The sequence below is a fragment of the Streptomyces graminofaciens genome (assembly GCF_030294945.1).
GTDB lineage: Bacteria > Actinomycetota > Actinomycetes > Streptomycetales > Streptomycetaceae > Streptomyces > Streptomyces graminofaciens.
The window spans coordinates 2,404,202-2,461,872 of record NZ_AP018448.1 but is presented as its reverse complement, the minus strand read 5'-3'; the positions used below and the strand labels follow the sequence as shown (position 1 = coordinate 2,461,872).

At 68.8% G+C, this 57,671-nt stretch carries 42 protein-coding genes and 6 pseudogenes (2 of these 48 running past the window's edge); 33 read left to right on the top strand and 15 right to left on the bottom strand.

Annotated features, from left to right (window positions below):
* Both SGFS_RS10760 and SGFS_RS10755 read right to left on the bottom strand, forming a co-directional pair.
* A protein-coding gene (locus SGFS_RS10760; protein ID WP_286249579.1) for an acetate--CoA ligase family protein crosses the window boundary here: on the bottom strand, positions 1 to 1,752 show its 5' portion. 417 nt of this gene lie to the left of the window's left edge; 1,752 of the gene's 2,169 nt are visible here — the first part of the coding sequence; it begins with the start codon at positions 1,750 to 1,752; the stop codon falls past the left edge of the window.
* A gap of 19 nt (positions 1,753 to 1,771) precedes the next feature.
* Positions 1,772 to 2,578 carry a crotonase/enoyl-CoA hydratase family protein gene (locus SGFS_RS10755; protein ID WP_286249578.1) on the bottom strand — a complete coding sequence of 269 codons (807 nt, stop codon included), beginning with the start codon at positions 2,576 to 2,578 and terminating at the stop codon, positions 1,772 to 1,774.
* Between the two features lie 168 nt (positions 2,579 to 2,746).
* On the opposite strand from SGFS_RS10755, the gene SGFS_RS10750 reads away from it, so the two are divergent.
* Complete coding sequence (locus SGFS_RS10750; protein WP_286249577.1) at positions 2,747 to 3,745, top strand: AraC family transcriptional regulator; 999 nt, start codon at positions 2,747 to 2,749, stop codon at positions 3,743 to 3,745.
* Positions 3,746 to 3,835: 90 nt separating this feature from the next.
* On the opposite strand, the gene SGFS_RS10745 is transcribed toward SGFS_RS10750, so the two are convergent.
* From SGFS_RS10745 to SGFS_RS10735, 3 genes are all read right to left on the bottom strand, one after another.
* Complete coding sequence (locus SGFS_RS10745) at positions 3,836 to 4,897, bottom strand: lipocalin-like domain-containing protein (protein WP_286249576.1); 1,062 nt, start codon at positions 4,895 to 4,897, stop codon at positions 3,836 to 3,838.
* Positions 4,898 to 4,962: 65 nt separating this feature from the next.
* Positions 4,963 to 6,471, bottom strand: coding sequence for an MFS transporter (locus tag SGFS_RS10740; protein ID WP_286249575.1), 1,509 nt, complete (start codon positions 6,469 to 6,471; stop codon positions 4,963 to 4,965).
* Positions 6,472 to 6,598: 127 nt separating this feature from the next.
* The gene (locus SGFS_RS10735; RefSeq protein ID WP_286249574.1) at positions 6,599 to 7,813 is read right to left on the bottom strand and encodes an oxygenase MpaB family protein; all 1,215 of its coding nucleotides are present in this window, start codon (positions 7,811 to 7,813) and stop codon (positions 6,599 to 6,601) included.
* A gap of 310 nt (positions 7,814 to 8,123) precedes the next feature.
* Between SGFS_RS10735 and SGFS_RS10730 the strand changes: the two genes are divergently transcribed.
* Complete coding sequence (locus tag SGFS_RS10730; protein ID WP_286249573.1) at positions 8,124 to 8,735, top strand: TetR/AcrR family transcriptional regulator; 612 nt, start codon at positions 8,124 to 8,126, stop codon at positions 8,733 to 8,735.
* Positions 8,736 to 9,125: 390 nt separating this feature from the next.
* Here the strand turns inward: SGFS_RS10730 and SGFS_RS10725 are convergent, their stop codons facing one another.
* Positions 9,126 to 10,919, bottom strand: coding sequence for a CocE/NonD family hydrolase (locus SGFS_RS10725; RefSeq protein ID WP_286249572.1), 1,794 nt, complete (start codon positions 10,917 to 10,919; stop codon positions 9,126 to 9,128).
* A 449-nt stretch (positions 10,920 to 11,368) separates the two neighbouring features.
* On the opposite strand from SGFS_RS10725, the gene SGFS_RS10720 reads away from it, so the two are divergent.
* The 10 genes from SGFS_RS10720 (at position 11,369) to SGFS_RS10675 (ending at position 21,895) form a co-directional block, all read left to right on the top strand.
* Positions 11,369 to 12,448: an LLM class flavin-dependent oxidoreductase gene (locus tag SGFS_RS10720; RefSeq protein ID WP_286249571.1), complete on the top strand. Its 1,080-nt coding sequence runs from the start codon at positions 11,369 to 11,371 to the stop codon at positions 12,446 to 12,448.
* 329 nt (positions 12,449 to 12,777) lie between these two features.
* The gene (locus tag SGFS_RS10715) at positions 12,778 to 13,941 is read left to right on the top strand and encodes an LLM class flavin-dependent oxidoreductase (protein WP_286249570.1); all 1,164 of its coding nucleotides are present in this window, start codon (positions 12,778 to 12,780) and stop codon (positions 13,939 to 13,941) included.
* Between the two features lie 62 nt (positions 13,942 to 14,003).
* Positions 14,004 to 14,942 (top strand): quinone oxidoreductase family protein, encoded by a 939-nt coding sequence (locus SGFS_RS10710; protein ID WP_286249569.1) that lies wholly within the window; start codon positions 14,004 to 14,006, stop codon positions 14,940 to 14,942.
* Positions 14,943 to 15,010: 68 nt separating this feature from the next.
* Positions 15,011 to 16,198: a CaiB/BaiF CoA transferase family protein gene (locus SGFS_RS10705; RefSeq protein ID WP_286249568.1), complete on the top strand. Its 1,188-nt coding sequence runs from the start codon at positions 15,011 to 15,013 to the stop codon at positions 16,196 to 16,198.
* The gene (locus tag SGFS_RS10700; protein WP_286249567.1) at positions 16,195 to 17,112 is read left to right on the top strand and encodes a VOC family protein; all 918 of its coding nucleotides are present in this window, start codon (positions 16,195 to 16,197) and stop codon (positions 17,110 to 17,112) included. Before SGFS_RS10705 ends, SGFS_RS10700 begins: the two co-directional genes overlap by 4 nt.
* Before the next feature lie 63 nt (positions 17,113 to 17,175).
* Complete coding sequence (gene hpaH / locus SGFS_RS10695) at positions 17,176 to 17,979, top strand: 2-oxo-hept-4-ene-1,7-dioate hydratase (protein WP_286249566.1); 804 nt, start codon at positions 17,176 to 17,178, stop codon at positions 17,977 to 17,979.
* A 70-nt stretch (positions 17,980 to 18,049) separates the two neighbouring features.
* Positions 18,050 to 18,823: an HpcH/HpaI aldolase family protein gene (locus SGFS_RS10690; RefSeq protein WP_286249564.1), complete on the top strand. Its 774-nt coding sequence runs from the start codon at positions 18,050 to 18,052 to the stop codon at positions 18,821 to 18,823.
* Positions 18,820 to 19,608, top strand: a complete 789-nt coding sequence (locus SGFS_RS10685; RefSeq protein ID WP_286249563.1) for an enoyl-CoA hydratase/isomerase family protein — start codon at positions 18,820 to 18,822, stop codon at positions 19,606 to 19,608. The genes SGFS_RS10690 and SGFS_RS10685 overlap by 4 nt, the downstream gene beginning before the upstream one ends.
* Before the next feature lie 17 nt (positions 19,609 to 19,625).
* The gene (locus tag SGFS_RS10680) at positions 19,626 to 20,513 is read left to right on the top strand and encodes an alpha/beta fold hydrolase (RefSeq protein WP_286249562.1); all 888 of its coding nucleotides are present in this window, start codon (positions 19,626 to 19,628) and stop codon (positions 20,511 to 20,513) included.
* On the top strand, positions 20,510 to 21,895 hold the full coding sequence (locus SGFS_RS10675; protein ID WP_286249561.1) for an aldehyde dehydrogenase family protein: 1,386 nt from the start codon (positions 20,510 to 20,512) through the stop codon (positions 21,893 to 21,895). The genes SGFS_RS10680 and SGFS_RS10675 overlap by 4 nt, the downstream gene beginning before the upstream one ends.
* Positions 21,896 to 22,523: 628 nt before the next feature.
* Here the strand turns inward: SGFS_RS10675 and SGFS_RS10670 are convergent.
* The 4 genes from SGFS_RS10670 to SGFS_RS10655 all read right to left on the bottom strand — a co-directional run bounded on the left by SGFS_RS10670 (position 22,524) and on the right by SGFS_RS10655 (position 28,277).
* Positions 22,524 to 23,048: a flavin reductase family protein gene (locus SGFS_RS10670; protein ID WP_286249560.1), complete on the bottom strand. Its 525-nt coding sequence runs from the start codon at positions 23,046 to 23,048 to the stop codon at positions 22,524 to 22,526.
* 303 nt (positions 23,049 to 23,351) lie between these two features.
* Complete coding sequence (locus tag SGFS_RS10665) at positions 23,352 to 24,293, bottom strand: AraC family transcriptional regulator (protein ID WP_286249559.1); 942 nt, start codon at positions 24,291 to 24,293, stop codon at positions 23,352 to 23,354.
* A gap of 457 nt (positions 24,294 to 24,750) precedes the next feature.
* On the bottom strand, positions 24,751 to 26,352 hold the full coding sequence (locus SGFS_RS10660) for an acyl-CoA synthetase (RefSeq protein WP_286249558.1): 1,602 nt from the start codon (positions 26,350 to 26,352) through the stop codon (positions 24,751 to 24,753).
* 83 nt (positions 26,353 to 26,435) lie between these two features.
* Entirely contained in the window at positions 26,436 to 28,277 is a 1,842-nt protein-coding gene (locus tag SGFS_RS10655) for an FAD-dependent monooxygenase (RefSeq protein ID WP_286249557.1), read from the bottom strand.
* A gap of 160 nt (positions 28,278 to 28,437) precedes the next feature.
* On the opposite strand from SGFS_RS10655, the gene SGFS_RS10650 reads away from it, so the two are divergent.
* The 11 genes from SGFS_RS10650 to SGFS_RS10600 all read left to right on the top strand — a co-directional run bounded on the left by SGFS_RS10650 (position 28,438) and on the right by SGFS_RS10600 (position 36,211).
* Positions 28,438 to 29,049 (top strand): RraA family protein, encoded by a 612-nt coding sequence (locus SGFS_RS10650; protein WP_286249556.1) that lies wholly within the window; start codon positions 28,438 to 28,440, stop codon positions 29,047 to 29,049.
* 20 nt (positions 29,050 to 29,069) lie between these two features.
* On the top strand, positions 29,070 to 29,486 hold the full coding sequence (locus SGFS_RS10645) for a RidA family protein (protein ID WP_286249555.1): 417 nt from the start codon (positions 29,070 to 29,072) through the stop codon (positions 29,484 to 29,486).
* Positions 29,483 to 30,454: an amidohydrolase family protein gene (locus tag SGFS_RS10640; protein ID WP_286249554.1), complete on the top strand. Its 972-nt coding sequence runs from the start codon at positions 29,483 to 29,485 to the stop codon at positions 30,452 to 30,454. Before SGFS_RS10645 ends, SGFS_RS10640 begins: the two co-directional genes overlap by 4 nt.
* Positions 30,455 to 30,469: 15 nt before the next feature.
* Positions 30,470 to 31,453: a DODA-type extradiol aromatic ring-opening family dioxygenase gene (locus SGFS_RS10635; RefSeq protein ID WP_286249553.1), complete on the top strand. Its 984-nt coding sequence runs from the start codon at positions 30,470 to 30,472 to the stop codon at positions 31,451 to 31,453.
* A 56-nt stretch (positions 31,454 to 31,509) separates the two neighbouring features.
* Positions 31,510 to 32,181 (top strand): RraA family protein, encoded by a 672-nt coding sequence (locus SGFS_RS10630; protein WP_286249552.1) that lies wholly within the window; start codon positions 31,510 to 31,512, stop codon positions 32,179 to 32,181.
* A 7-nt stretch (positions 32,182 to 32,188) separates the two neighbouring features.
* Positions 32,189 to 32,860 carry an RraA family protein gene (locus tag SGFS_RS10625; RefSeq protein WP_286249551.1) on the top strand — a complete coding sequence of 224 codons (672 nt, stop codon included), beginning with the start codon at positions 32,189 to 32,191 and terminating at the stop codon, positions 32,858 to 32,860.
* Between the two features lie 95 nt (positions 32,861 to 32,955).
* Positions 32,956 to 33,630 carry a GntR family transcriptional regulator gene (locus SGFS_RS10620; protein ID WP_286249550.1) on the top strand — a complete coding sequence of 225 codons (675 nt, stop codon included), beginning with the start codon at positions 32,956 to 32,958 and terminating at the stop codon, positions 33,628 to 33,630.
* Between the two features lie 54 nt (positions 33,631 to 33,684).
* The gene (locus SGFS_RS10615) at positions 33,685 to 34,869 is read left to right on the top strand and encodes a thiolase family protein (RefSeq protein WP_286249549.1); all 1,185 of its coding nucleotides are present in this window, start codon (positions 33,685 to 33,687) and stop codon (positions 34,867 to 34,869) included.
* Between the two features lie 35 nt (positions 34,870 to 34,904).
* Entirely contained in the window at positions 34,905 to 35,708 is an 804-nt protein-coding gene (locus SGFS_RS10610; RefSeq protein WP_286249548.1) for an enoyl-CoA hydratase/isomerase family protein, read from the top strand.
* 72 nt (positions 35,709 to 35,780) lie between these two features.
* Positions 35,781 to 35,963, top strand: coding sequence for a hypothetical protein (locus SGFS_RS10605; protein WP_286249547.1), 183 nt, complete (start codon positions 35,781 to 35,783; stop codon positions 35,961 to 35,963).
* Positions 35,964 to 36,025: 62 nt separating this feature from the next.
* Positions 36,026 to 36,211, top strand: coding sequence for a hypothetical protein (locus SGFS_RS10600; RefSeq protein ID WP_286249546.1), 186 nt, complete (start codon positions 36,026 to 36,028; stop codon positions 36,209 to 36,211).
* Between the two features lie 1,520 nt (positions 36,212 to 37,731).
* Here SGFS_RS10600 and SGFS_RS10595 read toward each other — a convergent pair.
* Positions 37,732 to 38,721, bottom strand: a complete 990-nt coding sequence (locus tag SGFS_RS10595) for an NAD(P)-binding domain-containing protein (RefSeq protein WP_286249545.1) — start codon at positions 38,719 to 38,721, stop codon at positions 37,732 to 37,734.
* Between the two features lie 97 nt (positions 38,722 to 38,818).
* Between SGFS_RS10595 and SGFS_RS10590 the strand changes: the two genes are divergently transcribed.
* Positions 38,819 to 39,615, top strand: a protein-coding gene (locus SGFS_RS10590; RefSeq protein WP_434025902.1) for an IS5 family transposase whose coding sequence is annotated in 2 segments (ribosomal slippage) — positions 38,819 to 39,154 and positions 39,157 to 39,615 — 795 coding nt in all. Because the reading frame shifts where the segments join, the coding sequence is not laid out codon by codon here.
* 153 nt (positions 39,616 to 39,768) lie between these two features.
* Positions 39,769 to 40,595, top strand: a protein-coding gene (locus SGFS_RS10585) for an IS5 family transposase (protein ID WP_434026738.1) whose coding sequence is annotated in 2 segments (ribosomal slippage) — positions 39,769 to 40,129 and positions 40,129 to 40,595 — 828 coding nt in all. Because the reading frame shifts where the segments join, the coding sequence is not laid out codon by codon here.
* On the opposite strand, the pseudogene SGFS_RS10580 reads toward SGFS_RS10585, so the two are convergent.
* Both SGFS_RS10580 and SGFS_RS10575 read right to left on the bottom strand, forming a co-directional pair.
* A pseudogene (locus tag SGFS_RS10580) lies at positions 40,582 to 40,713 on the bottom strand (LuxR C-terminal-related transcriptional regulator); the annotation flags it as partial. The gene SGFS_RS10585 and the pseudogene SGFS_RS10580 overlap by 14 nt on opposite strands.
* A gap of 1 nt (position 40,714) precedes the next feature.
* Positions 40,715 to 41,161 (bottom strand): annotated as a pseudogene (locus tag SGFS_RS10575) (ABC transporter ATP-binding protein); the annotation flags it as partial.
* Between the two features lie 240 nt (positions 41,162 to 41,401).
* Between SGFS_RS10575 and SGFS_RS10570 the strand changes: the two are divergent.
* A pseudogene (locus tag SGFS_RS10570) lies at positions 41,402 to 41,904 on the top strand (IS1380 family transposase); the annotation flags it as partial.
* Positions 41,905 to 42,363: 459 nt separating this feature from the next.
* A complete protein-coding gene (locus SGFS_RS10565) occupies positions 42,364 to 44,220 on the top strand; it encodes a ricin-type beta-trefoil lectin domain protein (protein ID WP_286249544.1) in 1,857 nt (618 codons plus the stop codon).
* 530 nt (positions 44,221 to 44,750) lie between these two features.
* Here SGFS_RS10565 and SGFS_RS10560 read toward each other — a convergent pair.
* A complete protein-coding gene (locus tag SGFS_RS10560) occupies positions 44,751 to 48,581 on the bottom strand; it encodes an nSTAND1 domain-containing NTPase (protein ID WP_286249543.1) in 3,831 nt (1,276 codons plus the stop codon).
* Between the two features lie 289 nt (positions 48,582 to 48,870).
* Here SGFS_RS10560 and SGFS_RS10555 point away from each other — a divergent pair, with 289 nt between their 5' ends.
* Positions 48,871 to 49,689, top strand: a complete 819-nt coding sequence (locus SGFS_RS10555) for an NPP1 family protein (protein WP_286249542.1) — start codon at positions 48,871 to 48,873, stop codon at positions 49,687 to 49,689.
* An 883-nt stretch (positions 49,690 to 50,572) separates the two neighbouring features.
* Here the strand turns inward: SGFS_RS10555 and SGFS_RS10550 are convergent.
* A pseudogene (locus SGFS_RS10550) lies at positions 50,573 to 51,258 on the bottom strand (LysR substrate-binding domain-containing protein); the annotation flags it as partial.
* Positions 51,259 to 51,654: 396 nt separating this feature from the next.
* Between SGFS_RS10550 and SGFS_RS10545 the strand changes: the two are divergent.
* The 5 genes and pseudogenes from SGFS_RS10545 to SGFS_RS10525 form a co-directional block, all read left to right on the top strand.
* Complete coding sequence (locus tag SGFS_RS10545) at positions 51,655 to 54,036, top strand: SpoIIE family protein phosphatase (RefSeq protein ID WP_286249541.1); 2,382 nt, start codon at positions 51,655 to 51,657, stop codon at positions 54,034 to 54,036.
* 178 nt (positions 54,037 to 54,214) lie between these two features.
* Positions 54,215 to 54,602 (top strand): annotated as a pseudogene (locus SGFS_RS10540) (VOC family protein); the annotation flags it as partial.
* Positions 54,603 to 54,665: 63 nt separating this feature from the next.
* The gene (locus SGFS_RS10535) at positions 54,666 to 55,946 is read left to right on the top strand and encodes an IS701 family transposase (RefSeq protein ID WP_286249428.1); all 1,281 of its coding nucleotides are present in this window, start codon (positions 54,666 to 54,668) and stop codon (positions 55,944 to 55,946) included.
* Positions 55,947 to 56,160: 214 nt separating this feature from the next.
* A pseudogene (locus SGFS_RS10530) lies at positions 56,161 to 56,723 on the top strand (fumarylacetoacetate hydrolase family protein); the annotation flags it as partial.
* Between the two features lie 378 nt (positions 56,724 to 57,101).
* Positions 57,102 to 57,671, top strand: partial view of an LLM class flavin-dependent oxidoreductase gene (locus SGFS_RS10525; protein WP_286249540.1) — the 5' portion only. It continues 531 nt past the right edge of the window; 570 of the gene's 1,101 nt are visible here — the first part of the coding sequence; it begins with the start codon at positions 57,102 to 57,104; its stop codon lies beyond the right edge, outside the window.

The following is a 57,671-nucleotide window of genomic DNA, read 5'->3' as shown; positions in this document are numbered from 1 at the left end:
GAAGTCCGTCACAGCGGCAGTGGCGACTCGTTCGGTCAACTGGGTCCAGGCGGCGCGCAACCACGCCTCGTCCTTGATGTCCAGGACCAGGCCGCCGGCCTCCGTCTTGTGCTGGAGGCCGGCGGCCTGTGCCTTCGCCGCGACCGGGTAGCCCACCTTGGCCGCGATGGCTACGGCTTGCTCCAGTGTCGTCGCCAGTCCGCCGTCCGGAACGGGTACCCCGGCCGCCGTCACGAACTTCTTCCCCAGCCACTCCGCCTGCGGACCGGGCGTCAACTCCTTCAGTGGATCCGGCAGTTCACACTCCGCGCTGTCGACGACGACCCTGGCGAGGGAACGGCCGTACTCGGTGACGGCCGTCATCGCGCGCATCATCCGCTCGGGCGAGGTCGAGACGACCATGCCGTGCGCGATGGCATAGCTCCGGAAGTCGTCCGGCAGCGGTGCGACATCGCCGAACAGCGCGGCGATGACAGGCTTGGGCTGACCGGACGCCGCTCGGGTGACCTGTTCCAGCATGATCTGGTTCGAGGCCGGGTCGATGAAGGGGGCGGCGAGGAGGACCGAGCCGACCCGGTCGTCGGCGAGCAGGGTGGCGAGCGTGTCGTGGTACAACTCGGGATCGGGGCCCACGGTGGTCCCGAGGTCGAGCGGGTTGGCTGGCTTCATGTAGGCGGGCATCCGCTCGGAGAGAGCCTGAACCGTGTGAGGGGACAGGTTCGGCACGTCGGCCCCGAGGGGGCCGAGGGTGTCCAGGGCGAGCGCGCAGAAGGCTCCCGACGTTGTGGAGACCCCGATGCCCGCCGTCGGCGGCTGTGGGTAGCGTGCAAGGATCTCGGCGATGTCCAGCAGTTCGTCGAGGGATTCGGCGACACAGGCTCCGGCCCTGGTGACGAGGGTCCTCATCACGCCGTAGTCCGCAGCGAGCGCCCCGGTGTGGGAGGCGGCTGCCTGCTGTCCTCGCTCGCTGCGTCCGGCGTGTGTCAGGACGATCGACTTGCCGCGGGAGCGGACTTTCCGGACCGCACGCAGAAAGCCCTGCGGATCGCGGATGTCCTCGGCGTAGACCACGAAGCCGCCGGTCGCCGGATCGTCCGCTAGGTGGTCGAGGTAGTCGGCCAGGGTGAGCCCTGCTTCGTTGCCGGTCGAGATCCGGTAGGAGATCGGGAGACCGCGGGCCTCCAGCCCTCGGGTCATGAGGCCCATCAGCCCGCCGCTCTGCGCGAGCACCGCGAGGGCACCGGTCGTGCCCTCGGGGAGCTGTTTCGTGGGCGGTTGCGGCAAGAAGATCGTGCTCAGCCGATCGACATAGTTGGTGTTGCCAATGCCGTTGGGTCCGGCCAGAGACAGGCCACCCTCGCGGGCCAACCGCGCGATCTCGGCCTGCTCGGCACGGCCGGCATCGCCGAACTCCGCGAAGCCGGAGGCGTAGACGATGCCGGTGCCCACACCGCGGCAAACGCACGCCTCCACCATTTCCCTGACCCCGTCGGCGGGCACGGTGATCAGGGCGAGGTCCACTCCCCGCGGCAGGTCGTCCACACTCGTCAGCACCCCCTGCCCGTCGATTTCGCCGCCGGAACGGCCGACGAGATAGATGTCGCCCGGGAATCCGTCCTGCACGAGACCGCGCAGGAGGTGACGGCCGGTGGATCCCTGCTTGGCTGACATCCCGAGGATCGCGATGGACCGGGGATTCAGCAGCCTTGCGATCGGGCCGACGTTCGTCGGCGCCGAGATTTTTTGCTGCATGGAAGGCATCTCCTGATGCTCAGTTCTGAGACGTCGCAGGCCGGGCGAGTGGCTTCGCTCGTTTCTCGACGAAGTCACGCAGGCGGTCGTCCGAGCCGGGAGAGACCGAGTTGCGGGCGACGAGGGTCTCCACGAACAGGGCGTCGTCGTACGACATGTCGTTGACCCGGCTCAGGCCCTGGGTGATGGCCCAGTTGGACTCGGGGGTGTTGCCGGCGATGGCCATGGCAAGTTCGTACGCCTTGTCGAAAGCCTTACCGGTACCGGCCTCGACGCGGTACTGGACGAGGTTCTGGGCGTAGGCCTCGTCGGCATCGAGAATGCGCCCGGTGAGCATCATGTCCGTCATCCGGGCGTTGCCGATCAGTCGTTGGATGCGCACTGAGCCGCCGGCCCCGACGAATATGCCGCGCTGGGCCTCGGGGAGCCCGAAGAAGGCGGTGTCGTCGGCCACCCGCACATGTGCCGACGCCGCCACCTCCAGGCCGCCCCCGATCACCGCGCCGCTGAGCGCGGCGACGAAAGGGATCCGCCCGCGGGCGATGTGGTCGAAGGCGACGTGCGGGGTGTGGCGGCCCAGGGCGGGCCGACCGGGCTCCCCGCCGCCCTTCAGCTGCTGGACGAGTTCGGCAAGGTCGAGGCCGGCCGAGAAGTGAGGACCGACACCGAAGATGACGGCCGCCTTCGCTTCCTGGCCGGCACGCTCGGCCAGCCGTCCGAGTTCGGTATGCATGGCCTCGGTCAGGGCGTTGCGCTTGTCGGGGCGGTTGATCCCGATCAACGCGATGTGGTTGTCGAGTTCGTAGGTGAAGTGTTCCTCGGACATCGGTGACTCCTCGGCTGACCCGGAGACCCGCGGCCGGACTGCCGCGCCTGTGTGATCGAGTGGTCTCACCACCAGCACACCGGACCAGCCGTGGACTGTCTATGACAGAATGTCGCTCTAACCGACCCAATCGTCCAACGATCTCAGGGTGAGGGAGCAAGGCTTCTCATGGCGACCCGACGCACCTATGGTGGCGCCGACCCGGTCTCTGGCATCGACAACGTGGACGTCCTTGCCTCGCTGCTGGACATCCACCGGCTCAGGACCGTCGTGGCAGGGCGTGTCGACCTCACGCCCCCCTGGCGTGTCGACGCAAAGCCGACGGGCCTGCTCGCGATTCTCGTCCAGGCCGCCGGGCACAGCCATCTGGTCCCACGGGATCACGGCGGTGAGCCGGTCGTCCTGGGCCCCGGCGATCTGGTGGTCTACCTGCGCGACGCCGGCGGCTACTTGCACGACGGGTCCAATCCGACCACTCCCACGTGGCAGTTCAAGCTTCCGCCGGAGGTCGCAGCGGCTCCGGCTCCGCTGCGCCTCGCCCAGGGGGAGCCGGTCACGTCCTTCGTGTGCTGCATGATGCAGTGGGGCGACGCGCCGCGGGCGCCGCTGCTGGACAGCCTCCCGCCGCTGATCCACATCTCGGCCCAGGACGCCGCGATGTCCGGCCAGATCGGCCGCGTCGCGGACATGATGGTCGCTGAGAGCGCCACACCGGGACCTGCTGGTACCCGGTTGCTCAGCCGTCTCGCGGAGGCTCTGCTGATTCTCGTTCTCCGGGAGCAGGCGCACGACTTGTCCGGGCGACCGGGACTGCGAGCCCTCAGCGACCCGCTGGTCGCACCGGCGATCAAGGCCATGCACGCCGATCCGGGGAGCCGCTGGTCGGTCGCTTCCCTCGCCGCGACCTGCGGCCTGTCCCGCTCGGCGTTCGCCGCCCGCTTCACCGACGTGGTCGGCCAGACCCCGCTCTCCTACCTCAGCGACTGGCGGATGGCGACCGCGACCAAGTTGCTCGGCACCACGGACACCACGGTGGACCTGATCGCCGAAGAGGTCGGTTACCGCAGCGAAGCCGCGTTCCGCCGGGCGTTCGGCGCGGCGCTGAACTGCACGCCGCGCGAGTTCCGGTCCCGCCGACGGCAGGAAGACCGGGTGCCTCCCAGATGACGGGGCCCTGGACGCGACCGCACCGACCCGGGGTATCGGGTCGGTGCGGCCACGGGCGGTCATGTCCTCGTTGCGGGGCTGCCATCGGTATCAGGCCGGCCAGTGGCCTACCATCTCGGCGTAGTTCACGCCGCTGACCTTCTTGCCCTGGTAGGCGGCTGTGGCCTCGTAGCGGCTGCCCGGGTCGCCGGTGACTTCCTGGGCGTCGGTGCCGGTGACGCGAACGTTGAGGTGGGTCTTGAGTGCGGGGATGTCGATGCTCCAACGGGTGGGATAGGCGTTGCCGGTGGTGGGGCTGGTCCAGATCCGGTGCGCGCCCTCGGCGACCGGCTCGACCGCCACCACGTCGTAGGAGCCGTCCGGGTGCAGAACAGTGGCCCAGGCGTTCTCCGTCGTGCGGTTGGCGGAGTCCCAGACGACCATTTTGTCGCCGCCCGGGAGGCGGAAGTTCATCCAGGTCCAGCGCATGGAGTCGTCGAAGGCGACCGGGCCCCACTGCTTGTCCAGCCAGCTTTCCCCGGACACCTTGTAGGACTTGTCCTGGATGTTCAGGGTGCCGGTGGTCTGCATGGACGGGAAGGCGTACTCGTAGTTCGTCTTCCCGAGCAGGGGGAAGGAACCCGTGCCGGCCACCTTCAGAGCCGGCCCCTTGGCCCTGAGCTGGACATCCAGGGAGCCCCACGGGGTGGCCGTCCTCACCGACATCTTCAGCGCGGTGCCCGTCCAGGTCATCCCGGGCATTCTGATGTCGAGCCCGCTCTTGCTCCAGTTGTAATCCTCCTTGGCGATCGGAGTCTGGTAGCTCTTGTGCCAGCCGGTGGTGACATCGGTGACGGCGACGGTCATCATCTGCTGGTCCGTGTGAGGGAAGGTCGCTGTCTGGACGACGAGCCCGAAGTCATGGCCATTGCCCTTCACCCAGCTGGTGAAGTAGATCGACTCACTCCACGCAGGGTCGGAGTCGGGGGTGTGGGCGGCGAGGTCATTGGCGGGGTCGACCGTCGAAGGTATGCCTGCGTTGACGATGGTATGAGCCTTGGGGCCGTCCCGGTCTGCCGCCTGGGCGGTGGGTGTGACGGCAGCGCCGAGCAGTGCTGTCGTGGTGGCGGCGGCGATGGCGACGTCGAGCTTCGTACGCCTGGTGGTCTTCATGGGAACTGCTCCCAAGTGGTGGACATCTGCCGACGGACTTTTGCAGTGCCGCCCCTGATGGGGCCTCACATATGCACGACGGGCGCCGCGTCGGGGTCCTGGGCGGGTACGCCGCGCCGGTAGAGCAGCACGCTGACGAGCAGGCCGACGGCGAAGAAGACGGCCGACCACCAGTAGGCGGTGGAGTAGGCCTCCAGGCTGGCCTGGGCCTGGACGCCGGGGTCCCGGGGGTCCTTGCCGACCAGGTAGTCGGTGGCGGCACTGGTGGCGAGCGTGTTGAGCAGGGCGGTGCCGATGGAGCCGCCGACCTGCTGCATGGCGTTGACGGTGGCGGAGGCGACACCGGAGTCCTTGGCGTCAACGCCGGCGGTGGCCAGGCTCATGGCCGGGGCCATCACCAGGCCCAGGCCGAGGCCCGCCACGACCAGCGGAGGCAGAACGTCCGTGGTGTAGCTGCTGTTCAGGTCGAGAGCGGTCAGCCAGGCCATGCCGGCGGCGGCCAGACCCATGCCGAGCGGCACCACCGGCTTGGGGCCGATACGGGGGATGAGAACGGTGGAAGCGAGGGTGGAGGTGAGCATGAGCGCGGCGACCATGGGCAGGAAGGCCAGTCCGGTCTTGACGGGGGTGTAGCCCAGGCTCTGCTGCAGGTAGTAGGTGAGGAAGAGGAAGACACCGAACATTCCGGCGCCGCTGATCAGTACGGAGAAGAAGGAGGCGCCGCGGTTGCGGTCGAGCAGGATGCGCAGGGGAAGCAGGGGGTGGGTGGAGCGGGTCTGCCACCAGGTGAACACGGCGAGCAGCACGGCACCGGCCACCAGCCAGCCCCAGGTTTCCACGGAGCTCCAGTCGTGGGTTTCGGCGTTGGAGAAGCCGTAGACCAGGCTGAACAGGCCGCCGCCGACGAGCAGTGCGCCGGGGATGTCGAGGGTGGCGGTCTTGTCGCGGGTGGTGCGCTGGAGGAGGAGGGCGCCGCCGATGAAGGCGACGGCGGCGAAGACGAGGTTGACGTAGAGGGTCCAGCGCCAGTCGAGGTGCTCGGTCAGCAGACCGCCGAGCAGCAGACCGATGGCGCCGCCCGCGCCGGCGATGGCGCCGTAGACGCCGAAGGCCCTGCCGCGTTCCCTGGGGTCGGTGAACGTCGTGGTGAGCAGAGACAGGGCGGCCGGGGCGAGCAGGGCGCCGAACAGGCCCTGTCCCGTGCGGGCTGCGACGAGCATCTCGAAGCTGGTGGCGGCTCCGCCGACGGCGGAGGCCCCGGCGAAGCCGACCAGGCCGACGAGGAAGGTCATCTTGCGGCCGAAGAGGTCGGCCATGCGTCCGCCGAGGAGGAGCAGGCTGCCGAAGGCGAGCGCGTAGGCGGTGACCACCCACTGCCGGTCTCCGTCGGAGAAACCCAGGTCCTTCTGTGCGGAGGGCAGGGCGATGTTCACGATGGTCGCGTCCAGAACGACCATGAGCTGGGCCACGCCGACGACGGCGAGGATCCACCAGCGGTGGCGGGCCGGTGCGTCAGGGGGAGGAAGCTGGGACACGGTGGCCGTGCCCGATGTGTCCGTGGTGGTCTGGGACATGACGAAGCTCCAGAGAAAGTGGGAAAAATAAGGACGGGACGTTCGGTGGTGCGGGGTGGGACGGCTGCGTCGTTGGAGCTCGTCACATGATTCGGTCGGTGATCCGGGCACCGACTCCAAGGCAGAATCAGGCCGCTGAGACACCCGAGAGATGGGCTCCCGCGTGCCTCCGACAAGAGGCGCCACCGGGAAGGGCGGCTGCCTCAGGTTGCGGCCGGAACCCCTCCAGCGCCCGGCGGCGGCGGGCTTCTCCGGCCGAGGCAGGGGAGTAGGTCTGCCAGTACCGGGCCTCACGGTTGAGCTGGCTGATGAGATGCATCAGACAGGTCTCAGCGGGGACGCTGGGGATGCCCAGGCGGTCCCCCCACTCCTCCCCGAAGACCCGCCGGAGCACGCTGTGAATGAGGTGGCGCAGTTGCGCCTCGGACAGGTCGGCGCCTGGCACGCCGGCCAGCGCGTGAGCCTGTGCGTCGACCAGGGCGGCGGTCAGTGCCGTTGAGTTCTCGTCGAGTGCGGGCGTCGTGGCGTCCAGCAGGTCCTGCAGACGGCGGGCGCCGACATGGTCGGCCACGTCTCGATGGAGGCTTTCGTCGAGTCCCAGGAGATGAGCGACGTACGACCAGTACTGATAGAGGTACCGCTCGTCGTCGGGGCCGATGTCGATGCCGACGGCAGCCAGGGCCTGGAAGGCGATGAAGGTGAAGCCGAGCCAGCTGCGGGCCATGTCGAGCTGGCCGATCGGCAGCCCCGGAGCACCCATGTCCCAGTCCGTGAGGGACGTGACCCGCATGCGGGCATGGTGCAGCCGGACCTCAACGGTGGCCACGTACCCCGGCCGCCCGCGCAGTAGCGCTGCCGGCCGTATGGTCTGCCGCGCCCACACGGCCGCCTCCGAGAGTCGGCGCGCGGCCATGTCCGTCGGCCTGCCGGTTCGGGCAAGCAGCCGAGCGGTTGTCGGGGACCCGTAGGCGTGCGAGAGCGCACCGGTGATCGCGCAGAGCCCGAACCAGATGGGAGGTACGGACAGACTCACGACATCGCCGCGATGGAGCATGAGGGGGTCGACCCAGGAAGGAGTGGTCTCCAGTTGCTTCAGTAGTGCGGCGACGGCTGTGGGCGGCTGCTCGTCCAGGCTCGCCAAGCCATTCCTGAGGCCCGCGTCAAGGGCGCGCCGTGCCTGCGTGCCGTAGAGGTCCAGTTCGGCGATGACAGCATCGGCGAGCGGGTCCCCGGCCGTGAGCAGGGTCAGCATGCGGTCGGCCTGCGCGCCGTGCCGACGCCGCGCCGCCTCCAGGTCGACCACGCGCTCGGGAGCCTTGTGGAACGAGTGGTGTGCGGTCATGTGGCTCTCACTTTCCGAGTGGGTGCGGGCCGGGTCCGGCGTACGCCGTTCTGGTTGGCCGCGGGTGCGGGGGAGAGGTGGCCCTGTGATGATCCGTGCAGGTCAGCCCTGCGAAGAGCAAGGGGGCCTGTTGCTCATGTCATGTCGGCAAAGCAACTCTGACACATGTCAGATTAGCTGTATTCTGACGAGTGTCAAGTAAAGTGTTGGTGAGCCTGGAAGTCAGGGGCTTATCAGTGAGGAGGCAATGGTGGGAGTCGGAACAGAACCCGCGCGACGGCCGGGGCGCCCCGGCGCGGGCAGTCCCGCGGTGCCCGATGAGCAGAGCATCCTGCTGCGAGGGCTGGAGGCCTTCGCCGAGCTCGGGTACGACCGCGCTTCCGCACGGGAGCTTGCCCGCCGCCTGGGGGTGAGCCACAACTTCATCAACGACCGATACGGGTCCAAGGCGGCCTTCTGGCGTGCGGTGATCGACTCTGCCCTGGGGGCGCAGCTGGCGCGCCTGCCGCAAGTGGATCCCTCGTCCGACGATGCCGACCGGTTGCACCTGATCATCGCCGGCTTCTACCGGGCCGCGGTGGACACGCCGTTGATCGGAAAGGTCTTCGTCGACGAGCTCTCCCGGGACACCGAGCGGCTGGACTACCTCTACGAGCACTACATCGCTCCGGTCCTGCAGCTTATGGTGCCCAGTATCGAGCGGCTCGTTGCCGCGGGACGCATGGCGCCCGTCCCGTGGGACGTGTTGTTCTTCGCCGTCATCCCTCCCGTCTCGGGAATGGTGGACGGGCCTTTGGCGCGGCGTTTGGGCAGGCCGGAGACCGCCTCATCGGATCAGCTCACGGCCACGGCGGAGTCGTTGGCGACGCTGGTGGTCAACGGACTGCTCGCGACAGGTTCGGAGAGCGGCCGCCGAGCGTGACCGCGCCGACGCCGTCCGTGTGCGCCGGACGGCGACCACGGACGGCGTCGGCAGGTTGCTCGTCGGCCGGGGCGACGCGCGTCCAGTCGCACCATGGAACAGTTGAGTGACGGCAGTTGCGTCTGAAGACCCTGCGGGCACATGTTCGCATCCACCTGTGACGGCGTCGGCATCGGCGGCCAGCTGGCGACGATCGTCGGCTGGGGCGCCGTGTGCCTGTGGCTCAACGTGGGAAGTGCGCCCCGCCTCGCCGACCGGCTCGGACCAGGGTCCACTCGGAATCGAGGAGAGGGTGGTCGGTCGGTACTGGCCAGCGGACGGTGCCGACCTGCCGGAGGTCGTGCTTCCGGCAGGTCTTCCGCGTGCCTGTGACTCTTCCGTTCTGGCCCGTCAGCCGAGTGCGCCTGCCGGCGGAACGACGGGCAACAGCAGGTGGGAGTCGTAGGTGCCGCCGGTGCGGATGAGATGGGTGCCCTTGTTACGGGTCGGGACGTTCTGGTCGGGGCCGGGCATGGGCGGTACGGAGACGTTGCCCACGGGGTGGCCGGCGATCTCGACGACCAGGTGCTCGCCGGGATGGACGAGCAGGGAGGTGGGCCACAGGGCGAGTTCGACCGGAACGCACTCGCCGGGCGTGAGGAGCTGTTCCTCCGCGTGGGTGAGGTAGGGCTCGGCCGGGGTGGAGCGTTCCGGGTCCAGAGCGCGGTGGGAGGCGCGCAGGCGGCCACTGGGGCCCTCGTAGCCGAAGCCGGCGGGCAGTCGGCCGTCGGTTTCCATGCCCAGGATCGCCGCACGCATCTCCGGGCTACGCACCTCGACGTGATGCAGACGGTTGCCGTCGCTGTCGGTTTTGTACACGGCGGCGAACAGGTCCATGTCCTCCGCAGCCTCGGCCTCCACCCATAGGTGCAGGTTGATGTGGCCGGTGATTTCGGTGTCTTCGTCGAAGGTGTAGGTGAAGGTGGCGGAGGAGGCGGGATCGTCGCCCTGGTAGCGGGCGACCGCCTCGTGAGCCGGTAGTTCCTCCGACAGGGTGCCGTCTGCCGGGTTCAGGTAGAGGGTGCGCCATTCCTGCCGGGCGAGGGGCCATTCGTTCTCCGGTCGGCCGACCTGGTCGGTGCCGCCGGGGTCGAGCACGGACAGGCGCACGCGCGGGGTGTCCTCCCAGCCGTTGTCGATGTCCTTGAGGTAGCGGTCGAAGAAGCGGTTCAGGTCGGCGACGTTGTCGGGGTCGGCGATGTCGACCCACTCCAGTTCGTTGCTGACGCGCAGCCACTTGTCGGTCGAGGAGATCTCCCGGAACGCCTGCAGGGTGCCATGGCAGTGGATGGGGTGGGTCCAGCTGGCGACGATGTAGGCGGGGACCTCGATCTGGTCCAGCCGGGCGCGCTTTTCTGCCCAGTAGGCGTTCATCAGCGGGTACTGCCCGAGCATGGCAGCGGGGTCCTCGAAGCGGTTCTCGCCGTAGAGGAACGCCACGACGTCCTGGGAGTGGAACTTGGTCTCCGGGATGCCCCCGCGTCCCATGTCCTCCCGGTACATGTCGATGCAGCCCTCCCACGGGGCGATGGCCGCGAGGTGCGGGGGGCGTTCGGCGGCGCCGAACCACTGCAGGATGGCGAGTTGGGAGTTGCCGGCCATGCCGACTGTGCCGGAACACCACTCCTGCTCGGCGAGCCACTCGACGGTGTCATAGATGTCGCGCCCGCCGGCCCTGCCCCACCACAGCATGTCACCGCCGGAACGGGCGGCGCCGCGTACATCCACCACGGCGATCGCATAGCCGTGATCACACCAGTAAGCGGGATCGAGGGCCTCGAACGCCTGCAGTCCCGACAGGTCCTCCGGCGGCACGCCGAAGTTGGTGGCATACATGTTCTTGTTCCACCAGCCCTGGAACTTGCCGTACGGGGTCCACACCAGGATCACCGGGACCTGCTCGTCGCCGGTGGGCCGGTAGACGTCCCCGTAGATCACTGTGCCGTCGCGCAGCGATATGGCCACGTCCCGGTCCAGGCGGATGTCGCACGGCAGTGGCATACCGCTCTCCGCGTGTACCGACCCCTTGGGCAGCACCGTGGTGCCGGGCTGGAGCGGCGGTACGAGAGCTCCGGGTGTGTCCAGCGGGTTCGACGGCCGGAAGATCACTTCGACACCAAGGTTGTCCTGCTTGTGCACGTCCATCGCGACGCCCTTCTCGCTGCGTGACGACCATCCGGCGGATAGGTCTCGGGTCACTCACCCAGGAAACATGATGCCGATTTTCGTGTCAACACGAGTATCTGCATCGTGTAGTGTTTGTGAAGCCGCACTCGACATCCGCGCACTCAGTGCGGCCAAGGCCAGAAGTCCCTCAGTCCCCGGAGGTCAGGAACGTGGTGTGAGCGGCCGCACCCGGATGGTCGTCGCAAGGGGCCATGTCAACAGTCGGGCCGCAGGGCCGCGCTCAGGGCACGCAGGGGTGGCGGCCTTCCACCGCATCAACGGTGAGTCCCTTTCCGGGATCGTTTTCCTGTCGTCTGACGGATCGCCGTGTCGCTCAGTGGATAGGCGCGGCCTTTCGCGGGGGCATAGCCTCGCCGAGGTTCGCGGGGCGTGGCCTCGCACTCTCATTCGGATGGAGCCCGGAGGCTATGGAAGCGCTCGATGACGAGCCCGGCAAGCTCAAGTTCGTGCACCACTACGGTGTGGGGTTGCACGGCGTTGAGCCGGTCATCCACGTGCACGACCCGCTGTGGCAGAAAAGGCAGATCGACGACTTCGTCGAGTTCGCGGTGGAGGCGGAAGAACTCGGTTTCGACGGGCTCAGCGTGACCGAGCACCACGCGCCGCTGATGACCTGCCCGTCGCCGCACATCCTCCTGGCCGCCGCCGCGGTGCGCACGAGCCGGATCCGGCTGGCGACCGCGGTGACGGTCCTGCCTCTGTACCACCCGATCAGGGTCGCCGAGGAGGCCGGAACCCTGGACCTGCTCAGTGGGGGGCGGTTCGAACTGGGCCTCGGACGAGGCGTCCCGCAAGAGGCACAGATCGCCTCGGGCCGGGAGCTGACCTCCGCGGAACTGAACCAGGGGTGGCTGGAGAGCCTTGAGCTGCTGGAACTCGCCCTCACCGAGCGGGACTTCACCTACAACGGCACGTTCCACAAGGTCACCCGGCCGACGACGATCGCGACCCGCCCCCTGCAGAACCCGTTCCCGATCTGGCTGGGCGGCTTGAGCCTGGACACGATGGGTCGCGCCGCTCAGCGGGGCTGGAACATCATGCGCAACCTCGGCAGCAACCAGGAACACCGGGACGCGCTGGAGCACTACACCAAGGTCGCCGCACAGCACGGCCACCTCAGGTCCGGCGCGAACATGATGATCGAGAGGTTCGTGGCGATCGGGGAGACCGAGGACGAGGCCGAGCGCAACTTCGAGCAGTTTTCGGCGACCTTCGGACAGTTCCTCGCGGTGTACACCGCGGGAGGACGACGCGCCGTCCCCAAGAACGACGCCGAGTTCCACGTCGACAAGAACTCCACCAAGAAGAACCGCCCCGCCATCGCCGTCTCCGGCACCCCCGACCAGATCATCGAGAGTCTGCAGCAGACGATCGACGAGACCGGCGCGCGCCGGCTGCTCGTCGAGATCTTCTCCGAGCGGGAACGGCGCCTGTTCGTGGATGAGGTGATGCCTGTGCTCAGGTCCCGAAACGCGACAGCGGGCTGACGCTCGACCTGCACGAGGACTCCGGCGCCCCGGAGCTGGTGGACATGCCCGGCGTGCCGCCCATGCGGCTGCGGGCCGATCCTCCGCGTCGGCCAGCCCACCTGACGGACCTGCCGATCGTCGTCGTCACCTGCGAGCAGTCCACGGCGAACTCGGCGTCCACGGCAACGGTTCCTGGTGATGATCGAGCGGACCAACACCGAGGTTGTGGACGTCGTGACCCGCCGGCTCGACCAGCATTGCCGCCGTGACGACAGCTCCGGGAGCTGAACCCGTCGGCTCTTACCCGCACCCCTATCACCGAGAGGCCGCCCACGATGTCCGCTGACGTGACAGGAACGCTCGATCGGCACGTCGAGCAGTCACAGACCCCGATCCTCGACGAGGAGAACCGCTTCAAGCTCGCGTTGTTCTGCGTCAACATCGCGCGCGGATCGACCGTGTCGCTCGACACGAGCCAGCTGATCCAGGTGACGTGGGACGAGTCGGTGCGTATCTGCCAGGCGGCGGACCGGGCAGGGATCGACGCCGTGATCCCGCTCGCCCGCTGGCGCAATGCAGCGACGCTCAAGCCGGAGTTCGATCGCGTCTTCGACTCCTTCACCTGGGCGGCGGGCATCGCTGCGGTGACCGAGCGCATCCAGGTGTTCGCGACGTTCCACGTGCCTCTCTACCCGCCTGTGATGGCGGCCAAGATGGTCGCGACGGTCGACCACATCAGCCGGGGGCGTTTCGGACTCAACGTCGTCGCCGGGTTCTCAGCGGCCGACTTCGCGATGTTCGGGATCGAACTCGACCCCGCCGCCGACCGATACGCACGCACGGCGGAGTGGCTGGGACTGATGAAGCGGGCATGGACGGAACACGAGCCGTTCGACCACCATGGGGATTCCTACTCGGGCCAGGCCATCGTCTCGGAACCCAAGCCACTGCAGCGCCCGTGGCCCGTGATCATGTGCGCCGGCAACAGCCCCGCGGGAAAGGAGTTCTCCGCCCGGCACGCGGAAGTCAGCTTCGGCGTTTTCCCCAGCTTCGAGTCCATACCCGAGGTCGTCGAGCACAACCGGCAAGCGGCCCGTGAGGCCGGTCGGCCGGTGAAGGTGTTCGGGCACGGGTACGTCGTCTGCGCCGACACCGAGGCCGAAGCGAGGCGACGCCTCGATCACTGGGTGCGCGACAACGTCGACGAAGCGACGGCCGGAGCCTTCGTAGCCGCGACGCTCAAGAACTCGAACAGCACGAAGGTGTTCGAGGATCGCTTCGCACACCGGGAACTGCTCGCGAAGGCGGCCGCCGGCGCTCTCGCGCTGCCCTTGGTCGGCACGCCCGAGCAGGTCGCGGGAGGCATCCAGCGGATGGCCGACGGCGGAATGGACGGCCATGGCCCTCTCCTTCCCCGACTACGACGAGGGCATCCAGATGTACGAGGAGCGGATCCGTCCGCTGCTGATCGAACGCGGCCTGCGCCGCCGGTGAGGAGCTCAACATCGTGAACGACGCGACGCAGGGGCCGATGCGAGCGGTGCGTATACACCGTCACGGAGGCCCCGAGGTGATGACCGTCGAGAAGGTCCCCGTGCCGCGCCCGGCGCCCGGCCAGGTGCTCGTCGAGGTGGCGGCCGCCGGTGTCAACTATGCCGACGCGATACGGCGGCTGGGAGAGTATTACCCCCAACCAACCGTGTTTCCGTTCACGATGGGCGGAGAGTTCACCGGAAAGATCGTGGCTCGCGGCGAGGGTGTCACCGGCCACAAAGAGGGGGACACGGTCTTCGCCCTCCACAATGGCGGGGGCTACGCCGAGTACGCGGTTGCCGAGCAGGGCGCGCTCATCCCGGTCCCGGACGGACTGGACCCTGTGGTCGGCCTGGCACTGGTGATCCAGGGACTGACCGCGGTGGCCATCCTGAAGGACGCCGGGCCGGTCCGCCCCGGCGACACCGTGCTCGTCCAGGCCGGGGGTGGCGGCGTCGGACTGCTCGCGGTACAGCTGGCGAAGATGTACGGAGCCGGCAGGGTCATCGCCATGGCGAGCACGGCGGAGAAGCGGGCCACGGCGCTGGACCATGGCGCCGACGTGGCGGTTGACTCATCGTCGGACGGTTGGGCGGCGGAGGCGCGCGAGGCGACCGGCGGCAAGGGCGTCGATCTGGTTCTGGAGATGACCGGCGGCTCGGTGTTCACCCAGTCCGTCGACCTGCTGACCGACTTCGGGACCGTCGTCGTGTACGGCGTCGCCGGCCGTGAGCCGCCGATCCTGGCGGTCGAGCAACTGATCCCACGCAATATCAGCGTCCGCGCCTTCAATCTCCATCCCTACCTCATGCGCCCCGACTTCACCGCCGAGACCCTGTGCGAACTGGCCGACCACGTGGCCGAAGGCCGACTCCGGGTTGCCCTCGGCGGGCGCTTCACGCTCGAAACAGCGCAGGAAATGCACCGCTCGATGGAAGCGCGCCAGACCCACGGCAAGCTCGTCGTCATCCCACGCTGACGAAGGAGCGCCGCTCTTGACTCAGCCTCACTCAGACCCGATCTCGCTGCTCTCAAGGAGGCGCGCTCGTGCCCTCAGCTCTGGACGGCGTCATTGTCGCCGACTTCTCGCGGGTGCTCGCCGGACCGCTGGCGACGGCAACCCTGGGCGACCTGGGCGCCACGGTCATCAAGGTCGAAAGCCCGTCCGGAGATGACACCCGGCACTGGGGCCCGCCGTTCGTCGACGGGGAGAGTTCGTACTTCCTGTCGGTCAACCGCAACAAGCGCAGTGTCGTCCTGGACCTGAGATCCCCGTCCGACCGGGCACTCGCGCGCACGCTGGCCGCGCGTGCCGATGTGCTGGTCGAGAACTTCCGCCCGGGCGTCGCCGCACGTCTGGGGCTGGGCTACGAGGAGTTGCGCGCGGACAACCCTCGACTCGTATACGCCTCCATCACGGGGTTCGGTCGCGAGGGCGCCGGTCGGGAGTTGGCCGGATACGACTTTCTGATCCAGGCGGTGAGCGGGCTGATGAGCATCACCGGCGACGCCGAGGCCCAGCCCACGAAGGTCGGGGTCGCGATCATCGACGTGCTCACCGGTCTGAATCTGCTGAGCGGGGTGCTCGCGGCGCTGTACCAGCGAACCCTCAGCGGCCTGGGACAGCGGGTGGACGTCTCGCTGATGGGTGCCGCGCTCGCGGGGCTCGTCAACCAGGCCTCTGCATGGCTCAGCGCCGGGGTCGAGCCCGGGCGCGACGGTAACCGGCACCCGAGCATCGCCCCGTACGAAACGTTGCAGGCCCGGAACGGGCTGCTGGTTCTGGCCGTCGGCAATGACGCGCAGTTCGGCAGGCTCGCCGAGGCACTCGGCAGGCCGGACCTGGCTCGAGATCCTCGATTCGTCGTCAACTCGGCGCGAGTCGCGCACCGTGAGGAGTTGCGGCACGAGCTCGAGGCCGTGCTGACGCAGCGTCCCGCCGATGAGTGGATCGATCGGCTGGTGGCTGCCGGGCTGGCGTGCGGACAGGTGAACACCGTGGCGGAGGCGTTCGAGTACGCGGCCGCCGTGAACCTTGTCGCGACCGCCACGATCAAGCGTGCGGACGGCACCCCGGTCGAGCAGGTCGCCAGCCCGCTCGCGCTGAGCGGCACGCCAGTCTCCTACCGGCTGGCCCCACCGCGGCTGGGCGAACACGATGCCGAGATCAGACGCTGGCTCGAGGACCCGAACGCAGCTGGCGCGAACGTCTTCGAGAGGGAAATGAAGCCATGAAACTGGATCAACTCGCCTACATCGTGATCGGCTCGTCCAAGATCGAGCAGTGGCGTGATTTCGGCGTCAAGGTGCTCGGCACGATGAGCGAGGACGGCCCCGACGGCGCGCTCTACCTGAAGTACGACGAGTGGCACTACCGCCTGCTCATCCTGCCGGACGAGGAGGAACGCCTGGTGGCCGCGGGGTGGAGTGTGCGCTCGCGCGCCGCGTATCGCGCTGCCCTGGAGTCGGCCAAGGCCGCCGGCCTCGAGATCCACGAGGGCGGCCAGGCCGAGCGCAGGGTCCGGATGGTGCAGGAGTTCTTCCGCTTCGTCGATCCGAACGGCTCGCCGCACGAGGTGTGCTGGGGGCGGACGATGTCCGCCGTGCCCTTCGTCTCTCCGGTGGGCGTCAGCCGGTTCATCACCGGAGATCTCGGCGTGGGACACGTCGTCCTGCCCAGCCGGGGCGCCTTCGACGAGTGTGTCGCCTTCTACGAAGACGTGATGGGGCTCGACTACTCCGATTTCCTCAGCCGCTCGGTCGCTCCGGGAAAGGACGTACGGGCGTACTTCTTCCACTGCGCCAACGGCCGGCAGCACAGTCTCGCGCTGGCCGAGGTGCCGGAGGAGACGGGCATCATCCATTTCCTCATCGAGGTGCAGACCCTCGACGACGTGGGCCGGGCCATGGAACGTGCGCGAGAAGAGGATGCGCCACTCGTACGCGGGCTCGGCCGGCACGTCAACGACTCGATCGTGTCGTTCTATCTGCAGTCGCCCAGCGGTTTCCACGTCGAGTACGGCTTCGGCGGCGAGGTCATGGACTGGACCGACCACGAGGTCCGCAACATCTCGTACGGCACGTACTGGGGGCACGAATGGCAGCCCGGCTTCGCCCCGCAGATACCCAGCGGTAAGCGGAGACCCTGACCGCGCCGCCTGTTCCCCACCACAGCTCAGCCCTGCGGCTGACCCGACGAAAGACCTTGCCCCATGCTGAAGCCCCAAGTGATCGCCGATCTCGCCGATCGGCTGGAAAACGCCGAGCGCACTCACGCCCCGCTGCGCCACTTCACCATCGAGCACCCCGAGATGACCGTCGAGGACGGATACGCGGTACAGGCGGCGTGGGTCGCCAAGAAGATCTCGGCCGGCGCCACGGTGCGCGGGCACAAGATCGGACTGACCTCCAAGGTGATGCAGGAGGGAGCGGGCATCGACGAGCCGGACTACGGCATCCTCCTCGACTACATGTTCTACGAGTCGGGCTCCGTACTGCCGATGGACCGGTTCATCGCGCCGCGTGTCGAGGTGGAGCTGTGCTTCCAGATCGGCAAGCCGCTGAGCGGCCCGAACTGCACGATCTTCGACGTGCTCGACGCAACCGAGTACGTCATCCCGGCGTTGGAGATCATCGACACCAGGTTCCACCGCTTCGACCCGGACACCAACGCCCCGCGCAAGATCATGGACACCGTCGCCGACAACGCCGCCAACGGCGCGGTCGTCATCGGCGGCCGTCCCGTCCGGCCGATGGACCTGGACCTGCGCTGGGTCAGTGCGCTGCTGCTGTGCAACGAGACGGTCATCGAGTCCGGAGTGGCGGCAGCGGTGCTCAACCACCCTGCCAACGGCATCGCCTGGCTGGCCAACAAGCTCTGGCGGTACGGCGAGACGTTGCAGGCCGGCGAGATCCTGCTGGCGGGCTCGTTCACGCGATCGGTGCCCGTGTCGGCCGGCGAGGTGTATCACTGCGACTACGGACCCATGGGGAGCATCTCATGCCGGTTCGCCTGATGTTCCGCGATCCCAGGCCTGGTTGGCCGGACGTTTCGCGACCTCGGGCGCGAGCCGGGAAGCGGGAATCATGAACGGTTTCAAGGCCGCCATCAGCGCTGGCGGCACGACTCGGATAGGGCTGTGGTCGTGCCTGGCCGATCCCGTCGTCGCGGAGTTGCTGTCGACGACGGGCTTCGACTGGATGCTGCTCGACGGTGAGCACGCGCCCAACGATCTGCGCACACTGATGGCGCAGCTGCAGGCCACCGCGGCAGGACCCACCCAGATCGTGGTGCGGCCGCCGGACGGGGACCCGGTGCGGCTCAAGCAGTTCCTCGACATCGGGGTGCAGAGCCTGCTCATCCCGATGGTCGACAGCCCCGAGCAGGCCGACGCGGTGGCCCGTGCCGTGCAGTTCCCCCCGGCGGGCATACGCGGTGTCGCCTCGCAGACGCGCGGCGGGCGCTGGGGCACGGTGCCGGACTACTTCGCCACCGCGCGCGACGACATCTGCCTGGTCGTGCAGATCGAGTCGCGGACGGCGCTCGGCAACGTGGACGCCATCGTGAGCACCGAGGGAATCGACGCGGTGTTCGTCGGCCCGATGGACCTCGCCGCGTCGCTCGGCCACATCGGCAGGCCCGGAGAACCCGAGGTGGTCGCTGCAGTCGAGCACGTCGCCGAGCGTGCCCACGCCGCCGGCAAGCCGGTCGGCATCCTCACCGTCGACGAGAAGCAGGCAGCGCGCTACATCGAGAGGGGCTTCGACTTCGTCGCGGTCGGCATGGACACCATGCTTCTGCGTGGCTGCGCGAGCGAACTACGCGCGCGCTTCGCCCTGGAGAAGGGCCGGGACCGGTGAACACCGAGGGCCCGCTCCTGGTCGAGCGTCGCGACGACGGCGTCACCGTTCTGACTCTCTCGCTCCCGGATCAGCGCAACGCCATGACGGGCGAACTGACCGCAGCGTGGCGGGCCGCGATCGCCGAACTGCGCGAGGACGCCGCGCTGCGCTGCGTCGTCGTCACAGGTGCCGGGCCGGCCTTCAGCGCCGGGGGTGACCTGTCATGGCTCGGCGACACCGACGACGCGACGGTCGACTCGTTGCGCACCCGGATGTCGGCGTTCTATCGCGACTGGCTCTCGATCCGGCAGGTGCCGGTGCCGACGATCGCAGCCGTCAACGGCGCGGCCGTCGGCGCCGGACTGGCCCTCGCGCTCGCCTGCGACCTCAGATACACCACGCCACGCGCCCCACTGTCGGTGCCGTTCACCGGGCTCGGCCTGCACCCGGGCATGGCGACCACCTGGTCGCTGCCCGAAGTGACCTCGCTCGCCGTCGCCCGTGACCTTCTGCTCACCGGACGAGTGGTCCGCGGTGCCGAGGCGCTGGAGCTGGGCCTGGTCAGCGCCGTGGTGGACGACGTGCTCGAGCATGCGCTCGAGGTCGCGGCCACCATCGCCGACCACGCCCCGCTGGCGACACGTCTGACCAAGGCCGCCCTGGCGCGTGGCGGGCACCGCGGCATCGAGGACGCGCTGGAGTGGGAGGCGCTCGCGCAGCCGATCACGATGACCACCGCGGATCTGCAGGAAGGCCTGACGGCACAACGTGAGCGCCGCCGCCCCCGGTTCACCGGGCGTTGAGAAAGGACGAGGCGAACATGACCAACACAGGTGTCGCTGCCGGGACCTTCCGCCCCGAGTCGACCCGCGAGTTCTTCGGCCTGGAGTCGAAGTGGTTGTCGATCGGTGACGAGCGCATCCATTACCACGACGAGGGATCCGGCACCCCGGTGGTGCTGTTGCACGGCTCGGCCATCGGGGTCTCCGCCGCGGCCAATTGGTGGCGAGTGATCCCCCGGATGGCCGTGTCGGCCAGGGTCCTGGCGCCCGACATGGGCGGCTATGGGTGGACCTCGGTGCCCGACGAGAGTTACTACGGACTGCCGGCGTGGACCGAGCAGGTGGTCCGGTTCCTGGACGCGCTGGACATCCCGAAGGCGGTGCTTGTCGGCAACTCGCTGGGCGGGCGGATCGCGACGCAGGTCGCCGTCGACCACCCGGACCGTGTGACCGGCCTGGTCACGATGGGCAGCCCCGGGATCGAGTACCAGCCCACGCAAACCCTCAGGGCGAACACCGCACCGGCCATCACTCCCGAGGGCATCGCCCGGGTGATGGCCACCCTCGCCGCCGACGGCTACAAGATCCCTGACGGCCTGGTGGAGTTCCGCTACGCGATGGTCAGCCGGCCAGGAGGACCCGAGCAGTGGCGCACCGTGGTCCGGGTACGGGACGAGTCGGTCGCCGCGTCTCGGCTCACCGCCGAGCAACTCGCCTCCGTCACGGTGCCGGCACTCATCCTGCACGGGAAGCAGGACAAGGTCGTGCGCGTCACGGACAGCTTCGGTACCGCGCAGGCGCTGCCGAACGCCGATCTCATGCTGTTCGCGAACTGCGGGCACTGGGTCCAGCTCGAACGCGAAAGCGAGTTTCTCACGGCCGTCGACGGGCTTCTCCGCCGCGTCTCGAGTGAGGACGGTCGATGAGCGCGCCGACCGTCGAAAGCACCTCCCCGCAGCGCCCCGACACGCTGATCGGTGTGTTCCCGGCGACCTCCGTCGCAGATGTCGCCTCCGCCGCGGAGCGGTCGCGTCAGGCACAGCGCGCCTGGTGGGCCGAGTCGCCGGTGACCCGCGCGGCGGCATTGTCCGCAGCCGCCGACTCCCTCGCCACCCACGCGTCCGAGCTCACCGAGCTCGTCATCACCGAGGTGGGCAAGCCACGTGGTGAGGCCTCCGGCGAGGTGCAGCGGGCGCTCGCGATCCTGCGCTACTTCGCCCAGCTCAGCCTCGCCCCGCTCGGCGACCACCTGCCAGCAGCCGGTCCGGCGGGCTCGGTGCTGCTGGACACCCGGCGCCCCCGCGGTGTCGCCGGGCTGATCACTCCGTGGAACTTCCCGCTCGCCATCCCGCTGTGGAAGGCCGCGCCCGCACTTGCGGCCGGCAACGCGGTGCTGCTCAAGCCCGCCCCGGCAGCCACCGCGACCGCGGTACGGCTGCACGAACTGCTCGCACCGCACCTGCCCGACGAGCTGTTCACGGTGCTCCCTGGCGACGGCATCACGGGCGCCGCGCTCGTCGCCGGTTCCGACGTGGTCTCCTTCACCGGTTCCACGGCCGTGGGACGGGCCGTCGTCGCCGACGCCGCGGCAGCCGGTATTCCCGTGCAGGCCGAGATGGGCGGGCTCAACGCCAGCGTCGTACTGCCGGACGCCGACGTCGCCTTCGCGGCGAGAACCATCGCGGCCGCCGCGATGGGTTACGCCGGGCAGAAATGCACCGCGACCAGCCGGGTCGTCGTCGTCGGACACAACCCCCACTTCGTCGACGCCCTCGCAGCGGCCGTGGCCGAGCTCCCGGTAGGCGATCCCGGCGACAGCTCGACCGTCGTCGGCCCGGTGATCAGCTCATCCGCCTGCGCAGCGGTGACCGACGCCGTGACGGCCGCGGTGTCGCGAGGCGGCCGGCTGCTCACCGGAAGCCGACGGCTCGACCCTGGGTGGTTCGTCACCCCGGCACTCGTCGACGGGCTCGAATCCATCGACGAGCTGCACCGGGAAGAAGTCTTCGGCCCATTGGCGTCGATACAGTACGCAGCGGACACCGACGCTGCCGTGGAGCTGGTGAACAGCACACGGTACGGGTTGGTCACCGGGCTGTTCACCGGCAGCCTCGACGACGCGCTCCGGCTCGTCCCGCGCTTCGACACCGGCATGGTCAAGGTCAACGGTTCGACGAGCGGCGCGGACTTCCACGCCTCGTTCGGCGGCGAGAAGGACTCCGGGTACGGCCCCGCCGAACAAGGACGGCACGTGCTGGACTTCTACTCGCGCCACCACACCGTCACCCTGGCGCCGGCAGCAGGATGAGGAAGGGCAATTGCCCTGCGCCGTGCGCAGACCGGCATGACCCCGACAGGCGCCCCCAGTTGGGCTGCAGTCGGGCGGCGCCGGACGGATGACATCCCCCGCTCGGTGGCTGATGGTGCGGGCGCAGGGAGGAAGGCAAGGTAGCCCCAGTCCGCTTGCCGGGCACCCCGCCGGACGGCGCGGGAGTTCCGAGGGCCGCGGGCGCGGTGGCACTGCTCCGTCCCTGATTCTCGTTCGTGATCTGCGGCAGAGAGAACAGATCCGGCCGCGGGGTATGGCCTGGACTCCGGGCATCAGCCGCGTGCCGTGGGTGAGGCCTCCGCGTCCTGGCCACAGAGTGTGTGCCTCGAATCCCTGGAGACCGATTTTCTGCCCAACGCCCGCCGGTCGGCACCTGTGTGAGCCCTACCTTCTCCTGCACGTCGCGGCCCGGGACTCGGCGGTGGCCGCAGAGCAGTGCGAGCAGTTGATCGACACTCTCGCCGGGCAGGACCGCGCGCTGGTCCTGCGCGGCCTGGCGGCGCAGCGTCGCGCTCTGTTCGCGGCACTCACAGTGCCCGACGGCGTGGAGCCGCTCTTCACATGGCGATGGTCGGCCGCATCGCCTCCGCCGGTGTGCAGCCGATCGTCATGATGCCCCCCTGAGCGCCGCGTGCGTGCCGAACGCTCGGTTGTGGTAGGTCAGCGGCTCCCCGGCGGCGCTGACCGCGGCCACCACGTCGGCGAGCAGCAGAAGATGGTCACCTCCGTCGACCCTTTCCGCGACCTCGCAGGAGAGGAACCCGGCCGCGCCCGGAAGGCGCGGGCCGCCGGTGTCGGCGCGCCAGGCCACGCCCGAGAACTTGTTCGTACCGACCTTGCGCGCGAAGTTCACCGCGAGATCGGCCTGCTCCCGGCCCAGAACATTGACTCCGAACGCGCCGGTGTCACGGATGACCGAGAGGAGGTCAGATCCACGGTCGAGCGCGATCATCACCATGGGCGGGTCGAGGGACAGCGAGGCGAAGGCGCTCACCGTGGTGCCGTACGGCAATCCGCCGCGGCAGGCCGTGATCACGGTCACGGGCGTGCACACGGTCGCCATGGTCTCCCGGAACGCATCCTGGAGCGATTCGGCGAGGCGCTCGATCATCGGAACCACCCCGTCCGTCATGCGCTGGGGCCTGTGGCGGCCTCGGCATCAGCGAAGGGTGCAGGAGCTGAGGGGCATCGCACCCCGCCAAGTGATATCTCAGAGAAACGCATCGGGCTGCCTTCGGTCGGTTCGGGAGAGCTGTTGCGATCCCCGGCGGTGTCTCCCGCCCAGCGCCCGGGAGCAACGAGTGCTGCTCCCGGCTGGGCGAGAGAGGAGAAGCAGGGCCACTTGTCAGGGTATGGAGGCCCGGTCTCTTCACCGATCCGGCGCGCGACATCCCGATCCGGCGTGCGACAGCAGTACTCCAGAGGTGCGGGGCGGTCAGATTCCGTTCCCGGCGGGACGACAGGCCGAGCGCAGCGTCTGCGAGGGTGGTACCCCGTAGCGTGCCCGGTAGGCGCCCGCGAAGCGGGACACGTGGCCGAAACCCCAGCGGAACGCGATCTCGGCGACGGTGGAGCCCGCACCCGCGAGCAGGTCGTGGTGTGCCCGCGAAAGGCGGACATGTTCGACATACTCGCGAGGCGAGACCCCCATGAAGTCACGGAAATGCCGTTGCAGGGAGCGTGGCCCGACGCCCGCCACCTGTGCGAGCCGGGGCAGCGAGAGGTCACCGGCGGGGTCGTCCTCGATGAGCTCGATCACCCGCCTCACGGACGGCGGGCGGCCGCTGCCGGCCTGGCGCCGCGCGAGTTGGTCGCTGTAGTTGTGCGGCTGGGCGAGCAGGAGGCCGGAGATGAGGAACTCGCCCCACAGAGCCCCGCCGCCGCCGGCGCTGAGACCGGTCGGCGAACCGAGGTCCTGGACCAACTGCCCCACCAGCCGCTCCCAAGAGGCCAGAGCGGGAACCGTCAGGTCCATCCTCGGCTGGAACCGGACAGGCCCAGGGACCGGCTGTCCGAGCATCCGCTCCAGATGACCCTCGAGCGCGAACCGCTCAATCCGCAAGTGGAGCTGGCTGTAGCCGTCGCTGAGCCGCATGTCCGCCCGCATGCGGGGTGAGATGATCCCGGCGGTCGTGTGATCGAGCAGGACCCGGCCGTCCTCGCACTCGAGCAGGTTGTGCCCGGTGACGGCGAAGTGGACGTCGTAGTAGGACAGGAACTCGGTATTCTGGACGTGCAACTCGTCTCCGTCCGACCTGCCGTAGACGAGGGACACCGCCCCCAGGTCGACCGCCGAGAGCTCTGCGGCGATCTGCGCACCCTCGTGCGCTGGCGTGGCCCGACTGGGAGTCAGCAACCGTGCGACATAGGCCCGCATCTCGTCGTTGTCTGTCGAACGGATAACCCGGAAGCGCGAGAGGAGGCCCGTTGCCACTGTCCCGTGGATGCCCTGCATCGTTCTCCACCACCTCTTGACGTGCACCGACTACGACGGCGATGCCTACCACCCACCGAAGCGACACGGCCGGCTCGTGCACAGGAGCAGGAGTGCGACGAGCTCGCCCCCCCGGGGGCGGTCGTTGAAACCTCAAAGAGAAGTGAGGTTCGCACGATGGTCAAGGCTGCGCAGAGCCCTGTCAACGTGCGGGCGGCGCCCCGGAGTAGGGAGCGGTGACCCGCTGTGCGGGCTCAGGTTTCCGACTTACCGCGCGGCGGCAGGCCCCACCAGCGGTCGAATGACCGCACGCGGGGTCTGTCGATACAAATGCAGCCGGGTGAACGAGTCCGGGCGATTGGCGTTGGTCGGCGAGTGGGGCGTCGCCGGTCACCCTGCATCAGGCGTCTGACATCCAGGGCGCTCGCGCGCTGGTGCGCAGTTCGCGCTTGAGGATCTTGCCGCTGGCGTTCTTCGGCAGCTGCTCGGCGAACTCGATGTGTTTGGGCGACTTGAACCCGGCCAGGCTCTGCCGACAGTGGGCGATGAGTTCCTCGGCGGTGGCCGATGCTCCTTCCCGCAGGACGACGACGGCGGTGACCGCTTCGATCCACTGCGGATGCGGGAGTCCGAAGACCGCGGTTTCGGCCACCGCCGGGTGCTGGTAGAGCACTTCCTCGACCTCGCGGCTGGCGACGTTCTCGCCGCCGCTCTTGATCATGTCCTTCTTCCGGTCGACGACGGTGAGGTAGCCCTCGGTGTCCATCACTCCGAGATCACCGCTGTGGAACCAGCCGCCCGCGAACGCGGCATCCGTCCGCTCGGGGTCGTTCCAGTAGCCGAGCATGGCATGGGGGCTGCGGTGCACGATCTCCCCGACCTGGCCGGGTGGCACCGGCCGGGTCACATCGTCGACGACCAGTGTCTCGACGTTCAGTCCGGGCCGGCCGGCCGAGCCGGCCTTGCGGACTTGGTCCTCCGGCTTGAGGATGGTGGCCACCGGTGACATTTCGGTCTGCCCGTAGAAGTTGAACAACCGGACGTCGGGCAGCCGTTCGCCGATTTCCTTGAGCACCTCCACCGGCATGATCGAGGCGCCGTAGTAGCCGTTGCGCAGCGAGGACAGATCCCGCTGGTCGAACTCGGGGTGGCGCAGCAGTGAGATCCAGACGGTCGGCGGGCAGAACAACTTGGTGGCACGCTCGGCCTCCACCGTGCGCAGCATCGTCGCGGCGTCGGCTCCGGACAGCACGATGTTGGTGGCACCGAGGTAGATGCTGGGAGTGAGGAAGCAGTGCAGCTGTGCGCAGTGGAAGAGCGGCAGGGCGTGTACCTCGATGTCGTCGCCGCTCATCTCGCCGTCAACGGCACAGGTGACGTACTGGGCGATCAGGCTGCGTGCGGAGAGCATCGCTCCCTTGGGACGGGACTCGGTGCCACTGGTATAGATCAGCTGCGCCAGCTCGTCCTCGGCGACGAAGACGTCCGGAGCGGACGAGTCGTCGTACGCCATCCAGTCCTCGACGGATTCCCAGCCCGCCGGTGTCGGCAGCCCGCTGTCGGGGATCACGCCGCGGACCGTGACGGTGCCGGTGAGAGCCGCCTCCTCCAAGGCCTGTTCCGCCACGGGCAGCAGGGCGTCTTCGACGACCAGTCCGGTCGCGCCCGAGTGGTCGAGAACGTAAGCGACCTCACCCGAGGTCAGCATGAAGTTGATCGGCACAGACACTGCGCCCAGCCGGGCGAGGGCGAAGTAAAGGACCACGTAGGCGTGGTTGTTGTGGCTGAGAAGGGCGATCCGGTCTTCCTTGCGGACGCCACGGGCGGCCAGGGCGTTGGCGGTGCGGTTGACGGTCTTGTCCAGCTCGGCGTAGGTCTGCCGGAGGTCGCGGTAGACGATCGCGGTCTTGTTCGGCACACGGGCGGTCGAACGGCTCAGCAGGTCGCCGAGCGAGGCGCTTCTGACCTGTGCGATCCGCTGGGTGAGTTCGTCGCTGAACATGTCGCTCCTTATCGGGCTCGTGGGAGATGTCAGCTCGTCATGGCGTCCTCGACGGAACACGATGAGGGCAGGACGGGGGCCGCTCACTCGTTCGAGGTGGCTGTGAGTGCGGGCACGGGCCGTGCGTGTGACGGCTGGAGAGCGAGTACCGACCGCACGCTCCGGCGGAGTTCGGCGGGGCGGTCGCCGGACCAGTCCGGTGCCCGCCATGCGATGTGCCGGTCCGGGCGTACGAGCAGTGCCCCGCCGCTGTGGACACCGCGGACAGCGGCCCATTCGCCGGTGAAGTCGGTCCATTCCGCGTCGGAGTCGATGACGCGCACATGGATGGTCGCCCCGGTGTCGTCGGCTGCCTGTGCGGCCGCGGCCCATCGAGGGGCGTGCTCGGCATCGACGAGCAGGGTGAGGCCGCGTGGGGCGATCAGTTGGTGCACCGACTGCCGCAATCCGTCACGGTCGAGCCACGCGTGCGGGAGATGGTGACCGGGCCGCGTGGTGGACAGGTAGTCGCGCAGCGGATTCTCTCCCTCCGGTGCGGGTGTGCCGTTGGGCACCAGCGCGCCGGATTCGTAGTGGTAGCCGAGCTCCACCGCGAGCTGACTGAAGTCGTCGGCGTTGCTCGCGATCGCCTCGGCCACCGCGGCACGCTTGGCGTCGCCCTCGGGGGTGTCCGCCAGCCACTCGGTGACGGCGTCCCAGCCGGCTTCCTCGCTCTGGTCGGCGCGCAGACCGAGCGCCGCGGCGATACGGGCGTGTCCGCCTGCATTGGTGAGACAGTGCCGGACGTTGAACTCGCCCACCGGGCGGCGTTCGGTCTCGTAGGTGTCGAGCAGTGCGTCGGTGGCCTGGCCGGTCAGGACGGCGTCGAGCTTCCAGGCGAGGTTGTGCACGTCCTGCACCGCTGTGTTGAGGCCCAGTCCGCCGGTCGGCGGGTGCCGGTGGGCCGCGTTGCCGGCCAGGAAGACGGGGCCGACCCGCTGGCGCCGGGCCACCACGCCCTCGAACTCCCAGTGGCTGACCGCGTGCACCTCGATGTCCAGATCGGGGACGCCGAGCATACGGCGGACGCGGCCCAGGATCGCGGCACGGTCGTGGCGGTCCGAGTCGCTGGTGCGGTAACCGGTGTGTACGGCCCACTCGGTCGAGTCGCGTCCCCACCGGTCGGGACCCATGGCGCACAAGGCGCCGGCGAAAGAACCCCGGCCGTCGGGATTGATGAAGTACCGCAGCAGCACCTCGTCGTCGGAGATCCACTCCGACAGGTCGATGGTGGCGTGCACGGTGACCATGTCGAGCAGCCCGGTGGAGCCGTCCATCTCGATGCCGAGCAGGTCGGTGCAGGTCCGTCCGCCGTCGGCGGCGATGACGTACCGGGCGTGGATCTCGTGAAGCCGACCGCTGTCGCGGTCGCGGACGGTTGCTGTGGCTCCTTCTCCGGTGTCGTCGGCGGAGAGGGCGAGCGCGGTGAGCTCGTGGTGGAAGCGAATGTTCTCCGGCCCGCACACCGCCTCTGCCCGGGCTCGCAGCAAAGGGTCGAGGCGCAGCTGCGGCACATTGGCGTAGCGGGCAGGGCTGGCCCGGGCGTAGCGCTCGGCGTCGGCGCCGCCGCCCCATGCGGGGAGTGCGCCGATCACCTGCCCGAAGGGCGCGGCCGGTCCGGCGAGCGTCGTATGCCACGCCACCTTGTGCCAGCGGTCCTCGGGCGGGGAGAGGTCGTAGACGGCGTCGGCCACGCCCATCTCGGTGAAGATCTCCATCGTGCGCTGATTGAGCAGGTGCGCGCGAGGCAGCGGTGAGGCGGCCGCATGTCGTTCGACCAGGAGGATGTCGACACCTCTGTTCCCGAGCAGGACGGCCGCAGAGAGACCGGCGGGGCCGCCACCGACGATGAGGACGTCCGGCGCACGGCGAGGTTGGCTGCTCATCGGATGGCTCCCTTGCCAAGCGGGCTGCTGTGCCCTGAACCGTAGGCCGCTCAACACATTGAATGCAATAGTGGCGTCAAATTGCGAGCTGCGATTGCATTCAATTCTGCCTGCATCTATGGTGGGCGACATCAGCCGACCAACGAAGGGACGGCACACCGTGACCTTGCGGGACATCACCTCAGGCGCCCTGTCCTCGGCGACACTGCACGAGGCGGCAGGTCGTACCGGAGCCCTGCCGTCGGTCATCGGGCCCGCCTTCGCCGCCGCCCGCGTCGCTGGACCGGCCTTCCCTGTCGCCTCTCCGCCAGGCGACAACCTGTGGATCCATCGCGCCGTGTACTCCGCCGAGCCCGGTGACGTCCTCGTAGTCGATGTCGGCGGCGGCACCGAGTTCGGCTACTGGGGCGAGATCCTGAGCACCGCCGCCCTCGCGCGAGGCCTGGCCGGCCTGGTCATCAACGGCGGAGTCCGGGACCGGGACGCCCTGACCGAACTCGGCCTGCCGGTGTTCTCCGCCGGCCTGTGCATCCGCGGCACCGGCAAGGACTTCGACGGCACAGGTTCGCTGGGCACCCCGGTGCGTGTCGGTGAGGTGTTCGTGGGCCGGGGCGACCTGGTGGTCGGCGACGCGGACGGTGTGGTGGTGATCCCACAGGCCGACATCGAGGCCGTACTGAAGGCCGCCGCCGAGCGCGAGACCAAGGAGGCCGCATTGATGCGCCGCATCCGTGCGGGGGAGCGGACCCTCGACCTCTATGGCTGGCAGTGACTCAGAAGAAGGAATGGCCCATGCCCAAGTCCCGTAGACACCCGATCGAGATACCCGGACTGCACCACGGCGGTGCCCCCTTCCCTGTCGCCGTCAGGCTCGACAACCTGTTGGTCTCCAGTGCTGTACACGGCATGGACCCCGACACCGGCAAGGTCCCCGACAGCTTGGAGGCCCAGACCGCCGGGGTGTTCGCCAACATCCGACGGATCCTGGACGCGGCGGGCGCCGACACGGACGACATCGCCAAGGTCACCGTCTTCCTCGGCGAAGGGCAGCCACGCAAACCACTGAACGCCGAGTGGGTGGCGATGTTCCCCGACGAGCAGGACCGGCCGGTACGTCACACCGTGCCCTCGATGCTGCAAGCCCCTTTGCTCATCCAGTGCGAGTTCACCGCCGTACTGCCCACCCGTACCCCCCAGGAGCAGCCGTGATCATCGACAGTCACGCCCATCTGGTGGCGCCCGACTCCTTCTACGGACTGTGGACCTACCTGGAGGCGGCCGGCACCTACCACGGGCGCTTCCCGTCCAAGGCCACCGACGAAGAACTGCTCGCCTCCGCCAGGCGGCAGATCGCGCTGATGGACGAGGTCGGCACCGACATGCAGCTGACCTCGCCGCGCCCGTTCGTGCTGAAGCACTCCGCCCGCCCGGCGAAAATCGTGCACTGGTGGGTCGAGGCGAACAACGACGCCATCGCCACCCAGGTCGCCGCCCACCCCGACCGGCTGCGTGGCGTCTGCGCCCTGCCGCAGGTGGCGGGCGAACCGGTGAGTACGGTCTTCGAAGAGCTGGACCGGAACCTTGAGCGAGGATTCATCGGGGCGCTGCTCAACCCCGATCCGAGCGAGGGCGCCGGAACCACACCGGTGATGGGCGACGAATACTGGTACCCGCTGTACGAACGGCTCGTCGAGCGCGACGTTCCGGTGCTGCTGCATCCGGCGGCCTGCTATGGACGTGAGAGCTACAGCGAGCACTTCATCACCGAGGAGAGCCTGGCGATCAATAGCATGATCAGGGCCGGAGTGTTCCGTGACTTCCCCGACCTGAAGATCATCGTGCCGCACGGCGGCGGATCGGTTCCCTACCAGCTCGGCCGGTGGACCGCTCATGACCGCGGACTCGTCAGCGTCAAGTCGGACGACCGCGAAACGTTCCAGGAAACGCTGAAGCGGTTCTGGTTCGACACCTGCCTGTACACCCAGGAAGCCTTGGAACTGCTCTTCGCGGTGGTCGGCGCGGACCGCGTCCTGTTCGGCACCGAACGGCCGGGCAGTGGCGGAAGCCTGGAAGACCTCAAGCCGGTGATCGAGAAGATCCCCGCCCTGTCCGACGACGACCGGCGAGCGGTGTTCGAAGACAACGCCCGTCAGGTCTACACACGGCTGAACGACTGAGAGGGGGGAGACGACATGGCCAACATTGTTGCGGTGGCCGGCACGTCGCACAGCCCCGTGCTCGCCATGGAACCGCAGAAGATGTGGAGCCTGCGCGCCGAACACGACAAGGACAACAAGGAGCTATACGACACCGACGGTGTGATCCGTCCGTACGGCGAACTCGCCGAGCGCGCGGGCGACCGCTACCTTGCCGAACTCGAGCCCGACGTCTGGGACCGGAAGTTCAACCAGGCACAGGCCGACATCAAACGGCTCGCCGAGGACTTGGTCTCACTCGAACTGGACGCGGTCGTCGTCGTCGGCGACGACCAGGACGAACTCTTCTCCCATCAGAACCTGCCCTCCATCGCCGTTTACCACGGCGAGGAGATGACCACCCACCACGCCATCGAGATGGGCCTCGGTCCCGAGATCGTCGAGGTCCAGCGCCTCCTCGGGATGGACGGAGCGAGCTACCCGGCTGACGCCAAGCTGGGCCGGCACATCATCGAGAGCCTGGTGGACCAGGGTTTCGACGTTTCCGCCAGTGACTCCACCGCACCGGACAGCGGTTTCGGGCATGCCTTCGCCTGGGTCGCGGGCAGACTCCTCAAGGGTCATACGGTCCCGTCCGTGCCGATCCTCCTCAACACGTATTTCAAGCCCAACCAGCCGACGCCCGCTCGGTGTTACGACCTCGGCGTGGCGCTGCGCCAGGCGGTCGAGTGCGCTCCCGGTGATGCCAGGGTGGGCGTCGTGGCCTCTGGTGGGCTCAGCCACTTCGTCGTGGACGCCGAACTGGACCGCACGCTCCTCGACGCCATGAGCGACCACGACGCCACCACGCTGCGCGGACTGCCCGCCCACAGGATGGACTCCGGCACGTCAGAGATCCGGAACTGGATCACCGCGGCGGGCGCGGGCGCCCACCTGGTGACCAAGTGGGTCGACTACCTGCCCGCCTACCGCACGCCCGCCGGCACCGGCATCGGCCTGGCCTTCGGACTGTGGGCATGAACGGCCACGCACATCCGGCCCCGGAGAGGGAAACGGGTCACGCGCACCCAGCCGTGGTGCGGGAAAAGGGCGAGGACGAAGCAGTCGTCCGGCTGGCCCGGCTGGATACGTGCGCCGTCTCCGACGCGCTGGACAAACTGGGCCTGCCCGGCGCGGCCCTGGGGCTGACCGCGTTGGCGGCGCCGCGACGGATCACCGGACGCGCGGTCACCGTAGACCTCGTCGAGCAGCGCTCCGAGGTGGCGGGTTCCGGCCGCCACCTCGGCACCGCGGCCGTTGACGCCTCGGGCCCCGGCGACGTCATCGTGGTGGCACATCAAGGAAGGACACACGCCGCCGGCTGGGGAGGTGTGCTCTCCACGGGCGCCCGGTGCAACGGCGTGGAGGGTGTCGTGGTCGACGGCGCCTGCCGCGACGTGGATGAGGCCTGCGAGCTGGACCTGCCCCTGTACGCAACGACGGGGGTTCCGATCACCGCCCGCGGCCGAGTGGTCGAGCGCGCCTGGAACGTCCCCGTCGACATCGTCGGGGTCCCCGTGGCCCCCGGCGACCTGGTCATCGCCGACGCGAGCGGCGTCGTGTTCGTACCGTCCGCCCACGCCGAGCGCGTGCTCGCCACCGCCGAAGCGATAGCGGCCACGGAACGGGCCATGGTCGAACGAGTGCGGGCCGGACACGCGATGGCCGATGTCATGTCCGCCGACTACGAAACCATGCTGGACAGGTGAGAAGCTCATGACGGATTCGGCACAGACCGCGGTGAAGGCCCTCCAGGGCCTCGGCACCAGCCACATCAGCGACGCCATGGACCGCCTCGGCATTGCCGGGCAGTGCCTGGGGATCATGCCGCTCGACCGCACGTTCCGCCTCGCCGGGCCGGCCTTCACGGTGCGGTACGTGTCGGTCGGCACCGACCCCGGCAGCGTCGGCGACTTCATCGACGACCTCGACCCCGGCACCGTCGTCGTCCTCGACAACGCCGGACGTCTGGACGCCACGGTCTGGGGCGATCTGCTGACCGCCACCGCCGCCCGGCGCGGTTTCGGCGGCACCGTCATCGACGGCGTGTGCCGCGACTCCGACCGTGCCCTGGAACTCGGCTACCCCGTCTACAGCCGGGGTCGCTGGATGCGCACCGGAAAGGACCGCGTCCGCGTCGACGGCTACCAGGTCCCGGTGACGGTCGGCGGTGTCCGGGTGGAACCAGGCGACCTGCTGCTCGGCGACGCCGACGGAGTGGTGGCTGTCCCTGCGTTGCGGGCCGACGAGGTGATTGCCGCAGCCGAGCAGATCCGGGATGCCGAGAACCGGATACGAGCAGACGTCGAACAGGGCGCGACTCTGGCGGCGGCACGCGCCGACGCGGGGTATCACACGCTGCAGACCCGCCGTCGCTCCAACGACTGAATACCCCTCGGTTTCCGCGGCCTTCGGAACCGGGACCTCGGACAGTGTTCCCTATACTGCCTGCAAGATTGGATTCAACCGTCAGGAGTGATCGCGTGGCTGACCCGAATCGGCGCACTCTGGTCAAAGAAGGTGCCAGCGCCGAGCGGACGGTGCGTGAACTGCGGAATCAGATCTTGCAGGGACGGCTCCTGCCCGGCGAACAGATCCGCCAGGAAGAGGTCGCGGAACAACTGCGGATCAGCCGGGTCCCGGTACGTGAGGCGCTGAGCGTCCTGGCCAGTGAAGGGCTGCTGACCCACCGCCCCCACCAGGGGTATTTCGTCACCAAGCGCTCTCCCGAGGAGCTCGCCCAGATCGGCCTCATGCTCGCTCTGCTCGAGGAGGAACTGGCCCGCACCATCGTGTGGCCCACCGCCGAGGTCGTCGTGGAACTGAGGTCGCTCAACGAGGACATGGCGCGGTTGGTGGACGCGTCCGAGTGGGTGGAGATGGTGGCCCTCAACCACGAGTTCCATCTGCGCATCTTCGGCCTCTCCTCACTGAAGCTCGTGCTCGACGAGGTGCGGCGGCTGTGGATGCTGGCCGACGCGTTCATCGCGATCGACTACGCGACGCGGGAGCGCAGAAGGCGGACGGTCGCGCAACATGAGCGCATCCTCAAGGCGCTGGCCGCCCGCAGCCGCACCCGTCTGCTCAAGAGCATCCGCGACCACCGCGACAGTACGAGCGTCGGAGCCCGGGCGAGCATGGCCCACCACAGCACCTGACCCATGCGCCCGGGGCGGCGTCCACATACGCACTTCCTGGGAAGGACGGCCACGATGCCGCAGCAGCAGGAGAAGGTCCTCGTCCTGGACGGGGCACGCACGCCCATCGGCAGCTTCGGAGGCGTGTTCGCGGACGTCCCAGCACACGAGCTCGGAGGCATCGCGGCGCGTGAGGCCCTGACCCGGGCGGGCGTGGCATCCGGCGACGTCGACGAGGTCGTCATGGGGTGCATCGGCCAGGTCGGGCCGGACGCCTACAACGCCCGCCGTGTCGCCCTGGCGGCCGGCCTGGACGCCGCCACCCCCGCGTACACGGTCAACCGGCTGTGCGGCAGCGGCCTGCAGGCGGTCTGGTCGGCTGCGATGCAGATGCGCTGGGGTGGCGTGGAGGTCGCGCTCGCCGGCGGCGACGAGAACATGAGCCGGATGCCGTTCTACGACTTCGGCGCCCGCTCCGGCTACCGGCTCGGCGACCGTACCCTCCACGACGGCACGGTGATGATGCTGACCGACCCGTTCCACGGCTTCCACATGGGTGTCACCGCGGAGAACGTCGCCGCCAAGTACGACGTCTCACGCCGGGAGCAGGACGAGTTCGCGGCCCTGTCCCAGCAGCGGGCGGCGTCCGAGGCGGCCCGGGTCGCCTTCGCGGAGGAGATCACGACCGTCGAGATCGGCGGACGTACCCCCCGCACGGTCGAGGTGGACGAGCACCCCCGGCCGGACACGACGGTGGACACGCTGGCCGGTCTGCGCCCGGCGTTCCAGCCGGGCGGCACGGTCACCGCCGGTAACTCCTCGGGCATCAACGACGGAGGTGCCGCCCTGGTGTTGGCCAGAGAGTCGGTGGCGACCGAGCGGGGCCTCCGCACGCTGGTGGAGTTGGAGGCGGTCGCGACCGCGGCGATGGAGCCGGAGCTGATGGGGTACGCGCCGGTGCTCGCGCTGCGGAAGCTGTTCGAGCAGACCGGCACCTCCCCCTCTGACATCGACACCGTCGAGCTGAACGAGGCCTTCGCCGCACAGGCGGTCGCCGTGATCCGGGACACGGGGCTCAGTCCGGAGAAGGTCAACCCGTACGGCGGAGCCATCGCCCTGGGCCACCCGGTCGGTGCCACCGGGGCGATGCTCACCCTTCGCGTGGCCAAGGACCTTGTCCGGCGCGACCTCGAACTTGGCGTCGTCACGATGTGTATCGGCGGCGGGCAGGCCCTCGCCGCCCTCTTCCGCCGCGTCTGAGCTACCGGCCGAACCCTTGAGGAAAGTGGGATCCCATGACGGACCTCATCCGCTACACCTGCGAGGAAGGCGTCGCCCGGATCGTCCTGGCCAGGCCGACCAAGGCGAACGCCATCGATCTGCCAACGGCCCACGCCCTCGGGGTGGCAGTCGACCGGGCCGCGCAGTCCGACGTGCGTGCGGTCGTCGTACTCGCCGAGGGCAAACGGTTCTGCGCCGGGGGCGACGTGGCGGCGATGGCCGCCGCGCCGGACCGTGCGGCGTACGTGGAACAGTTGGCCATGACGGTCGACGACGTTTTCCAACGCCTGGCCGGGCTTTCGAAGCCAGTTGTCGCCGCGGTACGGGGAGCCGTGGCGGGCGCGGGTCTGGCGCTGATGCTGAGCTGTGACGTGATCGTGTCGGCCGCATCCACGAAGTTCCTCCCGGCCTACGCGGACGTGGGGTTGACGCCCGACTGCGGAGTGTCCTATCTCCTGCCACGAGCGATAGGACAACAACGCGCACTCGAACTGGTCTTGACCGGCCGCGTGCTCTCCGCGGAGGAAGCCAGGGAGTGGGGGATGGTCACCGAAGTCGTGGAGGACGCATTCGCCGACGCGCGGGCCGTGAGGCTCGGCGAGCGGCTCGCGGCGGGACCGGCCCACGCCCTGGGAGAGACCAAGAGACTCCTGCGCTCCGGGCAGCTGACCCGAGAGCAGACGGGCCGGGAGGAAGCGCGCGTGATCGCCGAGGCGATGGGCCGGGCTGAGGCCACGGCACTCGTCGAGTCCTTTCTGTCTCGGGGCAGCGAGGGCACGAAGAGAACGTCGGAGGCCGCCCAGCAAGGCGAGGGCTAGTTCCTCCGCCCATTGCGGGCGTCACCCGCCGGACCCCGCCGGAAGCCCAGCATGCCTTGTCAGGAAAGCCTCGTGTCACTGACCCTCTTCACGCGTCAAGGGACGCCCAAGCTTGTCGACGCCTGCACCTACCCCCTGACCCGACGCGGCTGCGTCAGCCGCGTCGGCACAGACGTCCTCCTTGTCACACCCGCCGGCATTGAGGTCCGTGAGACCTACGGCACCACGGCCACCGAACTGGCCCAGCGGCTCTGACACCAGGGCCTGACACCGTCACCTCCACAGCACATGCGCTGTGACGACTGACGGTGAATCTGATGGAGGCAAGCACCATGACGAACGCAGCGCCACAGCAGCGCCGTCGGATGACGCCGGTACGCAAAGCCGAGATCTACGAAGTGGTACTCGGTCTCCTCAAGGACGTCGGCTACGAAGCCCTGACCGTGGAGGTACGCATGGACGAAGCGCGCGAAATGAACCTTCTACAGAATGGTGTTCCGTAACTGGCAGCAATTTGATCGACGTTGAGGAGTAGGCAGGGAAGGCGCAGGCAGAAACGAGGTCAGCGCACGACGAGGAGCTGGGCGGACATGTTGCAAAGCCCGTTCGGCAGGATTCGCCTACGCATGCGGGGCCACGCGCAGCTTCGCGTCCAACCGTCTCCGCGCGGCGGCTCGCGCAACATCGCAGCCGGGCTCCGCGAAATGTCCCGGCAGAATCAGATCGATCAGGGCGATCCCTGCCAGTGCTGCTCGGGTGTCGCCTTCATTCGGGAAACAGACATGCCACTTTCGCCCCTTTATGCGCGAATGGGAAAGTCGCTCATCGGCTCCCTGGCGGAGCGAATGTTCTGCATGAGATTCTCGCAGGTGTGATCAAGGAACACATAGGGGCAAATGTCACCGGAAGACCGTGCCTGCCCCTGCACCCTCCCCCGATTCCGCCTGTCCGTGCTGGGCCTGCCCGCCTGCGCGGGCGACCTCGCTGCCGCGGAAGCGTTCCGACCTCGCCATGGGTCCAGGGCCGCCGGGGGCGGGTCCAGCGGGGCTGATGCCCGGGGTCGAGATGGGCGCCGTCGGCTGGGGGAGCCGCCGGCCGGGGCCCGTGGTGGACGAGCCCTCGGCGGCGAAGGCGAGGGGGATCGCGCCGACTGTGCAGAACACAGCCGCCAGACCGACGGCCAGGCTATGCGGGGCGTGCGTCTCACACCCGGTATCGGGGCGGTGTGTGTGGGGGGCAAAGGACATGCACATCGGCAAGTGACATCTCCGCCCGCGCTAGGGACATTTGCCTCTATGCGTCCCTTGGCGACGACTGCGAGAATTTCGCCATGGCTGGCCGTCCTCTTGGGACGTTCAACGGCCCCGAAGCGGGGCTTCCGACTTGCACAGAAACGGATTCATATGCGCAGCAAGAGAAACCCTGTTGGTTCGCAGGCCATGAAGAGAGGACTCGCGATGGTGGTGATGTCAGGAGCTTTGGTGGTCTTGGCCGCGTTGCCCGCATCCGCGGTCCAGAAGGTCACGGGCGGCCCTGCCCCCTACAAGACTGAGGCTGCGCAACTCGCTAAGGCGGAATGTAAGAAGAGGGGCGGAACCCCCACTGGTACCTATTGGTACTGGTATGACGAGAGCAACTGGTATGCCTACGTGGAGTGCGCGGGCATTTAGGAAACAGACCCGCACTCCCGAGCCGCCGAAAAACGGCATGGGATGCCTGACGAACCGCGAAGTCGCCTGGTGACCGATGATCTACGCCGAGGTCATCCGCCGCGACCAGCACGAGCACACCAGACCCGTGACCAGCAACTTCACGATGCACAGTGCTCAGTGCGCCGCCGTGACCGCGTAGGGCACGCCCTGATGACGTCGCTGTAGCGGCAGGGATGCGGTCCTCGCCCCTCGGTCGCCGCGGTGGAGCTGCTCCACCGCGGCGACCGGCGGACCCTTGGCGCGTTGGTGAAGCACAACGCCCAGAGGTACAGCCGTTCCTTACGGACGATCAGCCACACTTCCTTGGTGGGCTACATCGGGCCGAGCCGGGGGTCCGTCACAACTGCGGTCGACGACCGGTCGGCTGGGGCTCGGTGGTCCTGGCCAGCCGGGGACACGCTGGAATCGACGTCAGGGGTATCCACGTGCCCCAGCCAGTGGAGAATGGCTTGGTATCGGGACCGTACGCCGAGTTTCCCGTAGATACGGCTCAGATAGTTCCTGACTGTCTTCTCCGACAAGTACATCTCCTGTGCCACCTCTGACAGCGAACGGCCGGCGGCAGTCAGTGTCATGATCCGCTGTTCCTGGGGCGACAGACGGATCCTCACGGCGGCGGAGCAGGACGCGGTCGGCCAGTTCACGTAGCCGGGAGAGCCCGGCGGGAGGATCTCCAGTTTCTCGGCCATCGCCCGTGTGACCGCCCTGGCCTGTTCGGTGGCGACCGCGAGGGTAGTGAGCACCCGGCTGTTCTCGAACGTGCCGACGTCCAACACGTGGTAGCCGAGGGCATTCAGCAGCCGGGACACCTCCGCCTTGGCGTCCACGTCGTCGCCCGCGACGGGCAGGATGCTGCGGTCGAGGACACCCAGCCGGGGGCCGGGGCGCAGACGGCGGAAGTCGATGTCGCTGAACACCTTCACCACGGAGGACCCGACCAGGTGCCGCTGGACCAGGCGACTGGGCGTCATCCCGCCCGAGTCCAGCACGGCGATCGGGCCGTGCCGCTCCGGGTGGTAGTTCATGAGGTCGATGACGGTTCTTCCCGCCAACTCCGTGGCGGGAAGCCGGTCATAGGCGTTCAGGGGGATGGCCACCGCGACCAGGTCGCCCGCCTGGGCGGCCTCGGGCGGTGTGGCCGCGCGAGCTCGTGGGCCGAGTTCGGCGACCAGGGCGGCGAGGGACTCGGGTCCGCGCGAGTTGCTGAGTACGACATTCAGGCCGGAGGCGACGGCGAGACGGGCCAGCGCGTTGCCGACCATTCCGCAGCCGATGAGTCCGAGGGTGGGGGGCTGGATCATGGTGCCGGATCTCCAGTTCAGCGGACAGCCTGGACCTCAAGCCATCGGTTTAGACGTCGTCTCATTTGGAGTGCTGGGTAGTCTGCACGATGTGGTGATGGTCGAGCGCATGGTGCCGGACGAGTTGTGGGAACTGTTCCAGTGGGTGGTCCCGCCTGCTCCATCGCGGCCGCAGGGCGGCGGTCGGCGGCGGTACGGGGATCGTGAGGTGCTGGCCGCGATCATCTTCGTGGCCACGACGGGTTGCACCTGGCGGCAGTTGCCGCCGGTCTTCGGCCCCTCGGGGCCGACCGCGCACCGGCGCTTCACCGAGTGGACCGCCGCCCGGGTCTGGGCGAAGCTGCACCGCGTCATCCTCGACGAACTGGGCTCGCGCGGAGAGTTGGACTGGTCACGTTGCGCGATCGACTCGGTGAACATGCGGGCCCTGAAAGGGGGGACCTGACAGGTCCGAATCCTGTAGACCGGGGCAAGAAGGGCTCGAAGGTCCACTTGATCACCGAGCGGACCGGTTTACCCCTCTCGGTCGGGATCTCCGGCGCGAACCTGCATGACAGCCAGGCACTCGAGCCGCTGGTGCGCGGCATCCCGCCGATCCGCTCCCGCCGCGGCCCGCGCAGACGCCGGCCGGCCAAGCTGCACGCGGACAAAGGCTACGACTACGACCACCTGCGCCGATGGCTACGCAAGCGAGGTATCCGGCACCGCATCGCCCGCAAGGGCATCGAGTCCTCCACGCGACTCGGCCGACACCGTTGGACTATCGAGCGCACGATGTCATGGCTGGGCGGCTGCCGCCGTCTGCACCGCCGCTACGAACGCAAGGCCGAACACTTCCTGGCCTTCACCGCCATTGCCTGCAGCCTCATCTGCTACCGCAGACTCGCCAAATGAGACGACGTCTTAAAAAGGTCTACGTCGAGTGCTTCCGTCGGCGAATCCGCGAGCTGCGCGCGCATCGGCGACCCCGAGGGCGGTTCCCCTAAAAGGTCCTAACAGAAGCCGTTGATCATGTGATTTTCGGCGCGGGTGGTCGTTGGTCTGGCCGTGGGGAAACGTCAGTCGCGGCCGTGGATCGTGTCGGATGAACTGTGGTCGCTGATCGAGCCGTTGCTGCCCGGGCCGGGGCCGAAGCTGGTGGAGAGCCGGCCGCGGGTGCCGGACCGGCAAGCGTTGTGCGGGATTCTGTTCGTGCTGCATACCGGCATCCAGTGGGAGTATCTGCCGCAGGAGCTGGGCTGCGGGTCGGGGATGACGTGCTGGCGGCGGCTGGCCGCGTGGAACGAGGCCGGCGTGTGGGACGGACTCTACCTGGTGCTGCTGAAGAAGCTGCGGGTGGCGAAGAAGCTGGACTGGTCGCGGGCGGTGATCGACTCCTCCCACGTCAGGGCGGCCCGGCGCGGCCCAAAAGCGGGCCCAGCCCGGTCGACCGCGCACGGCCGGGCAGCAAGCACCACGTCCTCACCGACGGCCAGGGCATCCCGCTCGCAGTCTTGCTGACCGGCGGAAACCGCAACGACGTCACCCAGTTGCTGCCCCTGCTGGACAAGGTTCCGGCCGTGGCCGGACTCGTCGGCCGGCCCAGACGCCGACCCGACGCGCTCCTCGCGGACCGCGGCTACGACCACGACAAGTACCGGTGCCTGCTGTGGCAACGCGGCATCCGCCCTGTCATCGCCGAACGAGGCCAGCCACACGGCTCCGGCCTCGGCACCTTCCGCTACGTCGTCGAGCGCACGATCTCCTGGCTGCACGGCTTCCGCCGACTGCGCATCCGCTGGGAACGACGCGACGACATCCACGAAGCCTTCCTCGGCCTCGCCACCTGCCTGATCACTCACCGCCACGTCCAACGCCTTGTTAGGACCGCTTAGTCCTGACCAACCCGGTGTCGTACGCCGTGATCACGGCTTGGATGCGGTCGCGCGCCCCGATCTTGGCGAGGACCCGCCCGACGTGCTTCTTGACCGTGGACTCGGTGAGGACGAGTCGTTACGATCGCCGGGTCGCCGAGGAGGGCCGCGGCGATACCGAGCCGCTGGCCCATGCCGAGCGAAAAGGCACCCACGCGCTTGCCGGCCACGCTGGTCAGCCCCGCCAGCTCGATGACCTCCTCCACCCGGCGGCGCGGAATGCCGTGGGTGTTCGCGAGCGCCATCAGGTGGTTCAACGCGGTACGCCCCGGGTGTACGGACTTGGCCTCCAGCAGCGTGCCGATCTCCTGCAACGGCGCGGCGAGCTTGGCGTAGGAGTGCCCGTTCACGGCGACCGAGCCCTTGGTGGGGGAGTCCAGGCCGACGATCATGCGCATGGTCGTGGACTTGCCCGCGCCGTTGGGCCCCAGGAAGCCGGTCACCTCACCTGGCTTGACGGTGAAGCTGAGGTTGTCGACGACCGTCTTGTCCCCGTATCGCTTTGTCAGCTCACGCGCTTCGATCATGGGAGTGGGCCTTTCCTACCTCGAAATCGGCCGCGGCCGCACCGCGGTGTCTGCATTCGAAGCTAGGAGCGCGGCAGGCCTGATCCTTGGGACCCCGGGGGAATCTTCGGAGGGCGAGTGGTACCGCGGTACCACTCGCCCTCTCGCACCCGGCGGCTTACTGATGGAGGTATCGGTTCGAACCCTGACACATCAGCGGGCATACCCATGAATGGAGTTGGTGGCGGGCTTTGGGGGGTGTTGTCGCTTCGGGGGCGCGCACTCGTGACCGGCCTCGGTGACGACCTCCTCGCCGGTATCACAGAGGCCATCCACGAGGCTGTGCTGAAAGTCCCGGCCTCGGCCTGGACGCCCGCGCTCGAGCCGGACGGCGAGATCCGCGAGGTGCCCGAGTGGCCGAGCTCGCCGGGGACGTCCTGGACGGCCGGCCCAAGGGGATACGGATGATTGTCCGCAAGGAACGGCCGCATCCTGGCGCGCAGTTGCGATTCACCGACGCCTACGGAATGCGGCTGACCTGCTTGGCCACCAACACCCAGCACACACCGATCGCCGAGCTGGAGCTGTGGCACCGCCAGAGTGCCCGAGTCGAGGACCGCATCCGCGCCGCCCGTGACACCGGCCTGCGCAACCTAATGGGGCATGAAGCGGTGGCCTGCCCGCGCGCAACGAAGCGCCCCGTCTACCAGGTCTGGCTGGAGATCGTCCAGATCGCGCTCGACCTGCTGGCCTGGATGCCCATGCGATTCGCATCGGCGTCGAGACGATCGGCGACCGCGTCGTCCTGGAAGTCGCCGACCAGGGGCCCTGGATTCACCGCCGAACAAAGTAGCCGCATCTTCGAAGGCTTCTACCGTGCCGACACCTCCCGCAACCGCGCTACAGGCGGTCCGGGCCAGGCCTCGCCATCGTCCACTCCCTCGTCACCACCCACGTGGGGCTGCCAGGGTCGTAGGACCCGCAATCCCGCAGTGCTGGAACGGCGCAGGTGGCAGGGGGTGCTGGGCCTGTGATGAGTGGTGACGGATCGGCTTGCGGCCGGGGCCGGGGCGGCTCCGGCACACTGGCCGCACGCGTCACGAATCTTGACACCGGTCCCTTTTGGCCCCAACAGTGTGGGGCAATTAAGCAACGGCCCTTACAAACGCTTGCTCTGGAACGCGAGACGGTGAACGGGCCATGGCAGGAAGAGGACTCCTTCCATGCTTCTCAGACGTCGATTTTGTAGAGCCGGCGCGCAGGTCACCGCGTTGGCAGTGGCCGCTGCGGGCGGTCTGGCGGTGCTGGCGACGCCGGCGGTTGCCGCGGACACGGTGATCGGGGTGACGCTGACGACCGCGGACCTGAGCCAGGCGCTGACTCCGCAGCCGGGCATCACCCTCGGTCCGGTCTCCTCCGGGGCCGTGAACCTGATGGTGGACAACACCAAGACTCTGCAGACCATCGACGGTTTCGGTGCCTCCTTCACCGACACCTCGACCTACCTGCTGCAGAACAAGCTCAGCGCGGCCACCCGCGACCGCGTGATGCGCGACCTGTTCAGCAGGGGCTCCGGCATCGGCCTGTCCCTGATGCGGGTGCCGATGGGGTCGTCCGACTACACCGCGACCCCGCCCGGCAACCCCGGTACGTACTCGTACGACGACAACGGCGGCGTCGCCGACCCCACCCTGGCCAACTTCTCCACCGCGCACGACGACGTGTACGTCATCCCGGTCATCAAGCAGGCCCAGGCGCTCAACCCGGCGATGAAGCTCTTCACCAACAACTGGAGCCCGCCGGCGTGGATGAAGACGACCAACACCATGCTGGGCATCAACAACGGCACCCTGCGCTCCGACATGTACGGCCCGCTGGCGCAGTACTACGTGAAGTTTCTCCAGGAGTACAAGGCCAAGGGTGTCAATGTCTGGGGCGTCACCCCGCAGAACGAGCCCACCATCTCACCGTCCACCTACTCGGCGATGCTGTGGCCCGCGAGCAACGAGGCGACCTTCATCGCCGACAACCTGGCTCCGGCGCTGCGGCAGGCCGGCCTGGGGGACACGAAGATCCTGGGCGGTGACGCCGACCATGTGGATCTCAACTATGCCAACACGTTGCTGAACAACCAGGCGGCACGCGACGCGATGTACGGCACCGCGTGGCACTGCTACCAGGACGACCTCGGCCGGATGACCACCATCCACAACACCGCCCCGGACAAGAGGATCTATGAAAGCGAGTGCTCCACCGGGCCCGGCATCGCTCCGATGAACGCCGCCCAACTCGCCCTGGAGTCCACCTATAACTGGGCCAACGGCGCCCTGCTGTGGAACCTCGCCCTGGACACCGATGGCGGGCCCAAGATGGGCGTCGGCTGTACCAACTGCACCGGGCTGGTCACCATCGACCAGGCGACGGGCAAGGCCACGTACACCGACAACTACTATCAGCTCGGCCAGTTCTCCAAGTTCGTCGTCCCCGGTGCGACCCGCATCGGCTACAGCGACGGCGGCGGCATCTGGGCCCAGGCCTACAAGAACCCCGACGGCGGCGAGGTGCTGGTGGCGTACAACAACAACTCCTCCGCCACCACCTTCACCACCACCTGGAACGGCGCCGGTTCCTTCTCCTACACACTCCCCTCGCACGCCACGATCACCTTCACCAAGAACGCCCAGAACGCCACCGCGCAGATCGTCGGCCAGGGCTCGAACCGGTGTCTCGACGACCGCGGGAACCCGGCCAACGGGGTGCAGCAGTACATCTGGGACTGCGGCTCCGGCAGCACCCCCCAGCAGTACCTGTACTCCGGAAGCAGGGAGTTGCAGATCGCGGGCAAGTGCCTGGGCGCCTCGGGCAACGGCACCACGAACGGTACGAAGGTCATCACCTGGGACTGCAATGGTGGCGCCAGTCAGAAGTGGACGTTCCATGCCAACGGCGATGTCACGAACGACCTTTCCGGGCTCTGCCTCGACGTCACAGGCATGGGAACGGCAAACGGATCGCCGGTGCAACTGTGGAGCTGCACCGGAAACCCGAACCAGAAGTGGAGTGTCTCCAGCGGCGGATGACCCGGGCCTTGCGTGCTTACCACCGGTGGCGCACTCCAACGTGCGCCACTGCGGCGTCCTGACCGCCGCAGGCGGAGCATGCGCCCGCATCCGACAGCCAGAAGGGGCATCCGCCGGGGCGAACGCCCGGCCAAGACTCCCTGCCGGACGAAGAACCTGCCGCGCGCACTCCCTCGTCGGCAACGGCGAAGCGGCACAAGCCCTTCGGTGGCCCTGACGAGCGTCCCCGACGCAGCAGCCGTCGGCCGCCCACCCGCCGGGAACGAACTCCCTCGCACCACCTTCACCTGCCGGGAGGGCAGGCCCTGCGACGGTGTTAGCTGTACTGTGCTGCCGCTTTGCACCCTTGACGTCAGGGAGGACGGCGGCACTCGCGTGCGGGCCCCGACCGTGGCCTGGAAGATACGGTCGATCACCTGGCGGTGACCCGCCATTGGTCACAACGCCACACAACCGACCGCGTCTCGCTGCCCCCGCGAACAGCGCGGTCATCGGAGGCCACGCGCACGCGGGTCGCTCGTCCCCCAGCCTCAGTCGCACACCTTTCGGTACGGCGCGTCCGGTACGTACGTGGCCCACTCCGCCCTCGTCAGGTCCTCGTTCCCGGCTCGGACGCAGACCTGCTGGATGATGCGGGTGGGATCGACGGTGTAGCGGCGAAGGGGGACGTGGCTGCCAGCGGCGAAGAGCGTGGTGTTGTCGGGGCTGAAGGCGAGTGAGGCGATGGGCTCGGCGGGGGTGGGGAGCGGGCCGCCAAGGGGCTGTTGGGTGGTGGTGTCCCAGAGTTGGAGGGTGCCGGCGTTGCCGCCGACGGCGAGGGTGTGGCCGTCGGGGCTGAGGGCGAGGGCGCTGACCGCCTCGGGAGTGTCGCCGAGGGGGGTCGGGAAGACATTGCCCAGGATGCCGGCGCGGCGGCGCAGGTCGCCGTCCCACAGGGCGACCCGGCCGGTACGGTCGCCCGCGGCCGCGAAGCTGCCGTCGGGGCTGAACGTCAGCGCGGTGATGTGGTCGCCCTGGACGAGGTCGAGCGCGACGCTCCGCCTGGCACCCTTGCGGCCGACCCGGTTGTCCCCGACGACCAGTTCGTCGCGAGGGCTGAGGGTCACCAGTGCGCTGGCGAGACCGGGGGCGGTGAGGGCGCCCAGGCGGCGGCGGTTCACGGTGTCCCACTGCTCGTTGCTCGGTTCGCCGGTGGCCGGGGTCCGGGTGGTGAACAGGGTACGGCCGTCGGGGCTCAGGCCCAGGGCGGTCACCGCCGTGCCGGACTGGGTGCGCGCCAGGTCGAGCGTGCTCTGTTCGCGGTCGCGTGCCAGGTCCCAGATGGTGAACCGCTGGGGCGCGGCCCGTCTGCCGGGTGAGGTGACACCGTAGATGATCTTTCTGCCATCGGGGCTGAACGCCATCTGCGGGACTGTGTCCCCGGGGGCGAGCGGCGCGGCCGTCGCCTTGCTGTGGGCGTAGTCGGCGTCGGGAGCGGCGCGGCCCTCGGCAGGGGCTGAGGGGAGCGGCCGGGGAGGCGGCGGGGGTGGCAGGGTGCGCAGCAGGTGGCCGTTCTCGGTGGCGCGGACTTCGAAGCCGAAGCCGGTGCCAGCGCGTTCGGCGGTGACGAAGACGCGGCCGTCGGGGCTGAGGAGCACCCCGTCCATGGGGTGGTCGCGCCAGGCGGCGGTGACGGTCGTCGACAGGTCGAGAGTGTGGGCCGTGCCGCCTTCCAGATAGCGCAGGACGGGCGGACCGGGGTCCCAGGCGAGGCCGCCGTGCAGATGCTGGTTGCTCAGGGGATGGCGCAGCACGGGCGCGGCCGGGGCTGACAGACGCCACACCCTGACTTCGCCGGCGGAACCGGCCGTCGCCAGGAACGCGCAGTCGCGGCTGAACGACGCATACCGCACCTCGGGGTCCCGGATCTCCGCGACCTGGGCGCCGGAGCGGACGTCCCACACGCGCACGCCGTGCTCGCCGACGACGCCGAACCGGCTGTCGGCCCCGAACGCCACCGCCGACTCGTCGTCACACACCCCGTTGGCCCGCTCCCATGTGCCGTGCACCACGCGACGGTCGTCGACCTCCAGCACCTGCGGCGTCTTCCCGGCGGGGCACACCGCCACCAGTCGGTCGTCGCCGCTGGGCGCCACGTTCGCGGGGGTGGCCCCCCGCGCCTCGAACAGCACCGCGCCGTCCGTGACGGAACGCAGTTGTACGTGGTCGGCGCCGGAACCGGTGTCCGTGCCGACGCCTCCCACGACGTAACTCCGTCCGCTCGCCCCGAAAGCGATCCCCTTGCCGCCCGGCGGGAGCGGCGGGCCCCCCGTCCACCGGCCGGCCCGTATGTTCCACAGACGTACGCCGTCGCTGTCGGTCCCCGAGATCGCGAGGACCCGGGCGTCCGGGCCGGCGGCCAGGACCTCGCCCTCGGGGAGGCGGCCGGAGGCGATGGTGCGGCGGGTGGCGAGGTTCCAGGTCTGCCAGGTGCGGTCGTCGACGCTGAGGAGGGTGCGGCCGGAGTCGGCGAGGAAGCGCTGGGAGCGGTAGCCGGAGGCGGGGTCGCTGAAGGAGTCGGACTCGGGCTGGGCGAGGGAGCCGAGGAGGGCCCGGCGGGTTTCCGGGAGCGGGGCGATGCGCCAGGCGGCGACGCCGAGGAGGAGGGCGGCGCGGGGGTCGGTGGTGCGCAGGCCGTCGGCGACGGCGGCGATACGGCGGGCGGTGTTCTGCGTCTGTTGCCGGCCGTTGTCGTTGTGCTGCTGCCAGGCGGCCAGGCCGGCGACGCACGCCATGGCGAGGACGGTCGAGAGCGCGCCGATCAGGAACCGGGAACGTCGTGTGGAGCGGACGGCGGCCTGGTGTTCCGCCTCGCGGACGTCGAACGCGGTGGTGAGGAAGGCACGTTCGGCCTCGGTGAGCGCGAGGTCGGTGGCATGGCCGGGGAACAGCTCCTCCGTACGAGCCAGGCGGGCGCCCCGGTAGAGGGTGCCAGGGTCGCGGTCGTGCTCCAGCCACGCGCGGGCCGCCTCCGTGAGCTGCCGGTGGTGGCGCAGCCGTTCACGGTCCCGGTCGATCCAGCTGTGCAGTCGGGGCCAGCCGTCGATGAGGGACTCGTGGGCGAGGCGGACGCCGTCCTCGTCGACGGTCAGCAGCCGGGCGCGGGCGAGCCGTTCGACGACCAGGTGCAGATCGGGGTGGCCGCACTCCTCGAGTTCGTCCCGGGTCAGCGGGCGCCCCGTGTCGGCGGTGCCCCGGCCCGGCTCGACCAGCCGTAACAGGAGCTGCCGGGCGGCGGTGGCCTGCGGCGCGGACAGCTGTCCGTACACCTCCTCGGCGCTGGCCGCGATCGCGCCGTTGAGGCCGCCGGCCGCCTCGTACGCGGCTGTGGTCAGCATGCGACCCCGGCGGCGGCGCCAGGTCTCCAGCAGGGCGTGCGACAGCATGGGCAGCGCGCCGGGCCGACCGAGGATCTCCTCGACCACGCTCGTGGCGAGTGACCGCTCGACCAGGAGCCCGGCGGCCTGCGCGGGCCGTACCACCACCTCGCGCAGCTCTTCCGCGGTCATTGGGCCGACCGGCAACCCGGCGTGCCGCAGCGTGGCCGCGAGGTCCGGGTGTTCGGCGCAGCGGGCGTAGAAGTCGGCGCGGACGGCGATGAGGACGCGCAGCCGAGAGTGCGGGTCACGGGCGGTGAGTAGAAGGTCGAGGAAACGGGCCCGTTCCGCCTCGTCCCGGCAGAGCGTGAACACCTCCTCGAACTGGTCGACCACCACCCAGCTCTCCGGCTCGCCCTCGGCGGTGACCAGCAGATGCCCGTACGTCTCGGCCGGCCGAGCGCCCGGGGTGAACACTCGCAACACCGCGTCACGCCCCCGCCGCGCGAGTCTCTCGCGGATCCGGGGGAGGAACCCGGCGCGCAGCAGCGAGGACTTGCCGCTGCCGGAGGCGCCGAAGACGGCCGCGAAGCGGTGTGCGGAGACCAGCTCGCACAGCTCCTCCACCAGCCGGTCGCGGCCGAAGAACAGCGCGTGGTCGTCCAGTTCGAATCGGGCGAGGCCTCGGTAGGGCACCAGTCCGTCCCCACCGTCGTCCACGGGGGCCTCGGTGGATGCCGCCTCCGCTTCCTTCCAGCGCGGTTCCCACTCCCCGGGGTCGCCCCCGCAGGCCTGTACGTACCCCCGGACGACGGCGAGCGAGGGGAGCCGTTCGCCGGCCGCGGCCTGGGAGAGGGTCGTCGCCGAGAAGCCGGCGCCCTCGGCCATCGCCCGGTAGGAGGGGCTACCGGCGGCCCGGCGCAGATCGCGCAGCTCGTGGGCGAGGCGCTGCACGGGACCGGCCGCCGGATCCAGAGGTCTTTCGGGACGCCCCACAGGACTCATCTACTCCCAACACATCGAAGTTTGCTGCCATTTGGCGCGACTGAAAGGCTCAGTGAACGCTTCAGGCGGCGATCAACATACGTATCGCGGTCAACACCCGTAACCCTGACCGCACGAAGTGTGGCGTTGATGACAGCGGCCGTACACGCCGCCGAACAACCCGGGGCCACCATCCCGAGTTGATTGTCCTGATGGAAACAGGTGCCGATCAATTCTCCACTTGCCAGCCTCTGTCCCGCCAGGCCGGATTACCGGCACCCCCCACGCGGAAGCAAGTGGAGAACCGCTGATGTCCCAAGTCACGAAGAAGCCAGTGAAGTCCCGTCTCGGCCGTCTCGGCAGGGCCGCACTCGTCGCGGGCAGCGCCTGCGTCCTTGCCGTAGGCTTCACGGGCAGCGCGCAGGCCGCCGTGCTGTCGCCGCTGCCCGTGAGCACCACGTCGTTCCAGAAGACGTTCCAGCCCCTGTTCGACTACGACTCGGACAGCTGCTTCCCCGTCGCGGCGATCGACAAGAACGGCACCCTCAACGGGGGCCTCGACGACAGCGGCCCGGTCACCGGCCAGTGCCGCTCGGGCCACCTCGGCAAGGCCAACACCTACTCTCGGGTGAAGTGCAACAACGGCTGGTGCGGGATCGTCTACACCCTGTACTTCGAGAAGGACATGAGCTGCGCCGGCTGCACCCCCACCTCGCACCGCCACGACTGGGAGTCCGCGGTGGTATGGATGCCGCAGGGCGCGAGCACGCCCCAGCACGTGTCCGTATCCGCCCACGGCAAGTACACGAAGGCGTCGTTCTCCTCGGTACAGAAGGACGGTGTCCGGCTCAAGGTCGTCTACCACAAGGACGGCGCCTCCACCCACACCTTCCGCTTCGCCAAGTCCGGTGAGGTCCCGGAGGCGTGGGGTGACGGTGGCTGGGACCGCCCCGGCCTGGTCAGCTGGAACAGCTTCCCGGCCGGCAACAACGGCGTGAACCTCCAGAGCAAGATGCAGAACGCCACCTGGGGCGATGCCAACTTCCCACTGAAGGACGGCCGCTTCGTGGAGGAGCTCAAGCGCGCCAAGCCGGAGGGAATCCCCTTCGACCCGACCGGCGCGGGCTGATCCCCCGACCCTGACGGGCACCAGAACCGGCCGGTCCCGACGGCGCTCACCGGCCGTCGGGACCGGCCCATCCCCGACGGCGGCCACACACCCGCCGATACAGCGCGTCCGGCGCACAGATCCGCCACCGCTCCCGCGTCGGCCCGGTGCCGACGCGCCCGCGGGGATATGCCGCCCAGGGCCGTGCCGAGGTCGGCTTGGCGTGCCTCGATGACCGCAAGGCCCGATTTGGTTCTGCGGAGTACAGCTTGTTCCGGTTGCGGACCAAGCTCCTGGTCGCCAACGGCCTCCGGGAGCAGGCGATCGGGGAGGCTCAGGCGCGCCCTGAATCGGACAATTGGTTCGAGGAGCAGAGCTTCGCAAAGCTTCTTTCAGACGCCGGACGTGGAGGAGGCCATCGCGATCCTGGCTCGGGCCATCCCGGAAACGTCCGGCCAGTCGCATCGCCTGGTCGAGCTGGTGGCTGCGGACGAGCACGTTGCAGCAACCGCAGGTACGTGCCGCCTCGTCCGGCGCGCGGTCGGTGGACCGTGTCACCGATCGCCGAGGACGCCAGCGAGGGCAGTCCACTTGCCGTCGAGGTTGCCGTTTGTGCCAGAACAGAAGTAGCGCCGCCCGATCGCCCCGGCGCGTTGCAGAGGACCTGCGGCGCGGCACGGTGACCGACGCGGACCGACTCGGATGGCGGTGAGGTCCAGGGAGTACAGGAAAGGAAGCTCCGTATTCGGGGCCTCCGACGTTGCGAGGGCCGTAATGCCCCTGTCACCACCGTGGCCAGTCGGCAGCCGAGGGATCGCCCGGGAGGGTGGCAGGAACCGGCATGGTCACGGACCGGGTTCTCTCCGGCGCTCGTGCACCGCGTGAAGGGATTCCCCACTTACCGTCATCCGGCTTGTGAATGCTGCGATGGCCGCGCGGCCTGCCCGGTGAAGGTTGCCGCGACCCGCACGGCGGTTTCGCGCAGCCAGATGTGCGCCGCGTCGAGGGTGTGGACCGGGTGCCGCCAAAGCGCTTGGCGGACGGGGACTGCCTCATAGGGCGGCTCGATGATCCGCACGGGTGCGACGCAGCGCAGGCGTTCCGCGAGGAGCTTCTGGACGAGGGCGATGCGGTGGGTGCCGGCGACCAGGAAGGGCGGTGACTGGAAGCTGTCGACGGACACCTCTCCCCTCGGCTCGATGCCGAGCATGCCCAGCTGGCGGACGGCCGGGGCGTCGTAGGTGCGCTGGTATGTCACCCAGGGGAGCCGTGCCAGATCCTTGCGGGTGAGGCTGTCGCCGACCTCGGGTTGTCCTCGGCGACGAGGAAGACCCACCGGTCCTCATGGAGCTCGGTGGCGGGGAAGTTGCTGATGATGCCGTGTGGCATCAGAAGCCCGTCGGTCGTGCTCAGGAGGGTGCCCGCCTTCTCGACGATGCCGGGCGGGGCCTGGGTGAAGCGCAGCCGGATGCGGGGAGCCCTGTGGTGCATGGTGCGGGCGAGTTCGGCCCTGAAGACGGCGACCGCGTAGTCGGAGGCCACCAGGGTGAACTCGTGTTCCTCGCGGGCGGGGTCGAAGTCGGCCTGGCTACGTGATCTGCGGCGTCACTGCCCTCGGACGGGCGCGACGCGTTCCTCGCCACAATGGCCGACCTTGGCATGCATACACTACGTCTCACCTACCGGCCATTGACGCCCTCCCGCTCGCCGCTACGCAGAGTTGCGCGCATCGACGACCTGCCGCCGGGAGATGGACAGGCGACAACAGACCCACGCGCGACAACAGGTACGACGCTCGCGCCCCTGGTCCTCCCGCCACAGTCCCAGTCGGCGGCTCGCACCCGACGGGAACTTTCCGCTGCATCCACGAACCCCACGGAATCCGGGTGCCGGGAGCGCTGCAGTGGTTCGCCTTGCAGCGGCGCGGGGCGGAGAGCATGGTGGAAAAAGCCGGTCACCCCGCCCCGGATCAGGTGAGGCACGACGATGACGTTCCCCGCGTTGCCGAGCCGTCTTTCCCCGGTGCCGGCCGGCCACCTCGTTGACACGACCGCGGCCTTCGCGGTCGCGGACTCCCGCGCCATGGTGATCGGCTGGAGCGTCGGGGCGCAGTCGCTCTGGGGGTATCCTCCGCAGGAAATCCTCGGCAGGCCGCTGACCGATCTCTTCGCCGGAGACGGCCCGGCTCTCCAGGACCGTGCGGGCAGGGCACTGGACGCCGAGGCACGGCTGTACCCGTTGCCGACCGGTGATCAACCGGTCGGCTTCCTCCTGACGGCGGAGCCCCGGACCGAAAGCGGCGCGCCCCCGACGGACGACGAGCTGACGCGGTGGCTGTTCGACCAGCACCCCTCGCAACTGGCGATCTACGACCTCCAGGCGCGGGTGCGGCGGTTCAATCGGGCCGCGTCACGGGTGGTCGGTCTCAGCGAGGACATGGTCCGTGGCCGGATGATGACCGACTTCCTCGAAGGCCCCGCTTACGTACCGGTCTACCGACGGTTGCTGCGGGTGACGCAGACCGCTGAGCCGCAGTCCATGGAAAGCTTCGTCAAGCTCCCCAACGAGCCCAGGGCGCACGCATGGTCACTGGACGTCTTCCCGCTGAGGGACGTTGACGGCCGCCCACGAGCCGTGGGGCTGTCGGTGCTTGACTACTCCGAGCAATATGAGTCCCGCGAGCGGCTGGCGCTGCTGGGCGAGGCCCGGACGCGTATTGGCGAAAGCCTGGATGTGACGGGCACCGCCAGCGAGATCGCGGAGGTCGCCGTTCCGCGCTTCGCGGACGCAGCCATCGTCGAACTGCTGGACCCCGTCTTCCGGGGCGATCTGCCCGGGCCTGTGCCGTCAGGACCGGTCCTGCTGCGCAGGGCGGCCTGCCGCGCGGTGAACGAGACCGATGAAAATGTCCCCGGCCCGAGCAGGGGCACGCTCTACCCGCCATCGTCGCCCATCGCCCACTGCCTCACCACCCACCGCGCGGAACTGCACGACGTCACCTCCTCGGACATCGCCCAGTGGTTCGGCGCGTGGCCGGCCGAAGCAGGCCCTGCCCCGGGGAGGTATTCACTGATCGCGGTACCCGTAGTGGCCCATGGCACCGCCCTCGGCGTGGTCGTCTTCCTTCGTCATTCCGACGCACGGCCGCGGTTCGACCCCGACGACCTCGTCATCACCGAGGACCTGGTCGCCCGCGCCGCGGTCTGCCTGGACAACGCCCGTCGGTTCACCCGTGAAAGCGGGATCGCGCTGACGCTGCAACATCAGCTGCTGCCCCACGGACCGCCGCTGCATCCGGCCGCGGAAATCGCCACGCGCTACCTCCCGGCGGGCGGGGAAGCCGAGGTGGGAGGCGACTGGTTCGACGTGATCCCACTGCCGGGCGCACGGGTCGGCCTGGTCGTCGGGGATGTCGTCGGGCACGGCATCAGCGCCTCCGCCACGATGGGACGGCTGCGCACGGCCGTGCGGACCCTCGCCGACATCGACCTGCCGCCCGACGAACTCCTCACCCACCTTGACGACATCGTGGCCCACTCCGCCGATGGAGAAGACGCCGACGTGACCGAAATGGACCTGGTCTCCGGCGGTATCGAAGGTAGCTGCCTTTACGCCATCTACGACCCGGTGGCCGGCACTTGCACCTTGGCCAGGGCGGGTCACCCGCCGCCCGTGCTGCTCACCCTCGACGGGACCGCGCGGGTCGTCGACGTGCCGGTCGGGCCGCCACTCGGTTTCGGCAGTCTGCCCTTCGAAGCAGTGGACATCAGCGTCCCCGAGGGCAGCCTGCTGGCTCTGTTCACGGACGGGCTCATCGCGTCCCGTGACCAGGACACCGACGAACGGCTCGATGCCGTGTGCCGGGCGCTGGCCGATCGACCGGCGGCCTCACCCGATGAGCAGTGCGACGCGGTGCTCGCGGCACTGTGCACCGACGAGTCCCGCGCCGACGACATCGCGCTGCTCTTCGCACGCACCCGTGTCCTGGACCGGGACCGTGTCGCGTCCTGGAAGTTGCCCGACGCCCCCGAGGCCGTGGCGGAGGTCCGCAGGCAGGTGGGCGAGAGGCTCGCCGAGTGGCGGCTGGAGGCGGCTGCATTCACGACAGAGCTGGTGGTGAGCGAACTGGTCACCAACGCGATCCGGTACGGCACCAGTCCGATTGGTCTGCGGCTGATCAGGGATCGCTCCCTGATCTGTGAAATCTCCGACGGCAGCAGCACCTCGCCCCATCTGCGCCGGGCCCGGCTGAGCGACGAGGGTGGCCGAGGCCTCTTCCTTGTCGCCGAACTCACCCACCGTTGGGGGACCCGATACACCTCGGCCGGCAAGACCATCTGGGCCGAGCAGCTCATCGAGAGCATCTGAGCCGTGTTCCTAGGGTTGGCCTGACGGTGGTTCTTCCGCAACCCTCAACTCACGTGCTTCGTGAGCCGGTGCGCCTCCTCCAGGAGCAGTCGGCCCAAGACCCTCTGGCGGCCGGGACGGAAGCGCGGTTCGATGCCTGTGAGCGTGAGTGCCCAGCCCGGAGCCCCTCGACCGTTGAACCCTCAGCTCACCCCACAGGTGGGCGAGGTCATGCACTTCATGCGGATCTCCAGCCAGCACCACTCCGTGGCCATCGCGCAGGGTCCGCACACCTCCCTGCATCACGTCTACTTCTAGATGCGCGCGGCATCGACGCGTACATGCGCGGCTCCGGCCGCGTGATCCGGGCCGGCCATCGCAGGATCTGAGGCCCCGGGCGGCACATGGCGGGCGACAACACCTTCACGTACTTCCTCGACCCGCAGGGCAACACCGTCGAGTACACGACCGAACTGGAGCTCCTCGACGAGGACACCTGACACCCGCACATCTACGACTTCTCCCAGCCGGAGGTCGCCGACCAGTGGGGCACCGCCAACCCGATGAACGAACTGATCGTCAACGAACCGATCGTCAGTAGGACTCCGTTAGGTCTTCCTGTCGGGCCTGTTCGGGAGCATGTTGGGTGTGTGGACGCACATGAAGTGAACCGTGTACGGGCGGCGTTGGCGTTCTACGTGGCGGATGTGTTCGCGTCGGTACCGCGCAAGGACCAGCGGGCCAAGAGCGACTGCTATCTGCGGGGACTGATGCTTGAGGGCCGCCGTAAGTCGATCCAGGCGATGGCCACGCGGCTGCCGGACGGCAACGAGCAGAACCTGCAGCAGTTCGTGAACCAGTCGACCTGGGATCCGGTGCCGGTGCAGCGGCGGATCTGCGAACGGATGCTGCCGCTGATCGGTCCGGCGGCGTGGGTGATCGACGACGTGTCGGTGCCCAAGGACGGGAGGATGTCGGCCGGGGTGGCCCCGCAGTACTGCGGGGCTCTGGGGAAACGGGCGAACTGCCAGGTCGCGGTCAGCGTCCACGCCGCGAGCGATACCGCCTCCTGCCCGCTGCAGTGGCGGCTGTTCCTGCCCCGGGAATGGGCTGCGGACACCGGCCGCCGGGCCCTCACCCGCGTCCCGCCCGAGGTCACGCACCGCGAGAAGTGGCGCCTGGCCCTGGAGATGCTCGACACACTGGCAGGCTGGGGCATGAACCCACCGGTCGTGGTGGCCGATGCCGCCTACGGAACCAACGCGCACCTGCGGGCCGCCCTTGCCGACCGCCAACTCGCCTACGTCCTGGCCATCCGTTCGGACGTGAGCGCCCACCCCTTCGACGCCGAGCCCGAGGCCCCGGCCCGCAACGGGGATACCGGCTGCTGGCCCCAGCCCCGCTACCGGCACCCCGCGCCCTCGGTGGCAGCCCTTGCCGCCGGCCTTGGGCAGGAGGCGTTCACCTCTGTCACCTGGCGGCTCGGGTCGAGAGGGGAGTTGCGCTCCCGCTTCGCCGCCGTGCGCGTGCGGCCCGCGGGCAAGGCCGTCGAGCGTCCCATCAGGGCTGCGGCCTCAGCTGAACAGGGGTGGTGGGACGGGATCCTGCCCGACTGTTGGCTGCTGGTCGAGTGGCCCGCCGATGCCGAAGCGCCTACCGACTACTGGCTGTCCAACCTGCCGGACGACACCCCGATCGCCGACCTGGTGCGTCTGGCCAAGGTCCGCTGGCGCATCGAGCACGACTACCGCGAACTCAAGCACGGCCTGGGACTTGACCACTTCGAGGGCCGTTCCTGGCCTGGCTGGCACCACCATGTCACCCTCGTGACCGCCGCCCACGCCTTCCTCACCGAACAGCGCCTGGCCCCAAAAGTCCTCGCACCGGTCTCACCCTCTACCAAGTCCTTGACACCCTCCAGGACGTCCTGAGGTGCTGGACCGGCATCTGCACCACCTGTCACCAACCCCTACCCGCCAGGACACACACGACGCCAAGATCAAGACAGACCTAACGGAGTCCTATCAGGGAGTCCTTCAACAACGTCGACCGTGGTTGCTTCGTCGTTCCGCCGGTGTGATCCCGAACCTCCTGGATGTGTTCTTCGAAGGCCGTGGAGTGAAGGCCGCGGAGTCTGGAGTCCCCATGCGTTTCGCCACCTACACACACCTGGGCCGGACCGGGGTTGCCGCGGTCGAGGAGGACGGCAGCCTCAACTCGTCCCGGGCACACGGCCGCTGCAGGAGCTGGTCCGGCTCCGCGACCGCCTCCCCGCACTGCTCGAAGCCGACACTGTCGCCCTCGACACCCCGGCGGAGGTCCTTCTGTCCCAGGTGCGCCTGCTGCCATCACTGGAGCCGCCGACCATCCGGGACTTCGTGATCTTCAAGGAACACCTCGAAGGCGTACGGCGGTCCGTGGATGGTGCCGACGGAGTGGCCGAAGCCTGCTATGAAGCTCCCGTCTTCTACTTCATCAACCCGTACGCGGTCATCGGCCCGTACGACGACGTCCCCGTGCCTCCTGGGTCACATGTCCTCGATTTCGAACTCAAGGTCGCCGCTGTCATCGGCCGCGGTGGTCGCGACCTCACTCCCGAGCAGGCCCGCGAGCACATCATCGGCCACACGATCCTCAACGACTGGTCCGCGCGGGACCTCCGGAACCGCGAGAAGCAGGTACGCCTCGGCTCCTGCCGGGGAAAAGACAACAACACCGTGGTCGTGGGCGTCGATTCGGTTGCACTGCCGGGCGCCCGCCGCCGTACCCGGGAGCGGCCGTGAACGCACTGCCCCGAGGCCGGGCCGTGATCGCCACGACGCCTGCTGTTGACGGTTGAGGCAGCGGACACCTAACCTACAACAGAATCAAGATTCTAAATTTGATGTAAGGTGTCCATGACGGCCAGGAGTATCAACCCGGTGGCCCGATGAGGCCAGGCGGTCAGGCTCAGTGCAGCGCTTCTGCCGCACGTCAGGACCAGGATCGTCCGGCCGCCCCGACCTTTCGCGACCGCCTCACTCGATCCGCAACCCTGCCCCGACAATCGCCGCGTCCCCGGTTCGCCGGGGCGCCAGGAGGCCTCCGTGCGCTTTTCCGCGTTTCTCACCAGCCGGTCGGCAGGTCCGCACGAGGACCGCGCCGTCATGAACGCGATGGTCCAGCACGCCGTCGACGTCGAGCGACTCGGGTTCGACGCGGTGTTCCTGCCGGATCACCACTTCACGGGGTATGCACCGCCGGCCAGCGACCCGATGATGTTCGCGGCCCACCTGGCGGCCAAACTGCCCCGGCTGCACTTCGGCTTCTCGGTGCAGACCATTCCGCTGCACCACCCCGTCCGCTTCGCCGAGCGCCTGAACCTGCTCGACCAGCTCACCGACGGCAAGATCCTCGTCGGAATCGGTAGCGGCACCACGCCCGAGGAGATGATCGGGCTGGGCATCAACTACAAGGACACACCGCGGCTCTCGGTCTCCAACCTCGAGATCGTGCAGCGGCTGTGGGACAAGAAGACGGACGATGACCCGGTCGTCTTCGACAACGGGCACTACAGGGGTTCCGTCGTCTCGCGCATCGTGCCCGCCGCGTACTCCCCGCAGGGACCGCAGCTCATGTCGGTGGCGCTGCGCCCCTCCAGCACGCAGCGCGCCGCA

Coding starts and splice junctions, on each gene's coding strand:
- SGFS_RS10755 (WP_286249578.1), bottom strand. CDS start 2,578: ATGTCCGAGGAACACTTCACCTACGAACTCGACAACCACATCGCGTTG.
- SGFS_RS10750 (WP_286249577.1), top strand. CDS start 2,747: ATGGCGACCCGACGCACCTATGGTGGCGCCGACCCGGTCTCTGGCATC.
- SGFS_RS10745 (WP_286249576.1), bottom strand. CDS start 4,897: ATGAAGACCACCAGGCGTACGAAGCTCGACGTCGCCATCGCCGCCGCC.
- SGFS_RS10740 (WP_286249575.1), bottom strand. CDS start 6,471: ATGTCCCAGACCACCACGGACACATCGGGCACGGCCACCGTGTCCCAG.
- SGFS_RS10735 (WP_286249574.1), bottom strand. CDS start 7,813: ATGACCGCACACCACTCGTTCCACAAGGCTCCCGAGCGCGTGGTCGAC.
- SGFS_RS10725 (WP_286249572.1), bottom strand. CDS start 10,919: ATGGACGTGCACAAGCAGGACAACCTTGGTGTCGAAGTGATCTTCCGG.
- SGFS_RS10720 (WP_286249571.1), top strand. CDS start 11,369: ATGGAAGCGCTCGATGACGAGCCCGGCAAGCTCAAGTTCGTGCACCAC.
- SGFS_RS10710 (WP_286249569.1), top strand. CDS start 14,004: ATGACCGTCGAGAAGGTCCCCGTGCCGCGCCCGGCGCCCGGCCAGGTG.
- SGFS_RS10700 (WP_286249567.1), top strand. CDS start 16,195: ATGAAACTGGATCAACTCGCCTACATCGTGATCGGCTCGTCCAAGATC.
- hpaH (WP_286249566.1), top strand. CDS start 17,176: ATGCTGAAGCCCCAAGTGATCGCCGATCTCGCCGATCGGCTGGAAAAC.
- SGFS_RS10690 (WP_286249564.1), top strand. CDS start 18,050: ATGAACGGTTTCAAGGCCGCCATCAGCGCTGGCGGCACGACTCGGATA.
- SGFS_RS10680 (WP_286249562.1), top strand. CDS start 19,626: ATGACCAACACAGGTGTCGCTGCCGGGACCTTCCGCCCCGAGTCGACC.
- SGFS_RS10675 (WP_286249561.1), top strand. CDS start 20,510: ATGAGCGCGCCGACCGTCGAAAGCACCTCCCCGCAGCGCCCCGACACG.
- SGFS_RS10670 (WP_286249560.1), bottom strand. CDS start 23,048: ATGACGGACGGGGTGGTTCCGATGATCGAGCGCCTCGCCGAATCGCTC.
- SGFS_RS10665 (WP_286249559.1), bottom strand. CDS start 24,293: ATGCGGGCCTATGTCGCACGGTTGCTGACTCCCAGTCGGGCCACGCCA.
- SGFS_RS10660 (WP_286249558.1), bottom strand. CDS start 26,352: ATGTTCAGCGACGAACTCACCCAGCGGATCGCACAGGTCAGAAGCGCC.
- SGFS_RS10655 (WP_286249557.1), bottom strand. CDS start 28,277: ATGAGCAGCCAACCTCGCCGTGCGCCGGACGTCCTCATCGTCGGTGGC.
- SGFS_RS10645 (WP_286249555.1), top strand. CDS start 29,070: ATGCCCAAGTCCCGTAGACACCCGATCGAGATACCCGGACTGCACCAC.
- SGFS_RS10635 (WP_286249553.1), top strand. CDS start 30,470: ATGGCCAACATTGTTGCGGTGGCCGGCACGTCGCACAGCCCCGTGCTC.
- SGFS_RS10625 (WP_286249551.1), top strand. CDS start 32,189: ATGACGGATTCGGCACAGACCGCGGTGAAGGCCCTCCAGGGCCTCGGC.
- SGFS_RS10615 (WP_286249549.1), top strand. CDS start 33,685: ATGCCGCAGCAGCAGGAGAAGGTCCTCGTCCTGGACGGGGCACGCACG.
- SGFS_RS10610 (WP_286249548.1), top strand. CDS start 34,905: ATGACGGACCTCATCCGCTACACCTGCGAGGAAGGCGTCGCCCGGATC.
- SGFS_RS10600 (WP_286249546.1), top strand. CDS start 36,026: ATGGAGGCAAGCACCATGACGAACGCAGCGCCACAGCAGCGCCGTCGG.
- SGFS_RS10595 (WP_286249545.1), bottom strand. CDS start 38,721: ATGATCCAGCCCCCCACCCTCGGACTCATCGGCTGCGGAATGGTCGGC.
- SGFS_RS10565 (WP_286249544.1), top strand. CDS start 42,364: ATGCTTCTCAGACGTCGATTTTGTAGAGCCGGCGCGCAGGTCACCGCG.
- SGFS_RS10560 (WP_286249543.1), bottom strand. CDS start 48,581: ATGAGTCCTGTGGGGCGTCCCGAAAGACCTCTGGATCCGGCGGCCGGT.
- SGFS_RS10555 (WP_286249542.1), top strand. CDS start 48,871: ATGTCCCAAGTCACGAAGAAGCCAGTGAAGTCCCGTCTCGGCCGTCTC.
- SGFS_RS10545 (WP_286249541.1), top strand. CDS start 51,655: ATGACGTTCCCCGCGTTGCCGAGCCGTCTTTCCCCGGTGCCGGCCGGC.